This is a genomic window from Companilactobacillus heilongjiangensis (genome assembly GCF_000831645.3).
GTDB lineage: Bacteria > Bacillota > Bacilli > Lactobacillales > Lactobacillaceae > Companilactobacillus > Companilactobacillus heilongjiangensis.
Genome location: NZ_CP012559.1, coordinates 2,652,890 through 2,710,560, shown reverse-complemented (window position 1 = coordinate 2,710,560; position 57,671 = coordinate 2,652,890). Strand labels below are relative to the sequence as shown.

The following is a 57,671-nucleotide window of genomic DNA, read 5'->3' as shown; positions in this document are numbered from 1 at the left end:
CTTAATATCAGCTTGACTGATTTCCATCGAGTCAATCAATTCATTCAAGACTGATCCCGTTTTGTGGGCACAAAAATCTGAAAATAGACTGTTGGCGTACTCATTCATTGTCGCTTGTTCTTCGACCGTTGTTGAATAAATGTAACGCCCTTGTTCTTTTTTCCGACTGAGAAATTCTTTCTTGGTCAATCGGGTAATTAACGTCTTGATAGTAGAATCAGACCAGGTTTGTTTCTTTTGCATAAGATTGATGATTTCAGAACTAGTTACATGTTTTAAAGTCCAAACAATTCTCATAATTTGCCATTCAGCTGAAGAAATTTCAACCTTCTTTGGTTCTCTTTTAAGGGTATCCATTAAAAACTTCCTCTCATAATGACAATATTATATAACATTATTTGTCTAATCATGGTGTTAGTTGATAATCTATTACAAATATTTATATCAATTAGATTTCAACCTTTATATTCAATCAATTACGATTAATTAGTCGGAAGAGCTGAGAGTATTCATCAGCAGCGAAAGTGGCGTTATGGCTTTAGCCATTACACCACCGGGCGTGTTGGAGCCTTACCGTTTTTTGGTAAGGCTTCAACCGAGGTTCGAGACCGCACTTCGGCTCGGACCGTTCCGCGCAGCAGATGAATACTCTCAGCTCTGGAGACGGGACACACATTATCCGGCTAATTCTTTCTTTTCGTCATAAACTTCAACACAATAATTCTTTTCGCCGCAAGCTGGGCAAACTAACTTTCTAGTCCGTGGTGTATGTTTGCCCCAAAAAGCTGCCCAAAACTTGGGTTTAAACTCCGTGTTGCAGTTAGGACAAATATAGTTGGTATTGTTGAAGTAAAATCTCGACAACCATGCGGCCCCCAACAAAACGACTATCATCCCAACAATAAATGGAATCCAATCACCTTTCATAATTCCCCAAACTAAGGTTCCAATTTCAATAAAGTCTAATGGAAAGCCAATGATCACCATTGTCATATGAACTTTTCTCAAGGATTTTTTATTATTCATAGCACTCTCTATGTCCCTGATATCTTTTATTTTTATTTGGTCAATCTCAGGTAAATCACGACGGATCTCTTCAATCATTTTGATTTGACTTTTCGAGGTCTTCAATTGGTCATGCAAATATCGCAACTGCTGTTCCAACAAAAGATTCATCACTTTAGTTGAATTCTGGCTATCTAAAATCTCATCGATTGATTTGAGCGATAATCCCAAGTTTTTCAACATTAAAATTAGTTTCAATTTATTCAAATCAGCTTCAGTATAAATTCGCTTGCCATTCTCATATAAATGACTAGGTTTCAAAAGATTTTTCTTATCATAATACTGAATTGTTCTGACAGAAACCCGGGTTAACTTTGCCAACTCGCCGGTCGTATATTCGGACATAGATGTCACCTCCTTGACTATATTTATAGTTTATTACGTTGGGTAATTTGCAAGCTTTTTCTATGACAAATTGTGTAACGGCGTTATATAATATAGCATATAAAGTTATATCGATATTATATATAAAAAAATGTATATACCATTGATATAAAAAATGAAATGCCTTAAAATATTCTATTATCTATATAAGTATAGGACGGGGGGAATTTAAAACGAAGTATAGTTTTTTTGTTCAATCGCAAGTAAATAAAAGTGACAATTCAATTTTTGGTTATGAGGTTCTTTTACGTAAAGAGGATAATGGCTCATGGCACTTACCTCAAGATTTCACCGAATTATCTATCCCTGAACAGGTTAGATTGGTGGAACGCACAGCCAACAACATTAAGGATAGTTTAGGAACAACTGATAAAGTTATTTCCTTTAACCTTAATAGTCAACAAGCTGATGATCCATACACTTTGGGTGAAATTATTGCCCTCAAAAAACGGATCAATCCGATAAAATTAACCATTGAATTGACTGAAGCTATGTCCCTAGATAAAATCAAAGAATTTAGCTTACTGCTTCACCAATATGATATTCCATTAGTTATTGATGATGTCGGTACTGGCTCAAATACCTTTGACAACATCCAACACTTATTACCATACGTTGATAAAATCAAATTAGCTATGCAAAACCTTCGTATGGCTGGAAAAGCCGACAAAATTCCCGAGTACATTTCCTTCTGGGTTCACCAAGCCGAGGACTATTGCCTTGATATGGTATTGGAAGGTGTCGAAGATTGTAAAGACCAAATTTTGGCCAAAAAATATGGAATCAACATTCAACAAGGTTATCTTTACGGAAAACCTGCAAAAATCTAAAGTCACTTTCTTTACGAAGATAAATAAAAAAGTTAGAAATCATTTTATTGATTTCTAACTTTTTTTGTATTGAAATATGCCGCCTACGGTTGGGAGTGATTTTTTGCCGCTATGGGGACCGGTCCGAGCCAAAGTTCGGTCTCGAACCTCGACTTGAAGCCTTGCAAAACCGGCAAGTCTCCAAGCTCGTCCCGTGGCGTAAGTGCTAAAGCACTAACGCCACCTCCATTGCTGGCAAAAATCACTCCCAACCTTCGGCTAGTTTATGGCTTGGATTCGGATTATTGCTTGTAGCTATTATGTATAGATATTACAAATCAAATAACTGAACAAATTAAATACTAATAATTAGTGTCGTCTAAATACATTAGTCAGAGGACGAGAGAAATTGATCCGCAGTGGTAGTGCTGTTAGGGCGTTTCGTCCTTACAGCACAGGACGTCTTTGGAGACGTGCCTTTCGGCTCAAAAGCGAGGGTCGAGACCGCACTTTGGCTCGAGCCGGTCCCACAGCAGACTCAATTCCTCTCGTCCTCTGACGGAAAATTATATTACGCTAAAGCGTCCCATGCTGGTAATACTTCTGGAGTTTGTTCGTATTCTGCAATTTCTTCTTTAGTTAAGAACTTCTTGTTGATTACAACGTCATAAACGTAGTCTTCAAACCACTTTTGATCCATGGTGTAGTAACCTTTTTCACCGTACTTTTCACCCCATGAGTTTTCAACTTTCCAACGATTTGGTTGTCCGTTGACTAGGTTTACGCCGGTTAAAGTCATGGCATGTGAGACTTGGCCTTGCCAATAATCTAGTCTTTCACCCTTACTCATTTGTGAATCGATTCCAAAGAGTTTGTCATAATCATAAATATTACCCATCAAATAACCTTTTGGTCGGTCGGAATCTTCGGTAACATCATTACCAAACCAGATAGGTGCATTGCTCTTCAATTGCTTGATAGCCAAATCTTGGAGGCGTTCCATAGGTAGATTGAGGAACTTTTGAATATCGCCACCCACCATATTGTTTTCAGTATCGATTGAATATACTTGATGGTATTTCTTGCCTGGCTGTGGTGCATTTACAAGGTCAACATAATCGTCAACGTTCATCGTGAAATAACGGTGTAGAAATTCTTTAGGTGTAATCTTTGCTTCTTCAATCACTTTACCATTATCAGTTTGTAACGATAATTCAAAGTCTGTTGGTGGAACTCCGAATGAATAAACACAAAGTTTATAAACTTCGGCATCCATTTCTGAAACGCGTTGATCAAGTTCTGTCTGTGAAGCTTTATCTTGAACCATCTTACGCAACTCGATACCATTTTTACGCAACATTTTACTTAAAATAGCATCGAATTCAGTTGTACTATCGGAAACGACTGTTTCTGGCATCACGTAATTAGGAACGACACCATATTTTTTAATCAAGTTGGCAGCGTTTTGCCAAAGACCACCGTCACCATTTGGAGATGAGAATAAGGAATTAACCTTACGATCATCTACTGGCAAAGTCGCAGTCTCTAAAATTTCTTGATAAAAATAGTTGGATTTTTCCAAACGGTCATAAAATGAAAGATAATTTTGTGACAATTCAAAATCCTTAATATTATTTTTGTTGGCGAATTCAGTTCTCAAAGTATTCAATGCTGAGAACAACCAGCAGCGACCAGAATGCTTTTGGTCAGATACTTTACCCGTATCAACAGTTACGTTGAATGATGGGTTAAGAATCGTTTTTACCTCGGGATTTTCACTTGCTTTAAAAATTCCGACTTGTGCTACAGTATTTTTAAGAACATTATTAGTTGCATCTTGATTTAAGTTCTCTTGAAAATCTGCTAAAATCTCTTTATTGATTTCTTTTGTCAATTCAATCACCTCGTTGTTAAACTATATTACAACATTTCTAATTATATTGGAGAAAAATTATGACCGAAGTTATAAAAATTGCTTATTTGTACGAAGATTTAATGAACACATACGGAGATAGCGGCGATGTTAAAATCCTCAGCTTTCTTCTAAAAGAACAAGGTTACGATACTCAAGTCGACAATATCAGCTTGGGTATGGAGTTCAACGCCTTTGATTATGACTTCCTATTCTGGGGTGGTGGTCAAGATTTTGAACAATCTGTTGTCGCAACTGATCTTCAAAGACATCGCCAAACTATCCAAAACTATATTGAAGCTGACAAACCAATGCTCTGCATCTGTGGTGGCTATCAATTCCTTGGTAAATACTACGAAACAAGTGGCGGTCAAACTATTCAAGGTCTCGATATCTTGCCTTTCCATACTGTCTACAAAGCTGACAGCCGTATGATTGGCGATACTGAATACAAGACTGAATGGGGTACCGTTCGTGCCTTTGAAAACCACAGTGGCCGTACATACTTTGATGATAAGAGTGTATTAAAGCCATTCGGTGAAATGATTGAGGGTTATGGAAATAATCCTGACGATAAGCAAGAAGGTATGCGTTATAAGAACGTTATAGGTAGCTATTCTCATGGTCCTATCTTGAAAAATGAAAATGTTGCCCGTGCAATCGCAGACAGAATTGTTGCCGCACATAAATTACGTATGACTGCTACTGTTAAATAAATATGCCGATTGACTAACTACGATATATTTTGACAATTAATAATTTTAGATAAACATATAAAAAAGACGACCAACAAATTATCGAATTTAGTTGGTCGTCTTTTTTTATTTAATTTGTAATCTTAAAATCTAGAGAATCCATAAATGCCTTGAAATCGTAATTATCATATTCACCATTTTCCCATGGATTTTCATTTTTTGTGTTTTTAAGGATTAATTCACTTTTCATAATATTCACCCTACTAATACAATTTTATTGTAACGCCGCAACCTGACGAACCATTGCTAGTTCTTCATCTGTTGGAATCAACAATATCTTGATTGCTGAATCAGGACTGCTGATCAAGCCTTCTTTTCCAGCTTCATTCAATTTGGCATCCAACTTCACGTTGAAAATTGCTAATTCATCAATGATTTGTTGACGTAATTGAACGTTATGTTCACCGATACCACCGGCAAATACCAAAGCGTCAGCTCCGTGTAGTTCTGTTAAATAGCTACCAGCATACTTAACGATTCGGTTAACGAAAATATCAACGGCCAATTTAGCACGTGGATTGGTTTCTTCTTGAGCCTTGATCTCACGCATATCAGGTGAAATCCCTGACACTCCGAGTAGTCCGGCCTTTTGATTCAACATCATCATAATTTCGTTAGGATCTTTCACATTCAACTCTTGCATCAAGTATGGTACCAATGCTGGATCGAGGTCCCCTGCTCGAGTTCCCATCGTTACACCAGTTAATGGTGTGAATCCCATTGATGTATCAAATGCTTTGCCATTTTTCACTGCGGCTAATGAAGCTCCACTACCAAGATGCATCGTTACAAGGTCGATATCATCTTTTGGTTTATTCAACAATTCGGCAGCTCTTCCTGTCAAATAACCGTGAGAAATTCCATGTTCACCATAACGGCGAATTTGGTATTTTTGAGTCAATTCGTAAGGCAAACTGTAAATTGCATTCATTTCTGGCAAGTCAGTAAAGAATTGGCTATCGAAGACGGCGTATTGCTTTACATCAGGCAAAGTCTTAGCCATTGTTTCAATTCCTTGTGCTTCCATCGGATTGTGCAATGGGGCAAAGTTACTGAGTGCTTTAATCTTTTTCAAAACTTCAGGTGTTACTTCAACTGCTGATTTGAAAACTTGACCACCAGCAACAACTCGATGAGCCACAGCTGTGATTTCATTCAAATCTTTGATTATTTCCAAACGTTGTAATTCATCAAAGACCATTTGTGCTGCATGTGCTTGATCCAAATTGTCGACAGTTGTCTCAAATTTTTGATGATCACCATATTTAATTGTAAAAATTGATCCTGGCATACTGATTCGTTCTACTAATCCATTGGCTAAAACAGATTCAGCGGGCATTTCAAATAATTGCCACTTCAAGGATGAACTACCAGCATTAATAACTAATGTTTTTTGCATCAAAATCACGCTCCCAAATAATAGAATACCGGACTTTCTGAAAATATGTGGAAATTTATACCTTAATTACAATGAATTAGACTATTTGTCTAAAAATTTATTTGATTTTAAAATTGCTGTCGAAATAGCTGGTGCAATAATAATGGCTACGATCATCTCTGGAACCCCATTTGTTCCAACGATTACTAGTAACATTTTATTCAATAAATCCGTCTGAGTCGCATAAGCTTGTGCCATTGCACTGGCATACATCACTCTCATCAAACCCAGAACCATGATTGTATTAGTCAAAGAACCGGCAGCTGATGCAATTGCCATCCCCAAAACCTTTTTATTAGTGTGGCGTTTGAACCACAAGTAAATCCAACCGGCTACTAACCCAACAATAATTCTTGGCAAAATGGCAACAATCGGATTGGTGAAAACTGTTGTATCAATAATTGAAGTTGGACTAGTAAAGGCACGAATAACCGTACCAATTCCCCAAACTAACCCAACGATAGCCCCATCTTTCGGACCTAACACGATTGCGGCGACAATTACCGTTATATGGATAATTGTAATATTTATAAATCCAGTCGGGATAAAACCTAAAAACGGCACCATCGACTGAACAAAGATTATGGCAATCAAAACGCCCAAAATCGCTGTCCTATAAGCTTTACGCTTTTGCAAAATAAATATCCCCCTAATATCAATTTTTCTTAATTTTAACCGATTGTGGATTAAAGAACAAAAAAACTTCTGCCTTCTCCGGGAATGAGAATATTAAGCCGCTATGCGGACCGGTCCGAGCCAAAGTACGGTCTCGAACCTCGGTTTGAAGCCTTACCAAAACCCGGTAAGTCTCCAAACTCGCCCGGTGGTGTAATGGCTAAAGCCATAACGCCACACCCACAGCGGCTTAATATTCTCATTCCCTCCGACTAATTACTCCAACGCTCAATATTCATTTAAATCGGGGATAATAGCTAGGTCGATGGTATTTAATTTTTTTTCATTTATTATCTTAACTAAAATAGGAACTGCACCACACTTGAGATAATCAGGCGTGATACAACCCCTATTCGATTTTTCCGATAAACTTTATTTATTCATTTTCTGCAGCATCAACTGCTTTGATGACCGCATTTCTAAATCCATATTCTTCCAAAGCTGCCACTCCACGGATTGTTGAACCACCTGGGGAAGTGACTTCGTCTTTTAATGCTGAAACGTTCAAGTCGGATTGTTTAGCTAATTTGCTTGCACCGATTGCCATTCCAATTGCGGCATCGTAAGCGAGTTTACGACTCAAGCCATGTTTTACCCCGGCGTCACTTAAAGCTTCTATAAAGACGTCTAAGAAGGCAGGAGAACAGCCAGCGACGGTTCCTAGAATTCCTAATTCATTTTCGGGTACTTCAACTAATTGACCTGTATAGCCAAGTACTGAACCGATTTTCTTCTTATCTTCAGCTGTAAAGTCATCTGAATATGTAATTCCAGTGAATCCGGCACCAACTTTGACAGGTGTATTAGGAATCGCATGCGCAACTTTGACATCGCCTAAAACTTGCTTGAGATGCGTTACAGAAGCGCTACCTGTAAAGGCTACGATCAACTTTCCTGCAGCAATTTCCTTTAATTCTTTCAATACACTGTTCAAAGCGTCAGCTCCAACAGCAATAAAAATAATATCTGTTTCAGCTAATTGCTTAACTTTTTTGACTACTTGAAATCCTAATTGATCACTCAAAATTTCAGTTCGATTTGAACGGCCACCTTTTACGATGATATCGTCAGAATTGAAACCATTCTTTACTAGACCCGTTATAACGGCTCCACCAATACTACCAGCACCAATAAATCCAATCATAAGATTTTCTCCTTTATCGAGGTTCTATAGTTCTATTATATTTAAAGATAATTCCCTGACAAATCAAATGCAATAATTATCTAATCTTACGAGTTTCGTGTATTCTTTTTGTATAGCTTGTGGTGCTCCCATTTACAGAATTGGGAAATATTCAAAGATTTTTATATTCAGACCATTTTTGACAACGAAATATAATTTATGCGACCATTTATAAATAAGTTTAATTTTCAGTAAATAACTATTGTAATTTCGTAATTTCAAATTTAGAGGGGGAGAATATTATGATTGCACACCGTACGAGAGCTCAACTTAAAACCGAGGTTAAAAATTTACTTCGGAGTAATTGGAAAAAGGCAATTTTGCTTTATCTGATTCCCTTAATTATCTTTGCTACAACTGCTGCGTATAACGACGGGCGAATGCATGTCAGCGCTCAATACGACATTAACAGTTTTGCATCTTTTGCGAGATTTAGTTCTTCATTTGGAATCATCAGTTTTCTCATTAGTTTGGTTTTCTTACTAATTAATCAATCAGCTAATTTTAGAGCTTTAGACTGGATGGACGACAAATCGCTTGAGTTCGACCCAATTAAAAGCAATTTCACTTACTTTAGAAGTCCTGACTGGTGGCAATTGATTTTCATTTATGTCATTACTAGTCTCTTCACCTTACTTTGGTCACTGTTGTTAATTATCCCTGGAATCGTCAAGGCTATCGGCTATTCACAGACTTACCTGATTTACAAAGATCTCAACGACCGTGGTTTGACCGATGGATTTTCATTGACGACTTATATTACAAAAAGTCAGCAATTGATGATGGGCAATAAATGGCGCTATTTCATATTACAATTGAGTTTCATCGGTTGGTGGATTCTCGGATTCATCACTTTAGGAATCGGATTTATCTGGATTTTTCCATACTATAAGCTGACTATGGTGAACTTTTATCGTGATTTAGTTGAAAAAAACGCTGACTATCTTTAAGGTTGCCGTCTCCGGTTGTCAGATATTTCGCCTGCTGTGAGGACCGGCATGAGCCAAAATGCGGTCTCGTGCCTCGCTTTGAAGCCTTGCAAAGTACCGCAAGTCTCCAAAGTCGCCCTGTTGTATAAGGCCTATCGTCCTTATACAACCTTCACTGCTGGTGAATATCTGACAACCTCCGACTAAATTATTTTTACTTTGAATTTTAAATTAAAGTTCTAAATAAAAGTGCCAAGCAATTCCATTTTGGATTGCTTGGCACTTTTTAGTCCATACTAACGAGCATTGCTAATTAAGTATGCGAGATTTTTATATCAATTACACTCAATTACTACGGATTAATTAGTCGTAAGAGCTGGGAAATATTTGGATGCCGTGGTTCGAGACCGTATTTTGGCTCGGACCGTTCCACACAGCTTGAGAATATTTCCCAGCTCTGGAGACGGCACCTTATTCCACAATTGCGTACAAATCGGCGTTATGAAATTTTCCGTCAGAGTAAATCTCGTCTTTTAATTGGCCCTCTAAAACAAAGCCAACTTTTTTAGCCACTGCATTACTGGCCACATTGACGCGTTCAGCCAGCAATTTAATCTTATGTAATCCCAATTCATCAAATCCAATTGACAATAATTTTTCCAAACAGTCCGTCATAACGCCGTTACCCTGATACTCGCCACCAAGCCAATAGCCGACCTCAGCGTGTTGGTTAGCTCGGTCAATATTATGAAGGTCAATCATCCCTACTGCTTTGCCATCAATGATAATACTGGCATTCCAAAGCTTTTGGTCTTCCATTCTCTCCTGGCAATAGGTTAAAAATTTGCGCTCATCTTCAACTGATCTCGTTGCATCGCCCCAAGGCATAAACTTAGCCAACTGTGGACGTGTCTTCTCAATCTGCTCATAGAGACTTTCTGCATCAGCTGGATCAACTAAACGCAATTTAACATTTTCCCGAACTGACCATTCATCCATAACATCACCGCCATTACTTATTTTGTATAACGGTATACCACATCATGCAATAACTGTACAACTGGAACTTGGGCTTTATCGTTATAGTATTTGGCAAATCTATCATCTGCTAAATACATATCGACCAATCCTCGGTGAGCTTTGGAATTATACTTTGACCAAGTGAATTCTAACCACTGTTTATGCTCTTGATAAATCTGGGCAGCTAATTCAGAATCCAAATCTGGGTGCTGTTTTAACTCAACCAAATTCGTAATCAATTGCTTTTCAAGTTCTTTCATCTTTTCAAAGTCACTTTCACTCAAGTTCGCATATTTTTGATTGGACTTTTTGACTGTCTCTTCGCCGTATTGCTCACGAATCTCTTGTCCAAATTTAGTCTCATTTTCTGAAAGTTGCTTTTGCTTAAATGCTTGAAATTTTTCTGTATCTGTCATTTTTATTTCCCCTCGATAATCCTTTATTGTTTTTTCAATGCTTGTTAGGAGCGTATTGATTTCTTTTTGCTTAGCTTGCAACAGTTGTTGCTGCTCAATTAATGCCTGTATCCTCGAAAAATCTGGATCGTCCAAAAGTTGCTTTATCTTACTTAATGGAAAGTCCAGCGAACGGTAAAACATAATTTGCTGTAATTTATTTACATTTTTTTCATCATAAATTCGGTAATTATTTTCATTAACCTCATTCGGCTTTAACAAACTTATTTGATCGTAATATCTCAAGGTACGCGTACTGATACCGGCTAATTCTGCTAATTTTTTTATTGTATATTTCATAAATATTTCTCCTAACAAAATGCATTTTAAAGGTTTACGTAGCGTCAAGGTCAAGTAAAACTAGTAGAAATTGCCACCTTTTTTCAGGATTCCTGTTAATATAGGGATTAACAATTATTAGGTGGGTGACTATATTGAATGAATTTACTCAAGTTTTAACTATCGCTGGTTCCGACTCTGACGGAAGTGCCGGAGCACAAGCTGACTTAAAAACATTTATGGCCTGTGGTACTTATGGAATGTCCGTTCTTACTGCTGCTGTTGCTGGTAACTCATACGGCATTCACGATAGCGTAAATATGCCAGTTAGTTTTATCCAAAGTCAAATCAAAGATATCAAAGATGACTTCAAAGTTTCTGCTTTTAAAACTGGTATGTTATCTGATTCAGAAATTATTCACACCGTAGCTGACGCTATTAAAGACAAGCCTTTCGGTACATTCGTACTTGACCCTGTTATCATCACTAAGCATGGGGCAATGTTGCTTGAAGCTGAAGCTTATCAAACTCTAATCGATGAATTATTCCCTCTTGCTGATTTAATTACTCCTAATTTTTACGAAGCCAAGAAACTTTCTGGACTAGAATTAGAAAATAGAGAAGAAATTATTAAGGCTGCACATAAATTACGCAAATTGGGACCAAAAAATATTATGATAAAGGGTGAACATAGCGACGACTCAATTTCCGAAGTTGAAGACTACGTTCTACTAGAAGATGGTCAATCATTCTGGATCTCTGAACCTTATGTCAAAACTGATCACATCAATGGTACTGGTGATACTTTGTCATCATGTATCGTTGCTGAAGTTGCTAAAGGCAAGAGCATGGAAGATGCCATTAAGATTGCAAAAACATTTACTTACAATGCTATTAGACATGAAATCGCAGTAGGCCATAAATATGGTCCTATTAACCATTTTATAAAGGATGATATACAATAGTATTTGTTAGTAAAATTTGGAGGTTTATCTATGGTAAGAATAACGAAAATTTCTGCCGGAATTTTATTACTTATACTATCAATTGTGTTAATGATCAAAGCAGGTTTTGAAGGATTCATCGCGGCGCTAGTGGGAACTGGTGCTATTGGTGGAGCAGCAGGAATTCTAATGGCTATTACCTATATTATTGCTGCCGCTATTTATATTTTAACCAACCGAACATACAGCATCGTGCCCGACATCGTGGGATTTGTCATCCTTATCCTCGGTGGTTTGATGGGATTATTCAACGCCAGTATGCCCGGAGCGGGATTCTTAAAAATTTGGGCTTGGGTCGGCATCATCATTGGTGCAATCGACTTGATCATTGTTATTGTCGATATGATTATGAATCCAGTTTCTGACGAAGAGCCGGAAGAACCAGAACAGTTCGACAATAATAATCAATTTGCTAATCAGCAGAATAATCAGTTTAATCAACCACAGTTCGACCAACAAAATCAATTCAATCAACAACCAAATTATGGCTACAATCCTTATCAAAATAGCAACCAAGGTTTCAATCCAAACCAAGGTCAACCAAATAATCAGTTCAATCAACCGAACCAATTTAATCCGCAACAAAATCAATTTAACCAACAACCACAAAGTAATCGTCAACCTATGAATCAACAGCCTATGAATCAAAATGGCAATTTCAATAACGGTAACTTTAATCAACAACAACCTAACAATAATCGCATGAATAATGGCTATAATAATCAAGGCCAATTTCCAAATCAACCAATGGGTCAACAGCCTATGAATCAGCAACAACCAATGAACCAAAGACGAGGCAATTTCCAACAACCTCAAGCAAACAATCAATTTAATAACCCTAACCAATACAACAATGGTCAAGGTCAATTCAATCAACAAAATCAAAACTACACTCAAAACAATCAAGGATTCAATCAGCAACAAGACCAACAACCTAGAGGATTCAACAATCCTAATCAAGGCAATCAACAGTTTGGTCAAGGAAACCAGATGCAATTAGGCGCCCCACAACAAAATCCTAATGCACAGAATCCCAATATGAACCGTTCAAGAAGTCGTAGTCATCACTAAAGATGGCAAAAAAAGTCGCCCTCAATTAGAGGACGGCTTTTTTTGTATTCCTTTGCTTTATAAAAAGTTCTATATCTAAAATGTCCGAATTTTCATTCTTATTTTGAAATAACTAAAACGAATTTTTTATATACCTTTTGTATATAAAATCCAATCTATAATCTAACCAAACTGACTCATTAACAACTAAAATAAAAGCCAATAAACTAGCCTCCTGTTGGGAGTGATTTTCACCAACTATGGATGTGGAATTAGGGCTTTAACCCTTACTCCACCGGGCGAATTTTGAGACGCGGGCTTCGGCTCAAAAGCGAGGCTCGAGACCGCACCTCAGGCTCGGACCGGTCCTCATAGCAGGCGAAAAATCACTCCCATTCGGAGGCGGCATATTTCAATAAAAAATCCGCTATAATTTATAACTATTTTTCTAAATTGGCAACCTTTTCATTTTCGTAAAATATCTTTATGAATAATGGTGCGAAAAAAACTTTAAAACGGTTATATTCTATATGTAAGATCAATATATAGAATTATCGCTATTTTTAGACAAGTTACATTCTAGAACAACTCCTAATCGCCGTGATTACTAACTTTTGGGAGCTTTGGAAACCTTTTTTTCACAAGTGTAATTGTTGCGAAATATTTTAATTAATCATATGATAAATCTGTATATAAATAGGGTTTTAATTAATATGTTTTAAGGAGGTCATTACCATGCTCAGTGTTGGTTTAAGCATTGTCTCTTTGGCACGTTTTCAATTTGCTATGACGACTGTCTTCCATTTCTTCTTTGTTCCATTTTCAATCGGAATGGGCTTTCTAGTTGCCATCATGGAAACTATTTACGCTGTCAAAAAAGATAAAGTTTACTTAGATATGGCAAAGTTCTGGGGAAAGATTTTTCTTCTGAGTTTTGCTGTTGGTATTGTTACTGGTATCATTCAAGAATTCCAATTCGGTATGAATTGGTCCGAATACTCACGTTTCATGGGTGATGTTTTCGGTGCTCCACTAGCTATTGAAGCATTGTTGGCATTCTTCATTGAATCTGTCTTCATCGGTATTTGGATGTTTACTTGGGATCGTTTCAAACCAGGGGTTCATGCCTTTATGATTTGGATGACTTCAATTGGTACAATGTTGTCAGCTATTTGGATTTTGGCTGCTAACAGTTTCATGCAACATCCCACAGGTTTCAAGATTAATAACGTAACTGGTCGTGTGCAATTGACAGACTTCGGTGCTGTGATTTCCAATCCACAACTTTGGAGAGTCTTCCCACACGTTATCATCGCTGCCTTTATGACTGCGGCTGTTGTTATCACAGGTATGAGTGCTTATGGACTATTGCGCAAGAAGAAAGCTGAAAATCATTTCTTCAAAACATCCCTACGCTTTGGTCTTTGGGCAAGTTTAATTTTCGCTATTTTATCCGCTGGTGCCGGAGATCTTCAGACTCAACAAATCATCAAAGATCAACCAATGAAATTTGCTGCTACTGAAGGTGTTTACGAAGACACCAAAGACCCAGCTCCTTGGACAGTTGTTGAATTGATCAATGCCAAGGACCACAAGGCAAGCGGTCAAATCGAAGTTCCTGGCGTCTTAAGTATCTTGGCATATCACAAACTCAGTGGTTCTGTTAAAGGTATGAACACCATCAACAAAGAAATGCATGCTAAATATGACAAACAATTTGGTAAGAACATGGACTACTATGTCCCACCTAAGACTCTATTCTGGAGTTTCAGAGTTATGACAGGTATCGATGCTTTGATCATGTTAGTCGCATTTGTCGGTTTGATTTTCTCACGCAAGAAGAAAGATACAATTGAAAGTCACAAGTGGATGCTTGTAGTCTTAGGACTCTGCATTTGGGTTCCATTTATCGGTAATTCAGCCGGTTGGTTCATTACTGAATTTGGTCGTTACCCATGGATTGTTTACGGACTATTCACAATTGCTCAAGCTGTTTCTCCAACTTCAACTGTTGCTACATTGCTATTCAGTAATATCATTTACTTCTTGCTCTTCACACTTTTGGGTGGCGTTATGATTGCTTATTCAAGACAGACTCTTCACCACGGACCATATTATGAAGAAGCTGACTCCAAGCAAAACGTCGATCCATTTGCAAAGGAGGCGTTTGGAAAATGACACTCAGCACATTATGGTTTATCGTAATCGGACTTCTATTTTCCATCTTTCTATTCTTGGAAGGATTTGATTTCGGTGTCGGCATGTCAACTAGATTTCTAGCTAGAGACGACTCTGAAAGGGCTGCTATCATGTCATCAATCGGACCCCACTGGGACGGTAATGAAACATGGTTAGTTACAGCTGGTGGTGCCATGTTTGCTTCATTGCCAATGTGGTACGCTTCACTATTCTCAGGTTATTACATCTTATTCTTACTTGTTTTGGTCGGTTTGATTTTACGTGGAGTTTCCTTTGAATTCCACAAGCACGCTGAAACAAGCACCGGTAAAAACCTTTGGATGTGGTCATTTTTCATTGGTAGTATCTTGCCACCATTCTTCCTATGTATGATTCTTTTGAGTATGGTTCAAGGTATTCCAATGAACGCTAATGGCGACGCCTTTCCAAAATTCTTCGACGTAGTTAACTTGTTATCTGTTGTCGGAGGTGTTGCTGGCGTCTTGCTTTCATTAGTTCACGGTTTAAACTTCATCAGATTAAGACTTGCTGGCCCATTGCGTGATCGGGCTCGCAATTTAAATAAAATTCTTTACCCAATTCTCTTCCTTGGCGAAGTAGTCTTTGCGGTACTTGTTTTCTTCCAAACAGACTTCTTTACTAAGAGATTTGCCTCATCACTCATCATCACAGCCCTAATTGTTTTATTCTCACTATTAGGCTACTATGGAGTCCTAAAGAATAGAGAAGGCTGGAGCTTTGCTGGTAGTGGATTATCACTAAGTATGGTCATTGTTCTATTGTTCAACGGACTATTCCCTCGTGTAATGATTGCTACTAACCCCGCACACAGTATTTTGATCAAAAACGCTGCTAACTCACAATACACGTTAACGATTATGACAATTGTGGCATGTATCTTGGTACCAATTGTGGCTATCTACTTCATTTGGTCATACTCTCTATTTACAAAGAGAATAAATCCAAGAGAGAATACGGTGAAATATTAATGATAGATAAGCGATTATTTCGCTTACCTGGAACAAAAAAACTACTTCTAGTGCTTGCAGGATTAACTCTCTTGCAAGCATTTGTTGTTTTATTCCAAGGTAAGTATTTAGCAGAAGCATTAGTTAATTCATGGGAACAAAAGTCATTGCAAACAATCATCTATCCAATGGTTCTTTTTGCGATAGCTTTTATCCTGCGACACCTCTTTAATTTGATCAATACTAAAATAGTTGAAAACTATGCGGGCAAAACTTCAGAAAATATTCGTTCACAACTATTGGAGAAGGTCTATAACGCCGGTCCAGAAATGATTTCTGAAGAAGGTACTGGTAATTTGGTAACTTCCTCACTGGACGGTATCGACCTTGTCGAAAATTACTTCAAATTGATTTTTACCAAGTTGATGAACATGTCAATTATTCCCCCAGTCCTGCTGATTTACATTTACACTCAAAATATTGCCTCAGGAATCACTTTGACGATTATCGTGCCATTAGTAATCCTCTTTATGATCATCCTAGGACTCGCTGCACAGTCAAAAGCTGATGCTCAGTATAAACAGTACACAATTCTTTCAAATCACTTCTTAGACGCTCTTAGAGGCTTACCAACGTTAAAGATGTTGGGACTAAGTAAGCGCTATGCTAAAAATATTTACACAGTCAGTGACGAATATCGTCGTCGGACAATGAATACTTTGCGGATTGCGATTCTTTCGACTTTTGCCTTAGATTGGTTGACAACTTTAGGAATCGCCGTCTTGGCTGTCTTTCTAGGCTTGGGACTAATTAATAACAGTTTCCCCCTCTTCCCTGCCTTAGTTACCTTGATTTTGGCACCAGAATACTTTTTGCCATTACGCGATTTTTCAAACGATTATCACGCTACTTTGAATGGTAAAAATGCCTTGAATTCTATTTTTGAAATATTAGATTGTCCTAGTGCCGCTAAAAATGACACACTAAAAGACTTCACTTGGGATAAAGATTCTCAAGTTGAACTAAACAACCTTCAATTCACTTACAAAGGTGTCGGTGAAAAAGAAGTCAGTCTCGATATTGACCAGCTCAAGTTATCTGGCTATCACCGTATCGGCGTTATAGGAAAATCTGGTTCTGGTAAAACAACCTTGATTCGGGCGATTGGTGGCTTCTTAGTTCCTGATAGTGCTGACATCAAAATCAACCAACAATCAGTTCCTAACTTCAAACAACAAAATTGGCAAAATAAGCTGACATTCTTACCACAATCTCCATATCTATTTGCTGGCTCAATTGCTGAAAATATTGCCTTCTATCGTCCTAAAGCTTCATTGGATGACATCAAAAAAGCCGCACATGCGGCCGGTTTAGACGATTTTCTCAAGGTCTTACCTGAAGGTTATGACACCAAAATTGGTGAAGGTGGACGTGGTATTTCTGGTGGTCAGCAACAAAGAATCATGTTGGCTCGTGCCTTTCTAGCAGATGATCGCCATGTCTTAATTTTTGACGAACCAACTGCCCATTTGGATATTGAAACAGAGTATGCCTTGAAGAAACCAATGGAGAAATTATTCCAAGATCACTTGGTTATCTTCGCCACACACCGACTTCACTGGATCAACGAAATGGATTACGTTATCGTTATGGATAATAGTCAAATTGCTGAACAAGGTACACCTGACAAGCTTCGTGACCATAACGGTGCCTTTTCACAACTAATCAACAATATGCGAGGTGATCAACTATGAATTTCTTCAAGACATTCAAACATGACACTTGGGTTAAACCCTATATCAAGCAATACAAGGGATTGTTGATCACTGCCCTATTATTGGGACTGTTGACGTCATTCTGTGCAGCCGCATTAATGTTTACTTCTGGCTACACAATTGACAAAGCTGCCACACATCCAATCAATATCTTGTTAATCTACATTCCCATCTTACTGACACGTGCCTTTGGTATTGGTCGTCCAGTTTTCAAATATCTCGAACGACTTAAGAGTCACAACTGGGTTTTACGTGTTACATCAGATTTGAGAACGCGACTATACAAAACTTTGGAAAGTGACGCCTCATTTTTCTCTGAACATCATAAAACTGGTGACATCATGGGACTGCTTTCTGAAGATATCAGTCACCTACAAAATTTATATTTAAGAACTATTTTTCCAACTGTTATCTCATATCTTTTAACAATCATTGCTTCAATCGCCTTAGGAATCTTCAATCCATCCTTTGGATTCTTTGTTTTCCTACTGCTATTTATTGAAGTATTTCTTGTTCCATTATTCTCAGTCTCCATTGAGAGTGCCCGCCGTTCTTATCAAAAATCAGTCAAAAGTGACCTGTATATTCAATTGACCGATAACATCATGGGTGTCGACGATTGGGTGATTTCTGGTCGTAAAGCTGACTTTAAAAATTTAACTTCACAAAATATTGCCAATCTAGATAAATCCAAGAATAAATCAAAATCTTTTCGTCGAAACCGTGACTTCGGTTTACAATTGATTTTTGCGGTGCTTGTCATCTGTTTCCTAATCTTTACCAATCTAACGATGACCAATGGACAAGAGCAGGCTAATTTCGTCTCAGCGGTCGTCTTAGCCATTTTCCCACTGTCCGATACAATCATTCCTGTCAGTCAGGGATTCGAGGAGTGGCCTCAATATAGAGACTCTATCGAGCGTTTAAATACTATCAAACCAATTCCCAATAATTTGCCCAAGCAAGTTACTTTGAATCCAAAAGATTTCGAATCAATTTCAGTTGATAATATTACTTTTGAATACGATTCAAACTCACCAATTTTAATCAAGAATTTCTCACAAACAATTAAAAAAGGTGAAAAATTAGCCTTACTTGGTCCCAGCGGTATTGGTAAAACTACTATTCTACAGTTGATTCTAGGGGACCTCTCACCACAACAAGGCCAAATTAGAATCAATGACTTGGATATTTCACAAATCCAAGAGAAGCGCGAAAGTATCTTCTCAGTCTTGAATCAAAAACCATTCTTATTCAATACGACATTGCTGAATAATGTCCGTTTAGGTAACGAACACAAGTCTGATGCCGAAGTTAAAAAAGCTATCGAGCGTGTTGGTTTAAAGCCATTAGTTGAATCCTTACCTGACAAATACAATACAATTGTCGGCGAAAATGGATCACGTTTTTCTGGTGGTGAACAAGAACGGATTGCGTTAGCGAGAATCTTATTGCAAGATGCACCAATCGTCCTATTGGATGAACCTACTGTTGGACTCGATCCAATCACAGAAAATGATTTACTAGAAACATTCTTCGATGTTCTAAAAGATAAAACTATTATCTGGGTCACTCACCATTTGCAAGGTATTACTCACGTTGACCACGTGGTCTTCATGAATAACGATGCCATTGAAATGGAAGGTGCTCCTGAGGAGCTTTATCAAACTAATAAACATTTCAAAGAACTCTATCAAATGGATCAAGGATATTAACCGTTATAACGTTACAATAAGTCTGACTCAGAAAATGTCAGGCTTATTTTTTTACAAAAAAAATACACGAAGGAGTCTTGTCCAACGTGTCTTTATTCAGCTATTAATGAAAAACTGCACCATTGATAATACCGATAGAACCACCCAATAATGATCCTCGCGATGATGATTGAAGTTGATTCAGAACCTTATTCTGTTCCTCACTGAAATGGTACTTCTTGGCTACTGCCATATTTTGCAGTTTGCGATTCAAATCCTGAACCGCTTCAGGAACCTGCTTATACTTTTGAGTATCCTTTTCAGGTTTATTTATCTGATTATAAGTTGCTTGAATTGCACTTTTTACAGACATATCATCCTTGGAAACAGACTTGTTCAACTTTTCTAAAAGCTCATTTATCTTGGCTAATTCAGCCATTTTCTTTTCATTACTCATTTGTTCACCTAAATCACCTAAAAGTTAACTAACTAGATTTTAGAAATATTTATGAAACACATAATACTACTAAAACTAATCATTACCAGAGCCATACTATTTAATTCGGTTGATCAGCTTCTTAACCACTGCCTTGAGTACCCTTTGACTAGTATTCTTTGGCAATTTGTCAATCTCTGTCAAAGCACGTTTGGTGTAGCCTTGGGCAATATCTTTTGCTTGATTGAGATACCCTTCGTCAACAACAATATTGGTGGCCTTTAAATCATCATCAGCTGACAATTTATCTTTCGATAAGACTTCTATCAGTTGCTTATTTCCCGCTTCCAATCCTAAAATGTAAGGGAGCGAATAAACGCCATTTTTCAAATCTTCATGTACCGGTTTACCCGTTTGCACAGAATTACTGAAATCCAAAATATCGTCGATAATTTGAAAAGCCATACCAATATCATGGCCAATACCTTTACAACGCTCAGTCAACTCCTGATTACCACCACTAACGATGGCACCCATAGTCGCACTGAGGCTGAAAAGTTCAGCTGTTTTTCCTGAAATCTCAGTTAAGTACATATCGGTTGTCGCTTTAACATTGAAGTTGATCAACATTTGGTCCAGCTCACCGATTAGGATTTTTTTCATACTTAGAGCGTTACGAAGAATGTCGTTATTATCTGCCAAATTCCGTGAAATAAGCTCAAAGTATAACGTAAATAAGTAATCTCCAGCATAGATAGCGTTACGGCGACCATATTTTGTATGAATAGTTGGTTGCGAACGGCGTAACGGTGAATCGTCGATTACATCATCGTGAATCAGTGTCGCAACATGTAATATTTCTAACGACGCTGCCAAAGGAATCAATTCGGCTGTGGTCTTTTTGTTTTCACCAAAATCACTGAACAGCAAGAAGAAGGCTGGACGTAACATCTTGCCACCAGAAGTTAAATCTATGATCATGGAACTTATGTCGAGATTATTTATTTTCACTGCTTGGTGAATGTAGTCAGTCGTTAAATCCAACTTTTCCCCGAGTTGAGGATAACTTTTCCATATTTTGTTCGCCATAAACTCTCTTCTACCCCTGTATTACTTTGTTGTATTCTAAAATAATTCTATAATAGGATTTATCAAATCTAAAGGAATGATTTTCTTGAAACCATCAGTATTTTTTGAACTTGTTGAAATTAAAGCTAAAACTGCCAGCATCTTCCCATTTATCATGGGAACTTTGTATTCATATTATCACTGGCACTCTATTAACGCTCTTGATTTGATTCTATTTTTCATCGCGATGTTTCTGTTCAATATGGCCGTTGATATCAACGACAACTATTGGGATTACAAAAATGCGACTGGTGTTGAAAGTTTCCGCCGTGATACCAACGTTATTGGTGTAAATCATTTGAATATTCACTTAATCGGTTGGATCGACTTTTCATTTACAGCCATTGCTGCCATCATCGGTTTATTCATCGTTTCTAGAACCGGCTGGCCATTGTTATTCTTGGGATTATTCTCATTTGCCGTTGGTTTCTTCTATGCTGGTGGGCCTTGGCCAATCAATCGTGGACCATTAGGCGAACTCTTCTCCGGTTTTACCATGGGTTACGTAATTTACTTGATTGCTATTTATATCAACGTTGTCAATAATCCAATCGTAATTTTAGATGCCAAGTTTTACGGTGATGCCTTGCTTTCATCGCTTCTAACAGTCTTTTCAATTTCCAATTTACTATTAGCCAACAACATAGCTGACCAAAAAGAGGACATCAATTTGGGACGTAAAACATTGGTTTATTACCTGGGTAAAGCCAACGCTATTTTCATTCTAAAATCATTATACGTCCTAGGTTATTTAGCCCTAGTTTGTTCAGTCATTCTAGGTATCCTGCCAAAAATGATGTTACTGACATTCTTAATTACACCTATAGTGTACAAAAATGCCAAAGCTTTCAGCAAGAATCCAATCAAAAAGAAAACATTCCCTTTGATTATTAAGAATCTCCTGCTGATAACTTTGACAGAGACAGTGGCCTTTATTTTAGGCGTTATATTCAATTTTTAAATTTAAAATCCTCAAGTAAGCCATCGACTTACTTGAGGATTTTTTTAGTTTTTATTTTAATTTCTATATCCGTCTAATAGTTTGGCAAAACCATAAGTATCTTGAGCAATCATCAACTCTTCGTTGGTTGGAATCGTATAGGCAGCAATCTTGGAATCGTCTGTTGTTATCTTGATTTCCTTACCACGAACTTGATTGTTCTCTGGATCAATCTTCAAGCCCATGAATTCAAAACCACTTAGGATGTCTTCACGTACTTCAGCTGAGTTTTCACCAACACCAGCAGTGAAGGCAATCACATCAAGACCACCCATTTCGGCGATATATGAACCCATGAATTTGATAATCCGATTACGATACATTTCCAAAGCTAACTTAGCTCTTTGGTTGGTATCTTCGGCTGCTTCGATATCACGCATATCTGGTGAAACGCCAGAAATACCTAACAAACCAGACTTCTTATTCAAGATATCGATCATGTCATTAATATCAGTCAAACCGAGCTTTCTCATCAAATATGGCAAGATTGAAAAGTCAATATCACCACTTCTGGAACTCATCATGATACCTGCAAGTGGTGTGAATCCCATCGAAATATCGTAAGCTTTACCATTCTTAATTGCACTAATTGAAGCGCCGCTACCCAAATGTAAAACGATAACGTTCTTGTCTTGAATCCCACCATCGACAATTTTATCAAGGCGTTGCGCGATATAACGGTGACTTGTTCCATGAGCACCATAACGGCGTGCGTGATATTTTTTGTAATCATCCATATCGATACTATACATGTAATTTTCTTCAGGAATATCGACGAAGAAGGATGTATCAAAGACAGCGACCTGAATAGCCTTAGGAACCAACTTTTTAAAGACATTGATGTAATATGCTTCAACTTTGTTGTGTAACGGTGCATATTCGGCTAAATCTTCGATTTTTTGTAAGTTTTCTTCTGTAACGATTTCCGACTTTTTAAACTCTTCACCACCGGCAACGACACGATGACCAAAAGCGACAATATCTTCGAACCGATCGATGATATTCATATCCTTGAGCGCATCCAGAATTGACAAAACGGCAATATCATTAGATTTGATAGCTTCTTCATGCTCAATTTTTTTACCGTTATACTTCAGTTTGAACACAGCCTTAGGACTACCCAAGCGATCGATCATACCGGAAGCGATTGTTGTTTTTTCAGGCATTTCAAAAAGTTTCCACTTCAAGGTTGAACTACCTGCGTTTATAGCCATAATCTTCATACAAAAACTCTCCTTTTTTGGTCTAGGTATTCTCTTCAAATAGCTTTGTACCAGACTTTACACTGATATGAAAAAATGCTACTCTTTAGTAACTATTATAAGTCTTTTTATGGGGGAATTCATTCGTGAAATTTTTAGACATGTTACGCAAAATTGATGAGAAACCAGAGCAATCCGCAACGCCTGCTCCTGACTCTCCTAAAAAGGCCGAAACTTCTGAGCAGAACGCTACGAAATCGACCGCTAATCAGCCAGATTCCACTCCTGCTGAAAAGAAAGAGGAGAAATTACCTGTGACTGTTCATGATAAGCGTATCAATATTGAAGAGCAAATGAACGGACTTTCTCATCAATATGCACAACTACGCAATGATCTTAAAACGAACCTTTTCACTGAAAAGGATGATTTTGAAGCTAAGAAAGCTACACTTGATAAATATCTTAGAACTCTTAAGCGTGACGAAAAAGAGTCTAACGATAAGCTTGCCGATACAAAAGCCCAAAACGATGATGCTGCTAAAGAGCACCTCGCTAGTGTAAATGCCGATCGTAAGGAACAAGAAGAAAATCTTGCTAAATTACAATCTGAACTAAACGAATTAAATTCCGAAATTAATACTAAGACTGCTAAATTAGAATCACTCCAAAATGAACTTGCTCAAAACGAAAAATCTGAAACTGACATGTCTACTTCAATCAAAGAAGAAAAAGACTTACAAAAAATGCTTGCTTTGATGGAAGACCAAAAGAATTCTATCAACACGCTTTATGACGAAAGAAAAACTCTCAAGGGTCAAATCAATGATGCCCAAGAAAATATCACTAAACTAAACGGCGACGCTGATGATTTAAACAGCAACATCAGTGAAGTTAACTCACAAATCAATAACTTCAAACAAGAAGCTAACGAAATTGAAGACAAGATGAAGAGTGACCACAATTTCCGTATCGAAACAATTGCCGGATTGGAACGTCACATTCAAAGTCTTGGCGAAGAACACTCGAAGATTGATGGCGAATTGAAAGAACTCAATGACAACATTGCTTACATCAGCAAGTATATCAAAGATGTTTTTCACTCAGCTTACCTAGTTCGTGACGTTTATCTCGACAAAGACAAAGAATTTTATGTTGCTGCCGATAATTTCGATTCTGATGCCGCTCAAAACGACCTCTTCGGAATGATCAGCTATTTGGAAACAAAACTTCAAAAACCAGTTACCGTAGTTTCAACTTTCTACAATAACCACATTCACGAAGTTATCGATGCCAAGGCTAAAGCTGAACATCTACCAATTCCAAACGTTGTCAATCTCTTCGATCAACTACAAACAAGTCCTAACCCTACCGATAAGAAGGTTGCCATTCCAGCAAACGAAAGTTGGGTTACTAGAACTGACGTTGAATCACAAGATACTTTCATCTACGATCAAAAACAAACTTTGTTAATGACTGTTGAATACTTTGGCAAACAAATCGACCGTATCAACTATTACAAGAACGATCAAATCGTTAAAACTAACATCTATAACGGTGACGGCCAATTGTCATCAACTCAAAACTTTAACAAGAACAAAGAATTATCTGAACAAAACTTCTACAGAACTGATGGTTCAATCGTTCTAACTGTAATCTTTGAAAAGAACAATCCTGTCAGTTACCAACTATTCGACAAGAATGGTCTTCTAGAACACGACTTCAACGAAAAATCAGAGCTTATCACATGGTGGTTGAAGAGTATCTCTCCAAATACTGAAAATGCAGTCTTCGTTGGCAACAATTCCGACTTGCTATATCAACTCATTATGAGCGTTAACAGCATTTCTAGCGACGATACAATTCGTCTATTACAAGATGTTGTTAAGAACATTGATGCAGTAATTGATTTACTCGATAAGAACAGCGATATCAAGGACATTTTCGTTCAAACAGATGACGATCTTCACGAAATTGAGAATAAGACAAACCGCGATATTAGTGTTAGTGTTATTAACACATCAAGTAATGGTATGTTATCTCTTCCAGAATCGTTAAAAATTTAATTAAAAACGCTCATTCGTGAGTGTTTTTTTATAATTAATGTGAAAGTGAAAGAATCTATGAAAACTATATCTCTTATCGTTCCGTGTTTTAATGAAGAAGAAACGATTAACATTTACTATGACGCTATGACTAAACTCAAGGAAGAAACTAACAAGTTTAAACTTGAATATTGGTTTATCGATGATGGATCAAAAGATCGCACTTATTCAATTCTCAAAGATTTACAAAAAAACCACAGTGACGAGGTTCATTTCATTTCCTTCTCACGTAATTTTGGTAAAGAAGCTGCTTTATATGCAGGTTTGAATGAAGTAACTGGTGAGTATACTGCCGTTATGGATGTCGACCTTCAAGATCCTCCTGAAATGTTGCCCGAAATGTTCGATATGCTTGAAGCTGAAGATAGTGAATATGATTGTGTCGGAACAGCCCGTATGGACCGTGAAGGCGAAAATAAGATTATCTCTTTCTTCTCAGAAGGCTTCTACAAAGTAATCAATAAGATGTCACAAACAAAAATTATTCCTGGTGCTAGAGATTATCGTCTTATGACAAGACAAATGGTCGAAGCCATCAAATCAATGACTGAGTACAATCGTTTTTCAAAGGGTATTTTTAGTTGGGTCGGTTTTAAAACTAAGTATCTACCTTACAAGAACCGCGAACGTTCAGCCGGAACTACTTCATGGAACTTCTGGAAACTTTTCAAATACGCTATTACCGGTATTGTTGATTTTTCCGAAGGTCCACTAATGTTTGCCACATGGATGGGAACAATTTTCTCCATTACATCAATCGTTGCAATTATCGCTATCATTATCAGAAAGTTCGTCAATCCCCTCAGCAGCGTCAATGGCTGGGCCTCACTTGTCTCAATCGTTCTGTTAATTGGTGGAATTCAATTGCTCAGTATTGGTATTTTGGGAGAATATATCGGAAAGATTTTCTTGGAAGTTAAGAAGCGTCCAATTTATATCGTTAAAGATAAAAAATAACTGCAGAGTTGATTTGCCGGTGATTTTCGGTGGATCAACTTTTTTTATACATATGCCGCCGGAGGTTGTCAGTAATATAGTCCGCTGTGGGGACCGGTACGAGCCAGAGTACGGTCTCGCACCTCGACTTGAAGCCTTGCAAAACCAGCAAGTCTCCAAGATCGTCCCGTGGTGTAATGGCTGAAGCCATAACGCCACCTCCACTGCTGGACTATATTACTGACAACCTTCGGCTAGTGTATTCTTTAATGACATAACAGTATTTGATTCCTTTATTAATACCATTTCATTAATTTAATGATATTCATTTTTAATAAACTACAGATTCAGAATTGGTATAATTAGTTTTAAAGCTCCATATATTTATTCGCGTTAAAAATTATCAACGCTGATACGTTAGTTGGAAGTTTCCAGAGTATCTAACTAGATTTCAAACACTAAAAATAAACTAGTTGGAAGAGCTGAGAGTATTCATCTGCCGCGAAAGTGGCGTTATGGCTTTAGCCATTACACCACCGGGCGAGCTGGAGACTTTCCGGTTTTTGGAAAGGCTTCAACCGAGGTTCGAGACCGCACCGTGGCTCGTACCGTACCGCGCAGCAGAATGAATACTCTCAGCTCTGGAAACAGCATACTTCAATAAACTTTCAACTTTTAGTCAGATTCATTTGACATTATCGCATGATAAACGATTTACATTAATATATAATGGTATACGAATAGACCAAGGGATGGATTAAAAATGAACGTACGTGATAAACAAGCCGAAAATACTAAGAATGCAATTTTAAAAGTCGCTGCTGAAATGTTTTTATCACAGGGATATCAAGCTACATCAACACGTAAAATTGCTCAAGAACTCAACATTACTCAACCTAATATGTATCACTACTACAAAAATAAAAAGGTTCTGTATGTGAAAGCCATCGAATACGCTGTCAGTGGTTTCAGTGAAAATTTGCTGGCTGAATATAAGAGTCACAAGGATTTGCCTTTCGAAGAATTATTACTCTATATGTCCCAATATATGATTGGAAACTTTCGAATTAATTACTTCGTTATGCGTAACGATATCGAAAATTTCTTTACTGATGAGGAACGTCGAGATCTCAGCAAGAACTGGGATGGCGGTTATTATAAAGTCCTCTTCAACGTTTTCCAATCGCACAAAAGTGAACTCCGTTCTGATTTAGCAATTCCTGTTCAAGTCGGAACTTTTTTGACAATGTTACTCCCTTACATTGAATATAACGATGCCAAAAGGAAGCGTAATATTGCTAATCTAAAAACGGTTATCAATATTTTCATCAATGGCATTAAGAAAGAATAGGAGTTTGCCATGGAATTTATAACCCTTTTAGCACTAATGCTCTTTTTAACTTTAATCGTCAGTCACGTTTTCAACCGTTTGAACTTACCTGCTGTTGTAGGTCAGTTGATTCTAGGGGTTATTCTCGGTAAAGGTGTTCTGAATATTGTTAAACCAACACATGAGGTCGAATTATTTGCGGATATCGGCGTTATACTGCTGATGTTTATTGCTGGTTTGGAAAGTGATCTGAAACTATTACGCAAGCACCTGATACCCAGTATCAATGTGGCCATCTCTGGAGTTATTTTACCGGTCGCATTAACCTTGGGAACGGCTTTGATTTTTGGCATTAATGTCAAAGAAAGTATTTTCATGTCCGTCGTTTTCGCCGCTACATCCGTTTCAATCTCAGTTGAAGTTTTGAAAAGTTTGAATTACCTATCAAGTACTTCCGGAACCGTTATTCTCGGTGCCGCTGTTGCCGATGATATCTTAGCAATTTCCATTTTGAGCGTTATGTCCGGAACATTAACTGGGGACTTTTCACTCAAAAAAATCCTATTATTACTAGCTATGTGGATTTTCTTCGGCGTTTTAGTCGTCGTCTTGCACAAGTGGGTCATCCCTGATTTGATGAAATTGTCAGATTACGTTGAAGCGACCCATGCCAAAACCATCTTTGCCTTAGTAATCTGTTTTATCATGGCATTCGTTGCCGATAAAGTTCAGTTAGACTCCGTTTTAGGTGCATTCGTTGCCGGAATTGCCGTTTCAAATGCTTCCGATTATGACGAACAAGTCAGTCGCAATATCGAATTAATTGGTTATTCTGTCTTTATTCCTATTTTCTTTATTAGCATTGGTCTCAATCTTGAATTCGATAACTTTCTACGCGACTTCTGGCTAATTGTCTTGTTTACATTAACTGGAATTATTGGAAAACTATTTGGTGCCGGTTTTGGAGCTCGAATATCCGGCTTCAATATGAAAGATTCCTATGTCATTGGATCGGGAATGATTTCTCGTGGTGAAATGGCTTTAATCGTGGCACAAGTCGGTTATGGCGTGAAATTATTGTCTGAGGAATATTATTCAACTGTTATTATTAGTGTTATTTTGATCACTATCATAGCTCCATTCTTCCTGAAACACTCAATTAGTAAAAATCCTTTGTAGCATATGGTTTTTAGAAACTGCTTGAAGGATATATAATGATACCGTAAACATCTTTATTTCGGAATAGAAGGAGAAGTTAATATGGCACACATTTTAGTACTAGGCGCTGGCTACGGTGGCTTGAGAGCTGCTCGTGATTTAGCCAAGGAAACCCCAGCAGGAACACAAATTGATTTAATTGATCAACATGAAAAACACGTTGAAAAAACAGCTTTACATACTATTGCAGCAGGAACTAACCGAGCCGATGCAGTAAGTTTCGACGTTCGTTCAGTTCTACCATCAAATGTGAACTTCATCAAAGCAACTGTTTCAAAACTAGATTTGGATAACAAAACAGTTGAGTTTTCTGACCACGAAGACATCACATATGACTATATCGTTGTTGCTTTAGGCTTCCGTTCAGAGGACTTTGGACTTGAAGGCGCCAGTGAAAATGCGTTGATTCTTCAAGATCTCCAATCTGCCCAAAATATTTACAAGACATTAAACGAAAATATCGCTAACTACAAAGAGTCACAAGACCCAGCTGACCTTTCCATCATCGTTTGTGGTGCCGGATTCACTGGTGTTGAAATTCTAGGTGAATTAGTTGATACAGTTAAAATTTTAAAAGCTAAATATGAAGTTCCAGAAATCAAAGTAACATGTCTCGAAATGGCCACAAGAATTTTGCCAATGTTCGATGAAAACTTAGCTAGTTACGCTGTTGATTACCTAGATAAGAACGGTATCAAGTTGCTAACTGGTGCTAAGATCAAGAAGATTGAGCCAAAGTCTGTTGTCTACATGGATGGCGATACTGAAAAGAGTGTTGCCGGTAGTACAATCCTTTGGACCGTTGGTGTTAGTGGTTCTGACGTCATCAAAGAATCAGGTATCGAAGCTAGAAGAAATCGTGTTATGACAACTGAATTCCTCAACCTCGAAGCTAACCCTGAAGCATACTTCATTGGTGATGACTCCGCAGTTATTCCTAATGGTGCTGAACGTCCATACCCAACAACAGGTCAATTGGCAACTGCTGAAGGTGCTGGTGCAGCATTCAATATCGCAGCCGCATTGAACGGTAAAGATTTGAAACCATTCGTTTACCACTCAATGGGAACTGTTGCTTCACTTGGTCAAAATCATGGTATCGCTGAAATCACAGACAAGAACCTCAAGTTCAAAGGTCCTATCGCCTCACTTCTAAAACATCTTTCAGCCGACCGTGGAATTATGGAAATTGCTGGTATTAAGACAGCCATTAGAAAAGGTACCATCTAATATATGTTTTTCAAAAAACTCCCGACAGGGAGTTTTTATTTTGCTTTAAATTTTATCCCAATTTATACTGAACCTGTATAACTCAAGGTGGTGTTGACTATGGCAATCAAGAAGAATCAAATTTGTATAATCTGTGGCAACCGATTCACAATTATGGAGGGCCTTTTCATCAGAGATTTAAGCGACCTCCTTAAAGGACAAGTCCTCAAAACCAATAGTTACGCGAAGGATTCCTCATTTATTTGTCTCAAGGATTTACAAAAAATCCGCATCGAACGAATGCAGACAGTTATCGACCAAGATCTCAAAATTGATCACGATATGAGTGACAAACTAAAAAAAGAAATGTCTAAGGATACTTACGTAATTACCAATATCAACGACACTATTTATGGCAAACGAACAACTGGTCAAAAGCTGGCGGATGCTGTGGCAAAATTTGGTGGTAGTTGGGGCTTTATTATCACGTTCATGATTATTTTAGTAGCATGGATGACAATCAATATTGTGCACCTGTTTGGCGTTAACTTTGATCCGTATCCATTCATACTGCTTAACCTATTTTTGAGCTGTGTGGCCGCCATACAAGCTCCTATCATCATGATGAGTCAGAACCGTCAAGCTGAACGTGACAGATTCGATTCCGAGAATGATTACAAAACAAATATGAAATCAGAAATGGAAATTCGCTTGCTTCATGAAAAACTTGATCAATTGAATGAAGTTAAATGGCCTCACATTTTGGATATCCAAAAGATGCAGATTGAAGTTCTCAGTGAAATTGAAAATGAAATTCAGTCGTTGCAGGCCAGCAATGAAAAACCTAAGGAACGAAATACTAGACATCCCAGTCGCGAAAAAAAACGAGAGTATGACAAGTCAGCTTTCGAACACTAAGTCAAAAAAGACTAGCAATCCGATTTTGGATTGCTAGTCTTTTTTGGTTTTAAGCCAATTCTAGTTCTCTAATTCCAACATCATCCTTCAAGACTTTCTTCAAACCCTGAACGATAACGATGCCGACAATTGAAACAAATACAATCGTGAAAATCACACCAAACAGTTGCAATCCCAATTGTTTTAGACCACCACCATAGAATAAGCCATTCGTTATAACGCTGCTGTTGACCGACTTAGTAGCAAATAATCCGACACAGATTGAACCGATTATCCCACTGACACCATGGCATCCGAAGATGTCGAGGTAATCATTTAAATGCAATTGATATTTTAGGTAATTCATGAAGTAGTAACTACCCACGGCTGAAATTACTCCGATAATGACCGAACCGAAAACTGTCACATACCCAGTGCCCGGCGTAATCCCAACTAACCCACAGATACTTCCGGTACAAATACCGCTGAGGGTTACCTTACTTTTGAAAAACTGTTCCAGAACTATCCAAGTTATTAGTGAAGCACAAGCAGCGACTGTGGTTGTGAAAAAGGCGTTGATAGTTTGAAAACTAACATTCAAAGCACTGCCAGCATTGAATCCGTACCATCCAAGCCATAACAAAACGGTTCCCATTAAAATCCACAGCGGATTGCCATTAGCCTGTTCGTTGTTATATTTATAAGGTTCTCGTAATGTGATTGCCAAAATTAAAGCAGTGATTCCAGCATTGATATGAATAACGGTTCCACCAGCAAAATCAAGAACACCCATTTTGGCTAGAAATCCGCTCGATGACCACACGATATGAGCCAAAGGATAGTAGATCAATAAAGACCATAACGCCACAAATAAAATAATAAATCTGATTTTCACCCGACTAGCAACGGCTCCTAAGAAAAGTGCTGGCGTCAAAATGGCAAACATCATTTGAAATAGTAAATAAACTGATGTTGGTAATTTCGTCGTGCCATAAGTAGACAATAAGTCTATCCCTGACAGGAATAGGTGATGAAAGTTGCCGATTATTCCAAAATGGTCACCTTCGAAAACAGCTGGAAAGCCTATTGTGATCCACAATATACCGGCCAAACCAAACATCAGAAAACTATCGAAGAGGATCCTAGTGACATCTTTATGTGGTACAAAACCGCTGTAAAATACCGCAATCCCTGGTACCATCAACCAGACCAATATCGTTGAGATAAGCATAAATACTACATTCATAAATATCACATTCTTTTCGTATGGAGTCTTCTCTTTAATTTCGGTATTGTATTACATTTTTTATTTCATGTATACCAATATGATTTCTGAATAATCATAAACATTTTTAAATTTAACCAAAAATCTTATAATAGGCTCTGAATAAATGGTTAATCGGAGTGGCCGTCTCCAGGACTGAGCATATTTACCGGCTATGCGGACCGGATCGAGCCACAATACGGTCTCGAACCTCGGTTTGAAGCCTTACCAAAAACCGGTAAGTCTCCAAACACGCCCGGTGGTGTAATGGCTAAAGCCATAACACCACACCCACAGCGGGTAAATATGCTCAGTCCTTCCGACTTATTGATTTTTTGTTACTTAAAATAATCCAACGGAATTCAGCTCAAATGAAAATAACAACTGAACTTCATTTAAAACTACATTCAATTTCAAAAAAATCACTCTTGAGACGGCATACTTTAAACGGAAATTGTTTTAAGGAGACAAGCATGGAAAAAAGAAAGTTATCCTTATCTACCCTGGGTATGTTGATAACCCTCGGCATAGTCTATGGCGACATTGGAACTTCGCCGTTATACGTTATGAATTCCATTATCAACAGTGCTGGAACGATGGCTGATGCGAAACCTGAATACATCATCGGTAGCGTTTCGCTAATTTTCTGGACCCTAATGCTTATTACAACAATTAAATATGTTTTGATTGCCATGAAAGCCGATAACAACAAAGAAGGTGGTATTTTTGCCCTCTATGCTTTAGTAAAAGCTAAAGGTAAATGGCTTATTATTCCAGCTTTAATCGGTGGATCTGCCTTACTAGCTGACGGCACCTTAACACCCGCAGTGACCGTTACGTCAGCAATTGAAGGTATCAAAGGACAGAAATTCGGCAATTTAGTATTTTCAAATAGCCAAAACGTCGTTTTAATAATTGTAACGGTGATTCTTTTGACCATTTTTGTAATTCAAAAGTTTGGTACTGAGCGAATCGGTAAATCATTTGGCCCCATCATGCTCATCTGGTTCAGTTTTATCGGTGTCGCTGGGTTACTCAATCTGACTACTGATTTGAGCGTTTTAAGAGCCTTGTCACCTGTTTATGCCATCAAAGTTTTGTTCAGTCCCGTCAACAAGGCTGGTATTTTCATTCTCGGCAGCGTCTTTCTTGCTACGACTGGTGCAGAGGCACTTTACGCTGATATGGGTCAGGTCGGTAAACATAATATTTACGCCACATGGCCATTTGTCAGTTTGATGTTGATGTTGAATTATTTGGGCCAAGCTGCTTGGGTCATTTCTAACTATCAAAATCCGCAATACAACAAGATTTTCGGGATCAATCCTTTTTATCAAATGTTGCCTGACAAGTTTAAAATTTTTGCTATTATTATCGCTACATTAGCTGCCATCATTGCCTCACAAGCCTTAATAACTGGCTCATTCACACTGGTTCAAGAAGCCATCGGTCTAAAAATTTTGCCCAGATTAAAAGTGAAATTTCCAGGCAAAATTGAGAGTCAACTTTACATTGGAACTGTCAATTGGATGCTCTGTGCGATTACCCTCAGTGTTGTCTGGGGCTTTCGTACTTCCGACCATATGGAAGCAGCTTACGGTCTGGCAATCACTTTGACGATGCTTATGACGACTATTTTGCTGCACCAATTCTTAATTATGAAAAAGCATCCATTGTTCGCCAATATCTTTCTAGCTGCCTTCTTTGCCCTCGAAAGTCTCTTCTTACTTTCAAGTCTGATCAAGTTTGTACATGGTGGCTATGTAACGGTGATCATAACGATGGTCATTCTCTTTGTAATGATTGTTTGGTACTTTGGTAACAAGCGCCGTGATGCCTATATGGCTGAAAGTGAGAATGTTTCTCTATTGGATTTCATTCCCCAACTTGAGAAACTCAGCAAGGATGAGGGTTATCCAACTTATGCCACTAACTTGGTCTACATGCTAAAAATGGGCCCTGATTATTCCATCAAACGCTCCGTCATTTACTCAATTTTGGACCAGGACCCTAAACGTGCCAAAGTCTACTGGTTTATCACCGTCAATCAAACTGGTTCACCTTATGAGTGCACATATACCGTGGATATGATGCACACTCGAAATGTAGTCAACGTTACAATCAATCTAGGTTTCAAAAAATCACAACACGTCAATATTTACATTCGTGAGATCATCAATAGCTTGCTAAACAAGGATATTATCGACGATCAAACGCCAAATTATTCAATGGTACCAAAACGGCGCGTTGGTTCCTTCAAATTCGTCATTCAGAACCAACAATTCCAAGACTTAGGTGCCCAAGAATACATGCGCAGTATCGATCGATTGTTGATTGGTGGCCGTCTGTTGCTTCAAAATATCACTATTCCACCAACACTTTGGTATGGTTTGGAATTTAGCGATGTTGTCGAAGAGAAGGTTCCCCTCTTTCTTGGTAGCCACTATGACCAATATCTGGCTGAGAAAGAAATTAAGAACAGCGTTAAATCTAAGAACTAAAAAAGCGACCGCATACGCGATCGCTTTTTACTTTGATTCTTTCCTCATATATATTATGAAAGATTTTTAGTGTCATTACAAGACTGTTATTTAGAGATTTTACGTATTACTATTAGATACCTAATATACAGGAGGTATCGTTATGGATAATTCTTTCAAATTGGAACAAAAGCATTTAACTCTGGTTCACCAGACACTCCAAGAAACCCTTGATAGTATTGAAAAACTAATGTCAGACAACGCTAACCAGGCGAAAAATTTCAAAAAAACTGCCGGTAAAGAAACAGCGTTAAACTTTGACAGTTACGCCGACAATTTAGATACCTTCGCTGCAATTGAAACGATGAATAAGCAGATTGATTCTTTCAATAACAAGCAGACCCAACTTCAAAATACCAAATCAAGCGTGACACGTTTGTTACCGGCGCCTTATTTTGCTCGAATTGATTTGAAATACCCTGACGAAACCGAATCAATTCCCTTTTACATTGGTTCTGCAGGATTTTCACCAACACCGGAAGAACCAATGATAATCGACTGGCGTTCACCAATTGCTGACTTATATTACAACAACAAAATCGGTAAAACTCACTATCTCGCCAACGAACGAAAAATTAATGTGACGGTTGCTACTCGTAGACAATTTCTATTGCATAACGCCGTTTTAGACGATATTTTCGACACCGACGTTGCCATTCAAGACCCATTATTGGTTAAGACTTTACAAGAGAACAAAAACAGCCAGATGAGTTCGATCACTGCAACGATTCAACAGGAACAAAACGTCATTATTCGTGATACTAAAAGCACTGCTCTGCTTGTGAACGGAATTGCTGGTAGTGGTAAGACATCAGTTGTCTTGCAACGAATTGCTTATTTACTTTACCGTTACCGTGACAACCTAGTTTCAAGCGACATGTTGCTTCTAACCCCAAACACATTATTTACTAACTACATTAACCAAGTTCTTCCCAGTCTTGGTGAGGAATCGCCGTTACAAATGACCTTCAATCAACTAATGACCACGTTTATCAGTAAATCAATTTCCTTCGAATCTGAAACTAGTCACGTTCAAGAATTGGCTAGCAAGTTAGATAACTTGGCGCTAACAGCTACTGATTTCAAAAACATTAAATTGAACGATATAACTATTTTCAGTCAGGAAGATATTAAACAATTTTTCGACCAAACACCGAAAACTATGTCTTTGACTAAGCGTATAACGGCGTTATCCTCAATTTTAACAGATGAAATCGAATCAAAAATTGAGCATGATTCTAAAAATGGCAAAGTTCAAGCTGAACTATCAGACTTAACTGACTCTCAGCAAGAGAAAATCTTTGGCCGCTTAATTTCGCCTAGTTCTGATATTGCCGTTCAAAAAGCCACTAAAAAAATGTTGCTGTGGCGCAATCGCCAACTTCTGAAACAGATTGATCAAAAAGATTGGCTGAATATTGCTCAGATCATTAAATCAGCCCTGAATACCCAACAAATCAACCACTTGGACTATACTTTCACTCGTTTAAAACTATTGAATCTAGCGCAGAAACGTCTTAGATTTGTAATGATTGACGAAATCCAAGACTATTCTTTGGACCAAATATTATTCTTGTTGACCGCCTTTCCCAAAGCTCATTGGACCTTGGTAGGAGACCAATTTCAATCAATCTTAGAATCCAATCATCCTTTAACATTCACAAACTTGAAAGACTTATTTGAAGAACATAATATCACCGTTACGCAGAGAAATTTATATACTAGTTATCGTTCAAGTGGTGCTATTACAACTGCCTTTATCAAGCATGGCGCACCCGATTTACTTGAAAAAATCAATACTATTCAAACCGGCGGCAAAGAACCTGTGCACGTTGAAAATAAAGATTTCTCAGACCTAATTACTAGCCTAAGTTTACAAGTTGAATCACTTGATAAGCACGAACTTTCAGCCATCGTAACGAGTGATCTCAACCTAGCCCAAGCAATTCACGACAAAATAAAACAGACAGTTCTGGGCAACACTGCCGAGAAACTGCCTGCATCTGGAATTGTAGTTTTACCTTTAACCTTGGCCAAAGGATTGGAATTCGACAACGTCATTATTGCCGATGCTAATTCGAAATATTATCTTGATTCTCAATTTGGTGAAAATCGTATTTATACGGCTTTTTCAAGAGCTTCAAAAACACTCATTATAAATTCCGTTACTGATTAAATAGAAGTGACTATTTCAGCCCCTAAGCTATTTTGGAAGTGATCCAATGCCCAGTCATGGCCAGCTTGATTAAATGACGCTACGCCTTGTTCATGGACAACAATGTGATAATTCAAGTTGTAGGCATCGACCGCCGTATGTAGCACGCAAATATCAGTACAGACACCGACTAAATGCACGGTGTCTATTTTGCGTTCACGTAAGCGAATATCCAAATCAGTTCCCGCAAAGGCACTGTAACGGGTTTTATCAAACAGTCTAACCTTTTCATCATCGTTGTTAGTATCAAACCATTCCTTTAAACCACCATACAATTCACGCCCCCAAGTACCGCGAACATTGTGGGTCGGAAAAAGTTTTGTTTCCGGATGATAAGGATCATCAGGCTTGTGCACATCAGTTGGCAAAAGAACCCAATCACCATTCTTGTGCATCTTTTCAGCCAAATGAATAATTTCAGATTCAATCTCCTGACCAGGTTTACCGCAAGTTAAGGCACCCTTTTCAGCGACAAAATCATTCGTATAATCAATAATCAGCAACGCTTGTGAAGACATAGTAATTCCTACTTTCTTCTCATAATTTGGTTACACTACTAAAGAATAAAAGTTTATTGAAACATGCCGTTTCCAGAACTGAGAGTATTCATCTGCTGCGCGGAACGGCCCGAGCCAAAGAACGGTCTCGAACCTCGGTTGAAGCCTTGCAAAACCAGCAAGTCTCCAACACGCCCGGTGGTGTAATGGCTAAAGCCATAACGCCACTTTCGCTGCATATGAATACTCTCAGTTCTTCCAACTAATTTATTTTTTACTTATAGATAATCAAATGAAAACTTCTGATTATTTAAATAAATCAGTACTTGAGCCATTTCATATCAAACTTTCATCTTTAATACACTGAAATTATTCATGAAAACGTCAGTTATAGTCAATTTATCTGCATATTTACTTAATCATAATATTCATATAATCATTTATAATAACAGAAAATAATTAGTTGGAAAGGATGAGCATATATAACCGCTGTGGCTGTGGCGTTACGGCTTTAGCCGTTACACCACCGGGCGTGTTTGGAGACTTACCGGTCTTTGGTAAGGCTTCAAACCGAGGTTCGAGACCGCTCTTTGGCTCGGGCCGGTCCGCATAGCGGTTATATATGCTCATCCCTGGAAACGTCCAACAATAGACAATTTGACCATTAATATTTTAATCGCCCTATTAAAACAATAGTAAAAATCAGATTATGTTATAATCTCCCTAATAATTGACTAGTTAGGGGCTTGAATTTATGCATAAAGAACAACGAAAACCATTCAATCAAAAACATCTGATTTTTGCCATTATTGGTGTTGTTATCTTTGCTATTCTGTTATCATTTCTGACTCTCAAATCACCCGCTAAAAACGGCGGTGACACCAAATCTTCCAGCAATGCTCCACGAAACGAGTACAAGACAATCAGAAAAAATCTTGATAAAAAATTCAATCAAAACGGTCGAGTCGTGACTGTCAAAGAGGAACACAATATCAACGACAGCACTAGCAAACACGCCCACACAGTTATCATCGTTAAACTGACCGATACCCAGACTCAAAAGTATCTCAAAACGACTTACGAAGCCGTCCAAAATGGCCAAGCTACTGACGATCAGAAACAGTATATCTACTCCATTCAAAAAATCATTTCTGATGAAGCTAAGAAGTTAGACAACAACTATGACGTTATCCAATTCGTCTACAAGGATGGCAAGAAATACATCCCTGTAGCTAGTTCACAAAAGAACAAGTTCGTCATTCAACCAGTTAAAATTACTCAACCCAAACAAAAAGCAGCCGCTTAGGCTGCTTTTTTATTTTTGAAATCTCTTCGTTAGTTTATTTTGACTGCGTTGTAAGAGCGTTTCAGGGTCAATATCATATTTACTGCTAATCATCAAAACTTGATCCAAGACATCAGCTAATTCTTCCTCAAGATTATCTTCCAACTCAGCTGGAGTTTTCTTCGCTTCACCCGGATGGTCACGGCCAATTTCAATTGCTCGAATGGCACGGGACAGCTCTCCGACTTCCTCGGTCATAAAATTCAAATGAATAAACGTCGGATATTGATACCAACCACGAGTTTTGTAAAAATCAGTCAACCAAGCTTGGTGTTCTTTTAAATTCAAAATATTTTCTCCTCAAAGTTAGTTTTACATAAACGGATCATGCGAACCATAATAATAGCCCTCATCAAAGCCAGCATCGTAATCTGGTCTGTAACTAGGGTCACTGGGGCCTGGATGATTTTTATTGTGTCGAACGATCAACAGAATCACAAATAAAATCACTATAGCACCAACAATTATTTCGATATTATTTATAACTCTTTTGACATCAGCCATACTGGTAGATTTCAACATCTTTTTGTGCTCGGAAACAGTCACCAATTTTGGTCCCATTCGTTGGGCTAACTCAAATAATGCGGACACCTTCGTCTCAGTATCACTGGACTTCAATTTCGAACCGAGACCTTGCTGCAAACGCCAGAACATCAAATCAGTCACGTACAAACTTGCCTGCAAACTGGGATTGAAATAGACTCGATTATCCTTCAAATTCATAATCAAATAATTGTTGTCAGCCATCAGAGAGCCGCCATCTTCATAGTCCATGACCATATCGTAAAAATGGTCGTGCCCATAGAGAGCTTCCCCAGTCTTATCAACGATTGCCGAGCTTATATCGTGACGTTTTGGATACGTGCCAGTAGCTTTGACAAAACTATTAACATCGGTCGAATTATCAAAAATCAAGATATACAGTCGCTGCGGACTGACACCCGAATAAATTTGATTATTGATAGATGACAACTGACCATATTGTTCATTCGTGACGTATTCTCGATCTTCATAAACGTAATCGCCCGTGTTAGGACCGCCCATGCCTTCAGCGTGAACAACTTGCGTGGTAAAACTAATACCTAAAAATGCCACGATCAAAACTAGCAATACCCTAAGCTGTCTCATGTTTTTTCCCCCAGATTTACTATCTGATTGGATTTTATCACTATAAATTCCTGAAAAACAAACGTAACTAAGATAAATCTATTATTTTCCGCTTAAAAAAATAAACCAAGCAACCTAAATTGGATTGCTTGGTTTATTGCCTTAATGCCTAGAAGTTGAACATGCTTTGTCCCACTTTCAAATATTACTCGGCTGATTCTTCTTTTTTAACTGTTGACTCATCGAATTCAATAATCATTTTAACGACTTCTTCAGGTTTTTCCATCATAGCTAAATGACCGGCACCCTTGATGTCTTCAATCTTCAAGTCGGGAACACGACCAATTGTGGCCTTAGCGTCCTTGACACCTTTATCAGTCAAAACTTGGTCGCCCTCGCCAAAGAGTGCCAAAGTTGGAATATTGAATGAACGAAGACGTTTGTTCAAAGCCTTTTCACCCAAATAATCAACTGACATCTTTTGCAACTTCTTAGCCACTTTGTGATCAACTCTATTGGCAGCCTCATCAACTACCTTAGGGTCTTTCAAACTACTACGGTCAAAGTTTTTGTCGAAATACATCCCTGCTTTGACTGGTGACTTAGCTAGTTTGCCTAGCAATGGGATGCTTGCGACAGATGAATGTGCATCCATATCAGCGTATTTATCAGTAGCTGGTGTATTTAATAGGATTAGTTTGTTAATCGTAAAGCCACGCATTTCTGCCATGTTTACGGCAACCAAACCACCAACGCCATATCCAAAGACAACTAACTTTCTAGTTATCTTTAAACGCGCCATTGCTTCCAATAAATTCCATGCTTCTGAATCGATCGTGTAGTGATCGTTCTTAGAATTGGATGATTTACCTTGACCAAGAAGATCAAGTGCAACGATTGTTTGATATTTACTCTTTAAATAGGGAATCATGTCATTGAAATACTCAATTGAACCATTAATCCCGGGAACAAGGACGATGATGCTGTCGCTATCAACGGGACCGATTAGATTTGTATTTACACTACCCTCAGATGTAGATAATATTTTTTCCAAATTATTCTGCCTCTTTAGTTTTTTGCTCATACTAAAAATATACCTAACTTATGAAGATTTTGCATGGTTTCTAACGTTTTTTAAAATATTTTTATTTAATGAACGTATTTCATTGACAATTTTCCGAAAATGAATTAGATTGGACTAGACCAGAAAGATAGAGATGGGAGATTTAAACAATGAAGATAATTAAAGTTAAAGATACACAAATGGGTGGTAAGGAAGCCTTCAATATCGTTAAAAGCGACATCGAAAACGGCGCTAAAGTTCTTGGTTTAGCTACTGGTAGTAGCCCAATCACACTTTACAACGAAATGACAAGTAGCGACCTTGATTTTTCAAACATGACATCTGTTAACTTGGATGAATATGTTGGATTAAAACCAACTAACGAACAAAGTTACCACTACTTCATGAACGACCACCTATTCAACAAGAAACCTTTCAAGAATTCATATGTACCCGATGGTTCAAATCCTGACGCTGAAGCTGCTACATCTGCTTACGATAAGATTATTGAGGACAACCCTATCGACCTTCAAATTCTTGGTATCGGTAGAAATGGTCACATTGGTTTTAACGAACCAGGCTCACCTTTCGACGGCAAGACAAGAAAAGTTGGTTTGACAGAATCAACTATCGAAGCTAACACACGTTTCTTTGAAGATGAAAAAGACGTTCCACGTTTTGCTTACTCAATGGGTGTTGGTTCAATCATGAAAGCTAAGAAGATCATCCTTCTAGCTTACGGTGAAAACAAAGCTGACGCTATTGCTGCTACTGTTGACGGCCCTGTTACAGAAGACTGCCCAGCAAGTGCATTGCAAAATCACCCTGATGTAACACTTATCATCGATGACGCTGCCGCATCAAAACTTAAATAATTTAAATATTGATAATAATACCCCGCAGATAAATATCTGCGGGGCTTTTTTTGTAGTTTATAGGATGGGGACGTGACATAACTATTCTTGTCTTAAACATGCAGCAAAACATGGTCAGCTTTTTAGATTTCTTCAAAATGGTCATAACCAGTCTCAGGGGTTACCTTTACCTTAGGAAAATCCAAAAAGACGAATAACAAACTCATGATTAACATCAAATAACAGTACCAAACCCATGGCACGATAGCAATCGGAGAAATTTTAGCCATCCCACCGGCAACCAACAATTGACCAGCGTAAGGAATCAGTCCCTGCACATGAGTCGCGAACATTGATAAAAGTGTTGAAACTCGAGCACGGGAAAGTTTAAACTTTCGACCGATTTCGGTTGCTAAGGGTCCAACAGTAATAATTGCGATGGTGTTATTGGTTGTCGCAACGCACAATAATGTCACCAACGCACCGATAGAAAATTCAGCACCATGCTTTGATTTAGTCTGTTTTCCAAGCGTATCCATTAACCATTGAATCCCACCCAGATACTTCATTATTTCGACCAATCCACCGACGATAATGGAAATAATTGCGATATCTTCCATACTAGCCATACCCGATTGTACATACTGCATGGAACCTATTAGGCTGAAATCACCGTGCATAACGCCAATAACGATTCCGGATGCAACACCAATCAACATGACTGGCATAACATTTAGACCGACTAATGAAAGAACAATTACTAAGATATAAGGAATCAAATCGACGAAATTCCAATTGTAAGATCCACTCAAAACGACTGTTTTAACTGGATAAATCGCTAATAAAATAACATTAATAATAATTGCAGGGATGTAAGTAATAATATTCAGCTTAAATTTCTCCCGTTGCTCTACACCTTGAGTTTGAACCGAAGCAATGGCAGTCGCTGAAATAAAGGATAAATTGTCACCAAACATGGCACTGCCGACAACGATTCCCGCCATCAAAGCTGGATTGACGCCGGTTTTAACAGCTACATCAACTGCCACTGGCATCAAAGCGGTGATTGTTCCCATTGAAGTTCCCATCGCAAAACTCAGGATACAACCAATGACAAAAATTCCGGGCAAAATCATGTTAGCTGGCAAAATACTGAGACCCAAATTGGTCACCGATGAAACGGCATGCATCTTTGCGGCAACACCTTGAAACGCCCCAGCCAGAATAAAAATCACGACCATCATGATCAGAGTTGGCTCCCCACCACCCTTACAGAAGGTCATAACTTTGTCTGAAAAAGATAATTTTTTCGTACCAGCGGGAGGAGCGACAGCAAATGAAACAACTGATGCCAAAATCATCCCGACCAATAGCGGCATACTATCAAATTTTCCTGACACGATACCAGTTAAGGCGTATAAAATCAAAAATATAATTAGTGGCAGTAATCCTTTAACACTGCCCTTTTTTGCTTCTTTCATTGTGAATCTCCATTATCAATTTCTTTAAAACACACCTTTAAAATATTAAGCTAACGATCGTAATTAGACAAGTAGTTCAATATTGACCGTTATAATGCCACAATATGACATTAGATTTTGATAAACTTATTCTTGTAATGAAGATATAGGGGAGACGAATATGAGGAAAACGTTTATTTTACTAACTGGAATTTTGTTATTATTGGGGGCTAGTGGCTGTAGTAATACTGCTAAATCAACGCATCAGTCAGCACCGGTACAAACATCACGCAAACAGGCAAAAACAACATATTACCAAAACTTAAAAAAGGCCGATCAAAAGAAAGTTAAATTCAACTTCAAGGCCGACCAGAATGATTACGGTTATTTTATTTCTGCCAAAGTCACTAATAAAACTGACAAAACCATCAGATTTAATCGTTCTAAATTTGCGCTAAAATTCACAGATAACGAAGTACCAGCTGTCTTAACTGGCATATTGATTTTGAAACCTAATCAAACTAAAAAGATACCTGGTCTATTTCAAAAACAGAATATTAACGAACTAGCTCAAACTAATTGTTTTATAACGTATTCCCATAAATTTAAATTAGCCTCCACTCGTTCAACTTTATCGAATGATGATTTGAATAATCTAACCCAAGCAAGTAATACTAGTTCAAATCAAACTAATAATTCTGATAAACAGAATGATTCAGATAATTCAAACAATTCACAAACTGCACCTGCCAACGATAACTCAGCCAATACAACTGAACTAACTGAGGCCCAGGCCCGTCAAAAACTAGCTGATTCTGGCTACGGTGACACTTCAGATTTGACTGCTGAACGAGCTGACGGTGCTTGGAACTTTTATAATGGCCTTGGTCCTTGGATTGTTTCTGATAACGGCGATGTTTCTTATCCTGGTAATCGTGCTTTGGATCAATATCAAAAAGAACATCCCGATTCAGATGCAGATACCGATGATTCCGACTCTGACGATGCTGAATAATATCCATAAAGAATTGGCTGTGACATAACTATTTTCACCTTAAACATGCAGTATAAACGTGCAACAAAACATAGTTTTTCCCGCTTAAACCAAAAAAGACGCGCAATCCAAAATTGGATTTACGCGTCTTTTTTGCCTTAATGCTCGAAAGCTAACCATGTTTTGTCACACTCTTTTTTTTGAACCCAATCTTATTTTTCAAATACATTAATATCGCTACCAAAATAATTATCGGCGTTAATTTCAAAGGGAAAAATAACATAATGAAAATTCCAGCAACAACTGGAGATATCAGCTCACTCATTATCGTTGTGGCGATGATTGCAACGACGAATAAACGGTCAAAATTAGGCAACATTTGGGCCATAGCAAATCCTTCGATCATTGCCGCAAACGTAATTGGAAAAATATGTCCACCACGCCAATTGAAATTTAGACACCAATCTAGAAAAAGCAGTTTTATTATTCCCATACTGATTAAAAATCCGACTGATTTATGCGACCAACCACTTATTAACAGATTTAAACTGTGCTGACCTGAAAATAATAAATCGGGTGCCAGATAAGATATCAGAATAATGACAATTGCTCCTAAACCAACCTTTAAAGCCAACGGTAAATTATTTTTTCTTATCCACATGTGGAAAACTTTATAGAATAATTTACAGAGTTCTCCGAAAATTATCCCCACAACCATCAGAACTGGCAGTATCCAGATATCCACAAGCTGCCAATTCGACTGGCCTAGTTTAATAATGAACGACGGCTGATCAGTTTGGCGAATCAATAAACCAAAGGCCAAGATTCCATTCACAATAAAAACTGGATATAAAATTCGTTTTTGTTTAATCACTGAGGGTATTTTAGGCGCGTTAGCGCCGACGTATTTTTGCTGAAATTTGAACGGATTAAATAACCTTTTTAGCGTTTCATGTAACGGCAGTTTTTTTAATTCATCATATTGAAAATATAAATATCGTAATTTATCAGCTTGCCAGATTGACAACGAGATAATCGCGCTCAACAATGCGGCTTCAGGTCCAACTCCCGCACCAAAACTCAAGATGACCAACGTTATCAGCAAGTTGAAAAAGACATCATGGTAATCAATTGTTTTATTAAGCTTTAATTCTCGCATTGAATCCTGTGATGTTTTTGGCAAATCCGGCCAACGTTTCAACAAATAATATAGTATGAAACTTCCAATTATTACCAGTACTGATTCAAGCAATCGATTATTACTCGACCAAACTAGTTCTGAAGTAAAACCTTCTAAAATTAGGAAAACTGCCGCAATCACACCAATGATCGTACTCAATAAAAATCCATAACCTACAAGCGCTACTCGTTTAATCTCACTCACCCTTTCTTGAATAAATAAAAAAACAGCCGCATCCCCTAAGAGATACGACTGAATGCTTATTCTTAGAATAAGACTTACTACACTCTCGTGTATACGGACTCGAAGTCCAATAAATGCCGTAGCATTTATACTTCCAATATAACGCTTTTTTCATAATTTTAATAGACCTGATTTTGGACAAAAAAAGAGGAGAAATCTACACATCTGTAGAAATCTCCAGTGGTAAGGTGCGACAGGTTTTCCAAACGCTTGCACGCCAACCGTCTACCCTTACCTCGGTTTGGCACCGTTATGTAGTATTGCACGAATGTTGGTCGTAAGTCAATCATTAAATATCCTATATCAAAAGTTTAAGCTCATCCTCAACTTGGAATAGCGACACACAGCTTACTCCCATATAATCGGCAATATCAGGAATCTTAGGTTCTTTCTTCATTGGATTTCTCCTGTCTAAGTGACCAGCTGGTTGTTCAAAAGTAATGATTTTCAAATTATAAGCGGCCGCTATTGCAATAAGCTTGGGGTCAGCTTTCCAGTCTTGACTCCAATTATCGATTGCTGGACGTTGATAAAATCCACAATCCTGCAAGTAATTCATGATCTTACCATACTCTACAAAATATGCCGGATCATTACCATATTCTTTAAAAACAACCGGCTCAACGTATGCTGAAATCCACGTAGCAAGTTTATCTTTAGAGTTTTTCAATTCATTGAATACAACTTCGGGAACAACAATTTCACTTGAGTTATCAATGAGATATTGTTTCATCCATTCCCAATAACTCGGAAAGTGCTCCATCGAGTAATAACGTTTAAAGGGCTCAATAAATGAGTTGCTATCAATTACGTACCTTGCGTGTGAATTTAAGTTACTCAATATCTAATCCCTTTTCCCTAATTGTATTTAGTAATCGATCAAATGCGGTACTATTTTTGACACCTAATAACTCAAATGCACTGTTAAATCCTAAATTACCGCTATTAACACCACGTTCAACTTCCATAGCGAAAGCAGAATCAGTTTGAGCTGCCTTAGTCGCATAATAATTACCGCCACCTATTTCCTTTTGATGTCTTTTATTGCGTTGATATTCCTGATTCAACTCAGTCTTCAAACGTTTGACATCATCTTGACTAATAAGTCTAAGTCGATGTGCCCTTATTCCTGTAGATAATGGACTGGCATCAAAATATTTGGCAACACTCTTAATTCGATCAATCCCAGTTACTTCTTGTCTTTTCCACCTATCTAAAAACAAGTTTTTCGGAAAAATAATACTCTCGCTAATATGATTAATTTCTTGCTCGCTTTTAGGGTTTAATACTTGATAATTATTTTTAAAATCATCGTTATACAGTTCGGATGTCCCATACCAAATATGTATTAATTCGTGAACGAGAGAAAAGAGCATGGCGTTATAACTATCGTTTGAATTGATAAAAATTAATGGTGCATATTTATCATCCAGAGCAAAAGCTCGAAATTCTGATTGAGATAGTGCCCGGTGTGTATTACTACCTACGATGCCGCTGTACATAACAACACCAACTTGATCAAGCTTACTTCGTAGTAAATTAAAGCTTTTTCGATTCTTAAGTTCAGTATTCCACCCCAATTTTAAATCTAGACTACTCATTATCTTTTCTGCAATTTGTTCTTCATTCATACAATCCAGATTTTCAATTAATTTATACCCATTGGAAAAAATACTAGTTGGATAATCATTTTGCTTACGATAATCGCTAACCCAATTCTGTTTTATTTCCATGCTATGAATCACATCAATTAAATTTCGAGAAGGTCTATCTATATCTACGTTATTAACAGTCCTAAACTTAAGTAATGGCAGTTCTTCATTAGGAACATTATCTAGAAAAAAGTATCCAAAAGGAATCTGGGCTTTTCTACTTAATTCCTTAAGTTGGTTTACAGTCGGCTTACCGTCATTGTTTAACCACTTATTTATTTTTTCAATCCAAGTATCGTTCAGAACAGTTCCAGTATTATTTTGAACCCATTGAAGAATCTCTGGTTTGACATCAATTCTTGCAGTTACCATGTTCTCACCTCCTCTAATCGTCATCTTCTTTGATATCTTAGCATGATTTTATTTTCCTTGTATTGAAATTAAACCTATTTATTGTATCAATACTAAGCATCATTTAAACTGCTTTAACAAGCTTGTGACACAAAAAAGGCTGAACCCCTTGAGGTTACAGCCTTTTTCTTTTAATTGTTCCACATGGAACATATTGTACAAAAAACATCCGTTCGTCACAATATATTGTGGTGCGGTCCAATTGGCTATTTATGTAAAGAATTTACCAAATCGTTACATAACTTATGACTCAAAATAGCAGATTCTGGACTAACAGGATTCTCAGTTTCATTTGAAACTGCTGCTAGAAAGGCCTTAATAATTGGATCAAAGCCTCGAGTCACTAAAGTATTTTCCCAATCCGGACGAGACTCTTGAGTAATTTTTCCAGTTTGATAAGTCTGCAATAGGCCCAAATTCGTTACGACCTGACGTGTCTGTGAACCTTGAACAGTTGATAATTCAAGATTACTGCCACCAACCATATTTGTTATAACTTGAACTTGGCTCTTATCACCTTGCAACGTAATGTAACCTTGTTCCAAATTGCCATCACTAGTAACTAGAAAATTATTTGCATGCTGAACCTTTTCGTCCATCAAGTAAACTGCCGTATCAACTGAGTGGATCATCAGATCATATATGGCAAACTTTGTTTCTTGGACAGCCTTTTCACGAATCTTTTCTGAGACAATAGTCCGTTTATCCGCTATTTGTTTCAATTCTTGATTAAATGGTGCAAAACGACGATTGAAACCACAAGTTAACATGAGACCTTTGTCTGCTGCCAATTTATATAAGGTTTCAACTTCGGCCAAGTCTTCAGAAACTGGCTTGTCGACGTAAACATTGATACCTGAATTCAAAAGTTGCTTGATAATTTCAAAATGTGTCGCTGTTGGTGTATGAACGAAGACTGCCAAAGGTTTTTCAGTAATCAGCTCATCTAACGTTTGATGAAAATGCTTAAATCCATATTTCTGTTCAAGCATTTTTCCTTTAACTTCATTTCTAGTCGTTAAATGCCATTCATACTTGTCTTGTAACGTTGCCATAACGGGTAAATATGCTTTTTGAGCGATATTTCCTAGACCAATCACACCAATTTTTTCCATAGTATCACCTCAAGTTAATATTCGTTGAACAATTGTAAATGTTCTTTAAGATACTTACCGGTCAAACTGGCAGGATTATCTGCAACCGTTTTCGGAGTACCTGTTGCAACTATTTTACCACCATTGATGCCACCTTCAGGACCTAAATCGTTGATATAGTCCGCATTGGCAATAATATCCAAATCATGCTCGATCACAATAATCGTGGCGTGCTTTTTCAGTAATTTATTGAAAACATCTAGCAACACGCCAACATCTTTTGGATGCAAGCCAACACTTGGTTCATCAAAGATGAATAATTGGTTCTTTTGACTGCGCTTCATATATGTAACTAACTTCATTCTCTGAGCTTCACCACCGGATAAAGTTGGCGTACTCTCACCCAATTTGAGATAACTCAAACCGATATTTACCAAAACATCGAGTGTATTTTCAATCTGAGGAACATCCTTGAAAAATTCAGCCGCTTCTTTAACTGACATATCCAAAATTTCGGCAATATTCTTACCATGCCATTCAATATCCAAAATATCCTTCTTATAGCGATCACCGTGACACACAGGACACGTTTGAACCATATCTGGTAAATACTGAATGTCCAATGTAATCACGCCTGTACCGCCACAATTTGGACAAGCGCCTTGTTTGTTATTGTATGAGAAATACGTTGGTGTAAATTTCTTAGCTTTAGCAGCAGGTGTATCGGCAAATAGCTTCCGTAAGTGATCCAGTATCTTCGTATACGTCCCCACGGTTGAACGAACATTTTTCCCAATCGGAACAGAGTCAACTTTAACGATATTTTTAATATCAGCCGTATCGACATCCTTAACAAACTTAGGCAATGGCTCACCGGCAATTTTATCGTCCATCGCTGGCAATAAACTGTCAAAAATCAAGGTTGTCTTTCCTGATCCGGACATCCCTGAAACGACATTCAATGACTCCTTGCTAAATTTAGCCGTCATATCGTGGATATTGTAACGGTCGCCAATAGCGATACTGATAGTTCCCTTTTCAAAAGTTTTTTCCGGCTGATGCTTGATAATATTAGCTTTACCGGTCAAATATGGCTGGATAACTGAATCACTTTCAGCCTCAATTTGGTCAACAGTACCTTGACTAATAATTCGACCGCCATCCGCACCAGAATCGGGACCAATTTCAATCACATAGTCAGCTGCAGCGATGATACTTGTATCGTGATCAACTACAACCAATGAATTACCAAGGCGTACTAATTCACGCAAAATCTTAATCAAACCATCAACGTTGGCCGCATGTAAACCAACACTTGGTTCATCCAAAACGTACAGGACACCCGTCATTTGGTTACGTATTGTCCGTGCCAATTGAATTCGTTGTAATTCACCCGTCGACAATGTGTTCCCAGCTCGTGAAATCGATAAATAATTTAGTCCTAAATCGTCAATTGGTGATAATAAGTCCAATAATTCATTAGTTAAATTTCTACCTAAGGCTTGCATATCACTTGGCAACCAGGCCATGATATCCTTACAAAAATCTTGTAACTGTGAAATCGTAAAGTTGGAAACTTCGGCAATATTCTTGCCAACTAATTGATTACTGAATAGTTTCGGATTAAAACGGCTGCCGTGACAATCTGGACAAATTTTTACTGAATAGAATCTCTCTAAGCGTTTCACAGCATTTTCATTTTTAGCATTCTTCAGACTATTTTTAACGGCTATAACGGCGTTCTCATACAAAGCATTCAACTTGAATGTTCGACCTGTCTTAGTCGGAACGATAACTTCTCGTTTTAACTCCTTACCGTTGACGATAACGTCCTTTTCATGATCATTTAAATCTTTGAATGGTACATCAGTTCTAATACCTAATTCTTTAATAATATCCTTTTGTAATGAGCGACCTGGCAAGTTCCATGACCTAACTGCTCCCTCATCAATTGACAACGTTTCATCAGGAATAATCTTCGATAATTCAATATCTTTTAAGAAACCAGTCCCCTGACATGTTGGACAAGCACCATCAGAATTAAAGGCGAAATCTTCAGCTCCAAAAGCCATGAATTTAACGCCACAGGTTGGACAAGTCATCATCCCCATTGCTTCATCAGCTGCTGGTAAATCCATCACTTCAGAAATTTTCAACGTTGGATCTAATCGGTGACCATTAGGACAAACGACTGATGACAAACGTGAAAACATCAATCTTAAAATGTTCAAACTTTCGGTCATTGTACCAACGGTTGAACGGACACTGGGGACGGTTGGTCTTTGACGTAACGCAATAGTTGAAGGCAAATTCTTAATATCTTTTACATCAGAACGGCCTACTTGAGTGATTCTTCTTCTCGTGTAAGTCGACAACGCATTGAGATACTTTCTAGCCCCTTCGGCGTAAATCGTATCCATTGCCAAGGAAGACTTTCCTGAACCCGATACACCCGTAATTGCTACAAATGAATTGAGTGGTATTTCGACATTGATGTTCTTGAGGTTATTGGCTTTAGCTCCTGTAACCTCAATGTTATCCGGAATGTAATTCTTATGTCTTATCGTCATAATTTCCCCCTTCAATCAATGAGTCGATTATAACATTGCGGGGGTGTATTGCCTTGGATTAGGTTTTGTCAGTTATAACGGCGTTATGGTATGGATTCATTGTCCGTTATAACGATAAGACAAGTTTTAGTATCTTATTTATCATTTGATATATAAAGCTTAAAAATAAAGACCATAACCCTCTTTTGTTGAGGATTATAGCCTTCTTAGTCTTATATATGCAGTGGCTCTAAAACGAGTTCCGCAGGCCAATTTCTTCCGCTTTGCCTAACTTCCCAAATCATCCGCAAAGTACGCGGATAATTCGTGAAGTCATGCAAATGCTCGGAAATTCCCGGGCCTGCTCCACTCTCTTATTTTAAAACGAGTTCCGACAGGGCAACTCCTTCCGCTTTTCATATTTAAGTAAATCGCCCGCAAAACAAGCGTGCAATTCACTTAAATACGAAAATGCTCGGGAGCTGACCGCCCTGTCTCCACTCTCTATTTTTTCGCAATCTTCCCTTGTTCAATATAAACACTCAAAATTCCAATATCAGCTGGATTTACTCCACTGATTCGGCTTGCTTGGGCAATTGTTTGAGGATTGATCTTGCTGAGTTTTTGAACGGCTTCGGTAGCCAAACTATCAACTTTAGTATAGTCGATGCGGTCTGGAATCTTCTTTGATTCCATCTTCTTCAATCGTTCGATACGCATTTGTTCCTTCTTGATATAACCGTCGTACTTAGTTGCGATTTCAACTTGTTCAGCAACTCGATTATCAACTGGAAAATCAGCTTCACCGACCATGTCAATGATATCTGAGTAGTGTACTTCTGGTCTTCTCAAGAAGTGATCAGCCAAAATTCCATCTTTTAATGGCTTCAAATCATGTGCCTTCAAGAATGGTAATGCTTGTTTTGGTGTAATCATCTTATGTGAAAGACGGTCAAGTTCCTTTTTAATGGTGTCTCGCTTGATGTTGAAGGCGTCATAACGCTTATCATTGATCAAGCCTAACTTGTAACCATAGTCTGTTAAACGAAGATCGGCATTATCGTGACGTAAAATCAAACGATATTCGGCACGACTTGTTAGTAGACGGTATGGTTCGTTAGTTCCCTTTGTTACCAAATCATCGATCAAAACACCGATATATGCTTCATCACGACGCAAGATAAATGGATCTTTGCCTTGGGCACGTAACGCTGCATTGATACCAGCCATAATACCTTGGCCAGCTGCTTCTTCATATCCTGATGTTCCGTTCATTTGACCGGCAGTAAAGAGGTTCTTAACGACCTTAGTTTCAAGGTTTAACTTCAATTGCCATGGTTCGATAACGTCATATTCAATGGCGTATCCCGGACGCATCAACTTAGCGTTTTCTAGACCAGCAACGGAGTGGACCATCTTCAATTGAATTTCTTCTGGCATTGATGTTGAAAAGTCTCCAACGTAATACTCTTGTGTATCTCTACCTTCTGGTTCAAGGAAGATTTGGTGTCTTGGCTTGTCAGCGAAACGGACGATTTTATCTTCGATTGAAGGGCAATATCTTGGGCCAACACCCTTGATAACACCGGAGAACATTGGTGCACGATTAAGATTTTCACGAATAATCTTATGTGTATCAGCGTTTGTATAAGTCATCCAGCAAGAAATTTGATTTTGAAGGTAACTAGAATCTGGTGTCTCGAATGAGAAATGGTTTGGTTCCTTATCGCCAGGTTGTTCAATTGTTTCATCAAAGTTGATTGTATTCTTGTTAACACGTGGAGGCGTACCAGTCTTGAAACGAGTCAACTTGAAACCATTCTCTTCAAGATTTTCTGAAAGCTTGATTGAAGGAATACTGTTGTTTGGACCAGATGAATACATCAATTCACCGATGATGATCTTACCTCTTGATGAAGTACCAGCAGTCAAAACAACTGATTTAGCGTGGTATCTTGCACCAGTCGCTGTAACGATACCCTTGCAGACGCCATCTTCAACAATAAGCTTTTCAGCCATTCCTTGACGAAGAGTCAAATTAGGTTCGTTTTCCAAAACATCTTTCATAACACGGTGATACATGTTCTTATCAGCTTGGGCACGTAACGCACGAACGGCGGGACCTTTACCAGTATTGAGCATACGCATTTGGATATATGTCTTATCGATATTGCGGCCCATTTCGCCACCTAAAGCGTCAATTTCACGGACAACGATACCTTTAGCAGGTCCACCAACAGAAGGATTACATGGCATGAAAGCCACCATATCCAAGTTGATCGTTACGAGCAATGTTTTTTCACCCATTCGGGCAGCAGCCAAAGCAGCTTCAGAACCTGCATGGCCAGCACCTACGACAATAACGTCATAAGTTTCTGAGTCAAATTCCTTAATTTCCATTTCTTCACCTTTACCTAATTTATGCATGATGTTAGTTGATAATCTATTACAAATATTTCGTCCTCTAAAATAATTTAAATAATTTTATACTCAATTATTAACGATCAATTAGTCGGAAGAGCTGGAAAATATTTGTGTGCTGTGAAAGTAGTAAAAGGACGGGACCACCCGTCTTTTTGCTACCGGGCGTGTTTGGAGACTTGACGAATTATGTCAAGGCTTCAAACCGAGGTTCGAGACCGTACTTTGGCTCGGACCGGTCCGCACAGCTAGAGAATATTTTCCAGCTCTGTAGACGGGATACTTAACTAGCACAATACGTTATTTTCCTAAACAGAATTGCGAGAACAATTGTGTAATCAATTCGTCCGCATAACTTTCACCAGTAATTTCACCGAGAGTGTCCCAGCAAGCTGTCATATCGATTTGTACAAGGTCGATAGGCATTCCTGCTTCAATTCCAGAAATAACGTCGTTGAGGCTATTTTTAGCCTTACGGAGCAAGCCAGCTTGACGAGCACTCGTAATAATCACGTTACTGCTGTTATCTTCAATTCCGGAGTTAAAAATCTTACTGATCGTATCTTTAATAGTTTCAATACCATCATTCTTGATGGCTGAAGTTTGCAAGATAATATCGTCAGCTTTTAATTGCACGACTGAGTTCGGCGTTATAACGGGCATCAAATCATTCTTGTTAAAAATAACGATTCTTTTCTTATCTGCAGTTGCGTCCAATAACTCAATATCGTCATCCTCTAGTTCACGACTTGAATCCAATACAAGGATTACTAAGTCCGCACCGTTCAAGGCTTGTTTAGAACGTTCAACACCTATTTTTTCGACCTTATCGTCAGTATCACGGATACCGGCTGTATCGATCAACTTCAAAGGCACACCGTCAATATTGATGTACTGTTCAACGACATCACGGGTCGTTCCGGCAACATCAGTTACAATAGCTTTTTCCTCATCTAAAAGACGATTCAATAAACTTGATTTACCAACGTTAGGTTTCCCAACAATCGCTGTAGCTAAACCGTGTTGAAGGATTTCCCCACTGTCAGCTGTCTTCAATAGACTGTCGATTTTGCCACTAACTAGTCGAGCTTTTTCTAATAACAATTTAGTTGTCATCTGATCAGTATCATATTCTGGATAATCGATGTTAACTTCTACTTGAGCCAAGGAATCGAGGATTTCTTGACGTAAATTACTGATTAAATGATGTAAATTACCATCCAATTGATTGACGGCCACTTGCATAGCTTTATCAGTTTTCGCACGGATCAAATCCATAACTGATTCGGCTTGTGTTAAATCAATTCGACCGTTTAAGAAGGCACGTTTTGTAAACTCACCTGGTTCGGCCATACGAGCACCGTAACCTAACAATAGTTGGAGAACTTTATTCGTTGCAACTATACCCCCATGGGTATTAATTTCAACAACATCCTCGCGGGTGAAAGTCTTTGGTGCCAACATTACTGAGACCATGACCTCATCGACTAATGAACCGTCAGCTGGATCAATGATGTGTCCGTAATTTATGGTGTGACTGGCAACTTTAGTCAAATCACGACCTTTAAAAATTTTCATAGCAACTTCAACAGCTTGATCTCCGGACAGACGCACGATGGAAATGGCACCTTCCCCAGGAGGAGTTGAGATAGCTGCTATCGTGTCATATTCAGTTACTGAACTTGGCATAATAAGCTCCCTTTCTCGATTTTTGAGCATAAAAAAAGTGCATAATCCGCCACTTAGTGACGGAAAAGCACCTTGACTACTTTTCTATATATAAAATATATGAACAATTTCTAAAACATCTTAACGACATTTTTTACGATTGTCAATTATTTACGATTTTTATAGACACGCTTCTTAGCTTTTCTAAGACGACGTTCTTTTTCTTTCTCAGCCTCTTCAGCTTCGCGTTGTTCACGACGATACTTGAATGGGTTTTGGAAAGCCAATGTCTGAAGAACTTGGAACGCATTAGTGATAACCCAATAAATTGTAATAGCTGATGGGAATGTTAATGCTGGTACGAAGATAAAGATTGGCATGACCCAAGTCATGATCTTTGTCGTCGCATTTTGTGTTGGCTGTGAGTAGCTTGAAATGTATGTACTTAAGAAAGTAAATACCGCTGCCAAGATAGCCATGATGTAATATGGATCGGCTTTACCAAGTTGCATCCATAAGAATGTACCATCACGCAATTGTGTGGTCTTATAAATGGCTTGATAGAGGGCGAACATAACAGGCAACTGAACAACTAATGGTAAACATCCAGCAACTGGGTTCACTCCAGCCTCACTATATAGCTTCTGTGTCTCTTCACGTAGCTTCTGTTGTGTATCCGTATCTTTAGCTGAATACTTCTTCTGAAGGGCCTGCATTTGCGGCTGAATCTTCATCTGCTTGTTCATACTTCTGATTTGGAACCAGTTAAGTGGCAACAGAATAACTCTAATAATAATTGTGAAGATAATGATTGCCCAACCATAACTGTTGTGAACCAATGAAGCTAACCAAAGAATGAATTGAGAGAAACTATATAAAATATAGTGATCCCAGAATCCACTACTGTGACTAGTAATTGGTTCATTTAGGTTTGAACATCCAGCTAGAACCAAGACAACACTAAGTAAAAGAGCAACACCTATGTATTTCTTTAAGCTTTTCTTATTCACTTTTGCACCTATAGTTAATTAATATTTTGTACCCTAATTTAATACTTTACCTAATTTCAATAAATGTACAATATTTTTCTTGGATTCAAACATATCTAAATCTACCGCCGGTTTTCTTGCAATGATCAAGAAATCCAATTCTTGAGGAATTTCAGGCTTCAATTCCAAAAGTGATTGGCGGATGTATCTTTTAATACGATTACGTCCGACTGCAGTATGTGAAACTTTCTTTCCGACAGAAATTCCGACACGAAAATGCTTTTGCTTCTCTTTAGGCATCGTGTACAAAACAAAATTACGGTTTGCTACGGATTTTCCCTTGGAATAGACATATTGAAACTCATTTTCTTTTTTTATTCGATAACTTTTTCTCATATGTCACCAGTCTACTCTCGTTCTGTAATAAAAAAAGACCACCAAATTGTTTAGTGATCCTTCAAAACTAAGCTGATAATACTTTGCGACCCTTTTTACGGCGTCTTGCTAAAACTTTGCGACCATTACTTGTGCTCATTCTTTTCATGAAACCATGGACGCGTTCACGGTGACGCTTCTTTGGTTGATAAGTTCTCTTTGTAGTCATCAATAAACCTCCTGACTCTTCGTTATATTTAAAATATTCACTTCTTCAGACAATTGCTTAACTATAATATCATGTTATGCCAACTTTTTAAATAACTAATTTCCTATAAAAGCAAGTTTTTTTTAGAAAGTTTTTCGCATTTTTAATTGTGGATAATTTGTGGAGCAATTTTACAACTTGTTTTTTCCACAGGAGTATGAACAAACTTTTCCAACGGATTATTTTGCTGTGTTTTAGTTTTCCACAGGTGTTGTTGAATTCTTGTTTTTTAGGTGTAACAGCTGGTAATAGGGCTTTTGAAGTTGTGTTAATTGTGGATAACTGTGTGGATAGTTTTTATCAACAACCTTTTTCCACAAACCTGTGTATTTAGAAAATACCTGTTGTTATTTCTTCTAAATTTAAACGTGTGTTCTGTGGAAAACTCTTTGATAGAATGATAAACTATACTCTGTCATTTTAGGGAAAA

The 57,671-nt window shown here is 37.9% G+C and carries 49 protein-coding genes (1 of these 49 cut by a window edge); 22 read left to right on the top strand and 27 right to left on the bottom strand.

Annotated elements, in window-relative coordinates; all coding sequences use genetic code 11:
- Positions 1-357 carry the 5' portion of a CopY/TcrY family copper transport repressor gene (locus JP39_RS12055; RefSeq protein ID WP_041499002.1) on the bottom strand. The gene continues 93 nt to the left of window position 1, outside the view, so 357 of the gene's 450 nt are visible here — the first part of the coding sequence; its start codon is at positions 355-357; the stop codon falls past the left edge of the window.
- A 318-nt stretch (positions 358-675) separates the two neighbouring features.
- On the bottom strand, positions 676-1,410 hold the full coding sequence (locus JP39_RS12050; RefSeq protein ID WP_041499000.1) for a MerR family transcriptional regulator: 735 nt from the start codon (positions 1,408-1,410) through the stop codon (positions 676-678).
- 176 nt (positions 1,411-1,586) lie between these two features.
- Here JP39_RS12050 and JP39_RS12045 point away from each other — a divergent pair, with 176 nt between their 5' ends.
- Complete coding sequence (locus JP39_RS12045; RefSeq protein ID WP_307722463.1) at positions 1,587-2,279, top strand: EAL domain-containing protein; 693 nt, start codon at positions 1,587-1,589, stop codon at positions 2,277-2,279.
- 550 nt (positions 2,280-2,829) lie between these two features.
- Here the strand turns inward: JP39_RS12045 and JP39_RS12040 are convergent.
- Positions 2,830-4,161, bottom strand: coding sequence for a C1 family peptidase (locus JP39_RS12040; protein ID WP_245626334.1), 1,332 nt, complete (start codon positions 4,159-4,161; stop codon positions 2,830-2,832).
- A gap of 50 nt (positions 4,162-4,211) precedes the next feature.
- Here JP39_RS12040 and JP39_RS12035 point away from each other — a divergent pair, with 50 nt between their 5' ends.
- On the top strand, positions 4,212-4,886 hold the full coding sequence (locus JP39_RS12035; protein ID WP_041498996.1) for a type 1 glutamine amidotransferase: 675 nt from the start codon (positions 4,212-4,214) through the stop codon (positions 4,884-4,886).
- A gap of 253 nt (positions 4,887-5,139) precedes the next feature.
- On the opposite strand, the gene JP39_RS12030 is transcribed toward JP39_RS12035, so the two are convergent.
- From JP39_RS12030 to proC, 3 genes are all read right to left on the bottom strand, one after another.
- Positions 5,140-6,324: an acetate/propionate family kinase gene (locus tag JP39_RS12030; RefSeq protein ID WP_041498995.1), complete on the bottom strand. Its 1,185-nt coding sequence runs from the start codon at positions 6,322-6,324 to the stop codon at positions 5,140-5,142.
- 81 nt (positions 6,325-6,405) lie between these two features.
- Entirely contained in the window at positions 6,406-6,999 is a 594-nt protein-coding gene (locus JP39_RS12025; protein WP_041498994.1) for an ECF transporter S component, read from the bottom strand.
- 415 nt (positions 7,000-7,414) lie between these two features.
- Positions 7,415-8,182 carry a pyrroline-5-carboxylate reductase gene (proC, locus tag JP39_RS12020; protein WP_041498993.1) on the bottom strand — a complete coding sequence of 256 codons (768 nt, stop codon included), beginning with the start codon at positions 8,180-8,182 and terminating at the stop codon, positions 7,415-7,417.
- 281 nt (positions 8,183-8,463) lie between these two features.
- Here proC and JP39_RS12015 point away from each other — a divergent pair, with 281 nt between their 5' ends.
- Positions 8,464-9,171, top strand: coding sequence for a DUF975 family protein (locus JP39_RS12015; protein WP_041498991.1), 708 nt, complete (start codon positions 8,464-8,466; stop codon positions 9,169-9,171).
- A gap of 450 nt (positions 9,172-9,621) precedes the next feature.
- Here the strand turns inward: JP39_RS12015 and JP39_RS12010 are convergent, their stop codons facing one another.
- Both JP39_RS12010 and JP39_RS12005 read right to left on the bottom strand, forming a co-directional pair.
- Positions 9,622-10,149: a GNAT family N-acetyltransferase gene (locus tag JP39_RS12010; protein ID WP_041498989.1), complete on the bottom strand. Its 528-nt coding sequence runs from the start codon at positions 10,147-10,149 to the stop codon at positions 9,622-9,624.
- Between the two features lie 17 nt (positions 10,150-10,166).
- Entirely contained in the window at positions 10,167-10,925 is a 759-nt protein-coding gene (locus tag JP39_RS12005; protein WP_041498988.1) for a MerR family transcriptional regulator, read from the bottom strand.
- A gap of 131 nt (positions 10,926-11,056) precedes the next feature.
- Here JP39_RS12005 and thiD point away from each other — a divergent pair, with 131 nt between their 5' ends.
- From thiD to cydC, 6 genes are all read left to right on the top strand, one after another.
- On the top strand, positions 11,057-11,869 hold the full coding sequence (thiD, locus tag JP39_RS12000; protein WP_041499159.1) for a bifunctional hydroxymethylpyrimidine kinase/phosphomethylpyrimidine kinase: 813 nt from the start codon (positions 11,057-11,059) through the stop codon (positions 11,867-11,869).
- Positions 11,870-11,899: 30 nt separating this feature from the next.
- The gene (locus tag JP39_RS11995) at positions 11,900-12,979 is read left to right on the top strand and encodes a hypothetical protein (RefSeq protein ID WP_041498987.1); all 1,080 of its coding nucleotides are present in this window, start codon (positions 11,900-11,902) and stop codon (positions 12,977-12,979) included.
- A 714-nt stretch (positions 12,980-13,693) separates the two neighbouring features.
- On the top strand, positions 13,694-15,136 hold the full coding sequence (locus JP39_RS11990) for a cytochrome ubiquinol oxidase subunit I (RefSeq protein WP_041498985.1): 1,443 nt from the start codon (positions 13,694-13,696) through the stop codon (positions 15,134-15,136).
- On the top strand, positions 15,133-16,146 hold the full coding sequence (gene cydB / locus JP39_RS11985) for a cytochrome d ubiquinol oxidase subunit II (RefSeq protein WP_041498984.1): 1,014 nt from the start codon (positions 15,133-15,135) through the stop codon (positions 16,144-16,146). The genes JP39_RS11990 and cydB overlap by 4 nt, the downstream gene beginning before the upstream one ends.
- Entirely contained in the window at positions 16,146-17,879 is a 1,734-nt protein-coding gene (gene cydD, locus JP39_RS11980) for a thiol reductant ABC exporter subunit CydD (protein WP_041498983.1), read from the top strand. The genes cydB and cydD overlap by 1 nt, the downstream gene beginning before the upstream one ends.
- Positions 17,876-19,615: a thiol reductant ABC exporter subunit CydC gene (gene cydC, locus JP39_RS11975; protein ID WP_041498981.1), complete on the top strand. Its 1,740-nt coding sequence runs from the start codon at positions 17,876-17,878 to the stop codon at positions 19,613-19,615. Before cydD ends, cydC begins: the two co-directional genes overlap by 4 nt.
- 103 nt (positions 19,616-19,718) lie before the next feature.
- Here cydC and JP39_RS11970 read toward each other — a convergent pair whose 3' ends face one another.
- Both JP39_RS11970 and JP39_RS11965 read right to left on the bottom strand, forming a co-directional pair.
- Positions 19,719-20,051: a bacteriocin immunity family protein gene (locus JP39_RS11970; RefSeq protein ID WP_048699259.1), complete on the bottom strand. Its 333-nt coding sequence runs from the start codon at positions 20,049-20,051 to the stop codon at positions 19,719-19,721.
- 96 nt (positions 20,052-20,147) lie between these two features.
- On the bottom strand, positions 20,148-21,119 hold the full coding sequence (locus JP39_RS11965; RefSeq protein ID WP_041498980.1) for a polyprenyl synthetase family protein: 972 nt from the start codon (positions 21,117-21,119) through the stop codon (positions 20,148-20,150).
- Between the two features lie 85 nt (positions 21,120-21,204).
- On the opposite strand from JP39_RS11965, the gene JP39_RS11960 reads away from it, so the two are divergent.
- The gene (locus JP39_RS11960) at positions 21,205-22,119 is read left to right on the top strand and encodes a 1,4-dihydroxy-2-naphthoate polyprenyltransferase (protein ID WP_137619734.1); all 915 of its coding nucleotides are present in this window, start codon (positions 21,205-21,207) and stop codon (positions 22,117-22,119) included.
- Positions 22,120-22,175: 56 nt separating this feature from the next.
- Here JP39_RS11960 and JP39_RS11955 read toward each other — a convergent pair whose 3' ends face one another.
- Complete coding sequence (locus tag JP39_RS11955) at positions 22,176-23,381, bottom strand: acetate/propionate family kinase (RefSeq protein WP_041498977.1); 1,206 nt, start codon at positions 23,379-23,381, stop codon at positions 22,176-22,178.
- A gap of 125 nt (positions 23,382-23,506) precedes the next feature.
- On the opposite strand from JP39_RS11955, the gene JP39_RS11950 reads away from it, so the two are divergent.
- The 6 genes from JP39_RS11950 to JP39_RS11925 all read left to right on the top strand — a co-directional run bounded on the left by JP39_RS11950 (position 23,507) and on the right by JP39_RS11925 (position 31,073).
- Entirely contained in the window at positions 23,507-25,423 is a 1,917-nt protein-coding gene (locus tag JP39_RS11950) for a hypothetical protein (protein ID WP_041498975.1), read from the top strand.
- Positions 25,424-25,480: 57 nt separating this feature from the next.
- Positions 25,481-26,419, top strand: coding sequence for a glycosyltransferase family 2 protein (locus JP39_RS11945; protein WP_041498973.1), 939 nt, complete (start codon positions 25,481-25,483; stop codon positions 26,417-26,419).
- Between the two features lie 742 nt (positions 26,420-27,161).
- On the top strand, positions 27,162-27,749 hold the full coding sequence (locus JP39_RS11940; protein ID WP_041498972.1) for a TetR/AcrR family transcriptional regulator: 588 nt from the start codon (positions 27,162-27,164) through the stop codon (positions 27,747-27,749).
- Positions 27,750-27,758: 9 nt separating this feature from the next.
- Positions 27,759-28,907 (top strand): cation:proton antiporter, encoded by a 1,149-nt coding sequence (locus JP39_RS11935; protein WP_041498971.1) that lies wholly within the window; start codon positions 27,759-27,761, stop codon positions 28,905-28,907.
- Between the two features lie 81 nt (positions 28,908-28,988).
- Positions 28,989-30,176, top strand: coding sequence for an NAD(P)/FAD-dependent oxidoreductase (locus tag JP39_RS11930; RefSeq protein ID WP_041498970.1), 1,188 nt, complete (start codon positions 28,989-28,991; stop codon positions 30,174-30,176).
- A gap of 99 nt (positions 30,177-30,275) precedes the next feature.
- Complete coding sequence (locus JP39_RS11925; protein WP_041498968.1) at positions 30,276-31,073, top strand: DUF1003 domain-containing protein; 798 nt, start codon at positions 30,276-30,278, stop codon at positions 31,071-31,073.
- A 49-nt stretch (positions 31,074-31,122) separates the two neighbouring features.
- Here JP39_RS11925 and JP39_RS11920 read toward each other — a convergent pair whose 3' ends face one another.
- A complete protein-coding gene (locus tag JP39_RS11920; protein ID WP_041498967.1) occupies positions 31,123-32,298 on the bottom strand; it encodes an ammonium transporter in 1,176 nt (391 codons plus the stop codon).
- A gap of 491 nt (positions 32,299-32,789) precedes the next feature.
- Here JP39_RS11920 and JP39_RS11915 point away from each other — a divergent pair, with 491 nt between their 5' ends.
- Positions 32,790-34,817 carry a KUP/HAK/KT family potassium transporter gene (locus tag JP39_RS11915; protein WP_041498966.1) on the top strand — a complete coding sequence of 676 codons (2,028 nt, stop codon included), beginning with the start codon at positions 32,790-32,792 and terminating at the stop codon, positions 34,815-34,817.
- 142 nt (positions 34,818-34,959) lie between these two features.
- Positions 34,960-37,032 carry a HelD family protein gene (locus tag JP39_RS11910; RefSeq protein ID WP_041498964.1) on the top strand — a complete coding sequence of 691 codons (2,073 nt, stop codon included), beginning with the start codon at positions 34,960-34,962 and terminating at the stop codon, positions 37,030-37,032.
- Here the strand turns inward: JP39_RS11910 and JP39_RS11905 are convergent.
- A complete protein-coding gene (locus JP39_RS11905) occupies positions 37,029-37,589 on the bottom strand; it encodes a cysteine hydrolase family protein (RefSeq protein ID WP_041498963.1) in 561 nt (186 codons plus the stop codon). The two genes, JP39_RS11910 and JP39_RS11905, sit on opposite strands and share 4 nt — an antisense overlap.
- 733 nt (positions 37,590-38,322) lie before the next feature.
- Here JP39_RS11905 and JP39_RS11900 point away from each other — a divergent pair.
- Positions 38,323-38,874, top strand: a complete 552-nt coding sequence (locus JP39_RS11900) for a hypothetical protein (protein ID WP_041498962.1) — start codon at positions 38,323-38,325, stop codon at positions 38,872-38,874.
- A 9-nt stretch (positions 38,875-38,883) separates the two neighbouring features.
- Here the strand turns inward: JP39_RS11900 and JP39_RS11895 are convergent, their stop codons facing one another.
- The 3 genes from JP39_RS11895 to JP39_RS11885 all read right to left on the bottom strand — a co-directional run bounded on the left by JP39_RS11895 (position 38,884) and on the right by JP39_RS11885 (position 41,074).
- Positions 38,884-39,201 (bottom strand): MazG nucleotide pyrophosphohydrolase domain-containing protein, encoded by a 318-nt coding sequence (locus JP39_RS11895; protein WP_041498960.1) that lies wholly within the window; start codon positions 39,199-39,201, stop codon positions 38,884-38,886.
- 24 nt (positions 39,202-39,225) lie between these two features.
- Positions 39,226-40,041: a hypothetical protein gene (locus JP39_RS11890; protein ID WP_041498959.1), complete on the bottom strand. Its 816-nt coding sequence runs from the start codon at positions 40,039-40,041 to the stop codon at positions 39,226-39,228.
- 184 nt (positions 40,042-40,225) lie between these two features.
- The gene (locus JP39_RS11885) at positions 40,226-41,074 is read right to left on the bottom strand and encodes an alpha/beta fold hydrolase (protein WP_041498958.1); all 849 of its coding nucleotides are present in this window, start codon (positions 41,072-41,074) and stop codon (positions 40,226-40,228) included.
- A gap of 179 nt (positions 41,075-41,253) precedes the next feature.
- On the opposite strand from JP39_RS11885, the gene nagB reads away from it, so the two are divergent.
- A complete protein-coding gene (gene nagB, locus JP39_RS11880) occupies positions 41,254-41,958 on the top strand; it encodes a glucosamine-6-phosphate deaminase (RefSeq protein ID WP_041498957.1) in 705 nt (234 codons plus the stop codon).
- Between the two features lie 122 nt (positions 41,959-42,080).
- Here nagB and JP39_RS11875 read toward each other — a convergent pair whose 3' ends face one another.
- A complete protein-coding gene (locus JP39_RS11875) occupies positions 42,081-43,418 on the bottom strand; it encodes a Na+/H+ antiporter NhaC family protein (RefSeq protein ID WP_041498956.1) in 1,338 nt (445 codons plus the stop codon).
- A gap of 160 nt (positions 43,419-43,578) precedes the next feature.
- Here JP39_RS11875 and JP39_RS11870 point away from each other — a divergent pair, with 160 nt between their 5' ends.
- Entirely contained in the window at positions 43,579-44,412 is an 834-nt protein-coding gene (locus JP39_RS11870; RefSeq protein WP_041498954.1) for a hypothetical protein, read from the top strand.
- A gap of 151 nt (positions 44,413-44,563) precedes the next feature.
- On the opposite strand, the gene JP39_RS11865 is transcribed toward JP39_RS11870, so the two are convergent.
- Positions 44,564-45,592, bottom strand: coding sequence for a chloride channel protein (locus JP39_RS11865; RefSeq protein WP_169751893.1), 1,029 nt, complete (start codon positions 45,590-45,592; stop codon positions 44,564-44,566).
- A 13-nt stretch (positions 45,593-45,605) separates the two neighbouring features.
- On the opposite strand from JP39_RS11865, the gene JP39_RS12705 reads away from it, so the two are divergent.
- Positions 45,606-45,743: a hypothetical protein gene (locus tag JP39_RS12705; RefSeq protein WP_169751892.1), complete on the top strand. Its 138-nt coding sequence runs from the start codon at positions 45,606-45,608 to the stop codon at positions 45,741-45,743.
- Between the two features lie 369 nt (positions 45,744-46,112).
- On the opposite strand, the gene JP39_RS11860 is transcribed toward JP39_RS12705, so the two are convergent.
- The 9 genes from JP39_RS11860 to rpmH form a co-directional block, all read right to left on the bottom strand.
- The gene (locus tag JP39_RS11860; protein WP_041498952.1) at positions 46,113-46,655 is read right to left on the bottom strand and encodes a DUF4411 family protein; all 543 of its coding nucleotides are present in this window, start codon (positions 46,653-46,655) and stop codon (positions 46,113-46,115) included.
- Entirely contained in the window at positions 46,648-47,838 is a 1,191-nt protein-coding gene (locus JP39_RS11855; protein WP_041498951.1) for an ImmA/IrrE family metallo-endopeptidase, read from the bottom strand. Before JP39_RS11855 ends, JP39_RS11860 begins: the two co-directional genes overlap by 8 nt.
- A 245-nt stretch (positions 47,839-48,083) precedes the next feature.
- Complete coding sequence (locus JP39_RS11850; RefSeq protein ID WP_041498950.1) at positions 48,084-48,992, bottom strand: Gfo/Idh/MocA family protein; 909 nt, start codon at positions 48,990-48,992, stop codon at positions 48,084-48,086.
- A 14-nt stretch (positions 48,993-49,006) separates the two neighbouring features.
- Positions 49,007-51,541, bottom strand: coding sequence for an excinuclease ABC subunit UvrA (locus JP39_RS11845; protein ID WP_041498949.1), 2,535 nt, complete (start codon positions 51,539-51,541; stop codon positions 49,007-49,009).
- A gap of 483 nt (positions 51,542-52,024) precedes the next feature.
- Positions 52,025-53,920, bottom strand: a complete 1,896-nt coding sequence (gene mnmG / locus JP39_RS11840) for a tRNA uridine-5-carboxymethylaminomethyl(34) synthesis enzyme MnmG (RefSeq protein WP_041499156.1) — start codon at positions 53,918-53,920, stop codon at positions 52,025-52,027.
- 321 nt (positions 53,921-54,241) lie between these two features.
- Positions 54,242-55,630: a tRNA uridine-5-carboxymethylaminomethyl(34) synthesis GTPase MnmE gene (gene mnmE / locus JP39_RS11835; protein ID WP_041498947.1), complete on the bottom strand. Its 1,389-nt coding sequence runs from the start codon at positions 55,628-55,630 to the stop codon at positions 54,242-54,244.
- Between the two features lie 146 nt (positions 55,631-55,776).
- Positions 55,777-56,619, bottom strand: a complete 843-nt coding sequence (gene yidC / locus JP39_RS11830; RefSeq protein ID WP_041498946.1) for a membrane protein insertase YidC — start codon at positions 56,617-56,619, stop codon at positions 55,777-55,779.
- Between the two features lie 33 nt (positions 56,620-56,652).
- Positions 56,653-56,994 carry a ribonuclease P protein component gene (gene rnpA, locus JP39_RS11825; RefSeq protein WP_041498945.1) on the bottom strand — a complete coding sequence of 114 codons (342 nt, stop codon included), beginning with the start codon at positions 56,992-56,994 and terminating at the stop codon, positions 56,653-56,655.
- A 67-nt stretch (positions 56,995-57,061) separates the two neighbouring features.
- Entirely contained in the window at positions 57,062-57,202 is a 141-nt protein-coding gene (gene rpmH, locus JP39_RS11820) for a 50S ribosomal protein L34 (RefSeq protein WP_025085419.1), read from the bottom strand.
- Positions 57,203-57,671: the final 469 nt, after the last annotated feature.

Coding starts and splice junctions, on each gene's coding strand:
- JP39_RS12050 (WP_041499000.1), bottom strand. CDS start 1,410: ATGTCCGAATATACGACCGGCGAGTTGGCAAAGTTAACCCGGGTTTCT.
- JP39_RS12035 (WP_041498996.1), top strand. CDS start 4,212: ATGACCGAAGTTATAAAAATTGCTTATTTGTACGAAGATTTAATGAAC.
- JP39_RS12030 (WP_041498995.1), bottom strand. CDS start 6,324: ATGCAAAAAACATTAGTTATTAATGCTGGTAGTTCATCCTTGAAGTGG.
- proC (WP_041498993.1), bottom strand. CDS start 8,182: ATGATTGGATTTATTGGTGCTGGTAGTATTGGTGGAGCCGTTATAACG.
- JP39_RS12015 (WP_041498991.1), top strand. CDS start 8,464: ATGATTGCACACCGTACGAGAGCTCAACTTAAAACCGAGGTTAAAAAT.
- JP39_RS12010 (WP_041498989.1), bottom strand. CDS start 10,149: ATGGATGAATGGTCAGTTCGGGAAAATGTTAAATTGCGTTTAGTTGAT.
- JP39_RS12005 (WP_041498988.1), bottom strand. CDS start 10,925: ATGAAATATACAATAAAAAAATTAGCAGAATTAGCCGGTATCAGTACG.
- JP39_RS11995 (WP_041498987.1), top strand. CDS start 11,900: ATGGTAAGAATAACGAAAATTTCTGCCGGAATTTTATTACTTATACTA.
- JP39_RS11990 (WP_041498985.1), top strand. CDS start 13,694: ATGCTCAGTGTTGGTTTAAGCATTGTCTCTTTGGCACGTTTTCAATTT.
- cydB (WP_041498984.1), top strand. CDS start 15,133: ATGACACTCAGCACATTATGGTTTATCGTAATCGGACTTCTATTTTCC.
- cydD (WP_041498983.1), top strand. CDS start 16,146: ATGATAGATAAGCGATTATTTCGCTTACCTGGAACAAAAAAACTACTT.
- cydC (WP_041498981.1), top strand. CDS start 17,876: ATGAATTTCTTCAAGACATTCAAACATGACACTTGGGTTAAACCCTAT.
- JP39_RS11970 (WP_048699259.1), bottom strand. CDS start 20,051: ATGAGTAATGAAAAGAAAATGGCTGAATTAGCCAAGATAAATGAGCTT.
- JP39_RS11965 (WP_041498980.1), bottom strand. CDS start 21,119: ATGGCGAACAAAATATGGAAAAGTTATCCTCAACTCGGGGAAAAGTTG.
- JP39_RS11955 (WP_041498977.1), bottom strand. CDS start 23,381: ATGAAGATTATGGCTATAAACGCAGGTAGTTCAACCTTGAAGTGGAAA.
- JP39_RS11945 (WP_041498973.1), top strand. CDS start 25,481: ATGAAAACTATATCTCTTATCGTTCCGTGTTTTAATGAAGAAGAAACG.
- JP39_RS11940 (WP_041498972.1), top strand. CDS start 27,162: ATGAACGTACGTGATAAACAAGCCGAAAATACTAAGAATGCAATTTTA.
- JP39_RS11935 (WP_041498971.1), top strand. CDS start 27,759: ATGGAATTTATAACCCTTTTAGCACTAATGCTCTTTTTAACTTTAATC.
- JP39_RS11930 (WP_041498970.1), top strand. CDS start 28,989: ATGGCACACATTTTAGTACTAGGCGCTGGCTACGGTGGCTTGAGAGCT.
- JP39_RS11925 (WP_041498968.1), top strand. CDS start 30,276: ATGGCAATCAAGAAGAATCAAATTTGTATAATCTGTGGCAACCGATTC.
- JP39_RS11920 (WP_041498967.1), bottom strand. CDS start 32,298: ATGAATGTAGTATTTATGCTTATCTCAACGATATTGGTCTGGTTGATG.
- JP39_RS11915 (WP_041498966.1), top strand. CDS start 32,790: ATGGAAAAAAGAAAGTTATCCTTATCTACCCTGGGTATGTTGATAACC.
- JP39_RS11910 (WP_041498964.1), top strand. CDS start 34,960: ATGGATAATTCTTTCAAATTGGAACAAAAGCATTTAACTCTGGTTCAC.
- JP39_RS11905 (WP_041498963.1), bottom strand. CDS start 37,589: ATGTCTTCACAAGCGTTGCTGATTATTGATTATACGAATGATTTTGTC.
- JP39_RS11900 (WP_041498962.1), top strand. CDS start 38,323: ATGCATAAAGAACAACGAAAACCATTCAATCAAAAACATCTGATTTTT.
- JP39_RS11890 (WP_041498959.1), bottom strand. CDS start 40,041: ATGAGACAGCTTAGGGTATTGCTAGTTTTGATCGTGGCATTTTTAGGT.
- nagB (WP_041498957.1), top strand. CDS start 41,254: ATGAAGATAATTAAAGTTAAAGATACACAAATGGGTGGTAAGGAAGCC.
- JP39_RS11875 (WP_041498956.1), bottom strand. CDS start 43,418: ATGAAAGAAGCAAAAAAGGGCAGTGTTAAAGGATTACTGCCACTAATT.
- JP39_RS11870 (WP_041498954.1), top strand. CDS start 43,579: ATGAGGAAAACGTTTATTTTACTAACTGGAATTTTGTTATTATTGGGG.
- JP39_RS12705 (WP_169751892.1), top strand. CDS start 45,606: ATGAAACTTCCAATTATTACCAGTACTGATTCAAGCAATCGATTATTA.
- JP39_RS11855 (WP_041498951.1), bottom strand. CDS start 47,838: ATGGTAACTGCAAGAATTGATGTCAAACCAGAGATTCTTCAATGGGTT.
- JP39_RS11850 (WP_041498950.1), bottom strand. CDS start 48,992: ATGGAAAAAATTGGTGTGATTGGTCTAGGAAATATCGCTCAAAAAGCA.
- JP39_RS11845 (WP_041498949.1), bottom strand. CDS start 51,541: ATGACGATAAGACATAAGAATTACATTCCGGATAACATTGAGGTTACA.
- mnmG (WP_041499156.1), bottom strand. CDS start 53,920: ATGGAAATTAAGGAATTTGACTCAGAAACTTATGACGTTATTGTCGTA.
- mnmE (WP_041498947.1), bottom strand. CDS start 55,630: ATGCCAAGTTCAGTAACTGAATATGACACGATAGCAGCTATCTCAACT.
- rnpA (WP_041498945.1), bottom strand. CDS start 56,994: ATGAGAAAAAGTTATCGAATAAAAAAAGAAAATGAGTTTCAATATGTC.
- rpmH (WP_025085419.1), bottom strand. CDS start 57,202: ATGACTACAAAGAGAACTTATCAACCAAAGAAGCGTCACCGTGAACGC.